This window comes from Prauserella shujinwangii (assembly GCF_003001955.1).
Classification (GTDB): Bacteria; Actinomycetota; Actinomycetes; order Mycobacteriales; family Pseudonocardiaceae; genus Qaidamihabitans; species Qaidamihabitans shujinwangii.
Window position 1 is genome coordinate 56,068 of the sequence record NZ_PVNH01000010.1, and the last position, 54,799, is coordinate 110,866.

58 protein-coding genes (1 of these 58 cut by a window edge) are annotated in these 54,799 nt (G+C 72.8%); 31 read left to right on the forward strand and 27 right to left on the reverse strand.

What is annotated here, in order from left to right; translation table 11 throughout:
* Together B0I33_RS22845 and B0I33_RS22850 are read left to right on the forward strand one after the other, a co-directional pair.
* Window positions 1-1,963: the 3' portion of a M3 family metallopeptidase gene (locus tag B0I33_RS22845; RefSeq protein WP_106180916.1), read on the forward strand. It extends 89 nt beyond the left edge of the window; only the last 1,963 of its 2,052 coding nucleotides appear in the window; its start codon lies off the left edge, out of view; it ends in the stop codon at window positions 1,961-1,963.
* Window positions 1,964-2,007: 44 nt separating this feature from the next.
* The gene (locus tag B0I33_RS22850) at window positions 2,008-2,238 is read left to right on the forward strand and encodes a hypothetical protein (protein ID WP_106180917.1); all 231 of its coding nucleotides are present in this window, start codon (window positions 2,008-2,010) and stop codon (window positions 2,236-2,238) included.
* 47 nt (window positions 2,239-2,285) lie between these two features.
* Here B0I33_RS22850 and B0I33_RS22855 read toward each other — a convergent pair whose 3' ends face one another.
* The 5 genes from B0I33_RS22855 to B0I33_RS22875 all read right to left on the reverse strand — a co-directional run bounded on the left by B0I33_RS22855 (window position 2,286) and on the right by B0I33_RS22875 (window position 8,385).
* Window positions 2,286-3,275 (reverse strand): malate dehydrogenase, encoded by a 990-nt coding sequence (locus B0I33_RS22855; protein WP_106180918.1) that lies wholly within the window; start codon window positions 3,273-3,275, stop codon window positions 2,286-2,288.
* Window positions 3,272-5,434: an FUSC family protein gene (locus B0I33_RS22860; protein WP_106180919.1), complete on the reverse strand. Its 2,163-nt coding sequence runs from the start codon at window positions 5,432-5,434 to the stop codon at window positions 3,272-3,274. Before B0I33_RS22860 ends, B0I33_RS22855 begins: the two co-directional genes overlap by 4 nt.
* 204 nt (window positions 5,435-5,638) lie before the next feature.
* Window positions 5,639-6,145: a DUF6069 family protein gene (locus tag B0I33_RS22865; protein WP_106180920.1), complete on the reverse strand. Its 507-nt coding sequence runs from the start codon at window positions 6,143-6,145 to the stop codon at window positions 5,639-5,641.
* A gap of 92 nt (window positions 6,146-6,237) precedes the next feature.
* Entirely contained in the window at window positions 6,238-7,542 is a 1,305-nt protein-coding gene (locus tag B0I33_RS22870; protein WP_106180921.1) for a M20/M25/M40 family metallo-hydrolase, read from the reverse strand.
* A 15-nt stretch (window positions 7,543-7,557) separates the two neighbouring features.
* Window positions 7,558-8,385: a M55 family metallopeptidase gene (locus B0I33_RS22875; RefSeq protein WP_106180922.1), complete on the reverse strand. Its 828-nt coding sequence runs from the start codon at window positions 8,383-8,385 to the stop codon at window positions 7,558-7,560.
* Window positions 8,386-8,509: 124 nt separating this feature from the next.
* Here B0I33_RS22875 and B0I33_RS22880 point away from each other — a divergent pair, with 124 nt between their 5' ends.
* The 5 genes from B0I33_RS22880 to mptB are packed head-to-tail and all read left to right on the forward strand — an operon-like array spanning window position 8,510 to window position 15,478.
* Window positions 8,510-10,321 (forward strand): ABC transporter substrate-binding protein, encoded by a 1,812-nt coding sequence (locus tag B0I33_RS22880; protein WP_245900956.1) that lies wholly within the window; start codon window positions 8,510-8,512, stop codon window positions 10,319-10,321.
* A gap of 9 nt (window positions 10,322-10,330) precedes the next feature.
* Entirely contained in the window at window positions 10,331-11,350 is a 1,020-nt protein-coding gene (locus tag B0I33_RS22885) for an ABC transporter permease (RefSeq protein ID WP_106180924.1), read from the forward strand.
* On the forward strand, window positions 11,347-12,243 hold the full coding sequence (locus B0I33_RS22890; protein ID WP_106180925.1) for an ABC transporter permease: 897 nt from the start codon (window positions 11,347-11,349) through the stop codon (window positions 12,241-12,243). The genes B0I33_RS22885 and B0I33_RS22890 overlap by 4 nt, the downstream gene beginning before the upstream one ends.
* On the forward strand, window positions 12,243-13,910 hold the full coding sequence (locus B0I33_RS22895; protein ID WP_181193422.1) for a dipeptide ABC transporter ATP-binding protein: 1,668 nt from the start codon (window positions 12,243-12,245) through the stop codon (window positions 13,908-13,910). Before B0I33_RS22890 ends, B0I33_RS22895 begins: the two co-directional genes overlap by 1 nt.
* Before the next feature lie 14 nt (window positions 13,911-13,924).
* A complete protein-coding gene (mptB, locus tag B0I33_RS22900; protein WP_106180926.1) occupies window positions 13,925-15,478 on the forward strand; it encodes a polyprenol phosphomannose-dependent alpha 1,6 mannosyltransferase MptB in 1,554 nt (517 codons plus the stop codon).
* Window positions 15,479-15,485: 7 nt separating this feature from the next.
* Here the strand turns inward: mptB and B0I33_RS22905 are convergent, their stop codons facing one another.
* Entirely contained in the window at window positions 15,486-15,911 is a 426-nt protein-coding gene (locus B0I33_RS22905; RefSeq protein ID WP_106180927.1) for a TIGR03668 family PPOX class F420-dependent oxidoreductase, read from the reverse strand.
* A gap of 127 nt (window positions 15,912-16,038) precedes the next feature.
* Between B0I33_RS22905 and B0I33_RS22910 the strand changes: the two genes are divergently transcribed.
* From B0I33_RS22910 to B0I33_RS22920, 3 genes are read left to right on the forward strand one after another with little or no spacing between them, the layout of a single operon-like run.
* The gene (locus B0I33_RS22910) at window positions 16,039-16,491 is read left to right on the forward strand and encodes an SRPBCC domain-containing protein (protein WP_106180928.1); all 453 of its coding nucleotides are present in this window, start codon (window positions 16,039-16,041) and stop codon (window positions 16,489-16,491) included.
* Window positions 16,488-16,829, forward strand: a complete 342-nt coding sequence (locus B0I33_RS22915) for an ArsR/SmtB family transcription factor (protein WP_106180929.1) — start codon at window positions 16,488-16,490, stop codon at window positions 16,827-16,829. The genes B0I33_RS22910 and B0I33_RS22915 overlap by 4 nt, the downstream gene beginning before the upstream one ends.
* A gap of 48 nt (window positions 16,830-16,877) precedes the next feature.
* On the forward strand, window positions 16,878-17,321 hold the full coding sequence (locus tag B0I33_RS22920; protein WP_106180930.1) for an SRPBCC family protein: 444 nt from the start codon (window positions 16,878-16,880) through the stop codon (window positions 17,319-17,321).
* On the opposite strand, the gene B0I33_RS22925 is transcribed toward B0I33_RS22920, so the two are convergent.
* The gene (locus B0I33_RS22925) at window positions 17,299-18,228 is read right to left on the reverse strand and encodes a S66 peptidase family protein (protein ID WP_106180931.1); all 930 of its coding nucleotides are present in this window, start codon (window positions 18,226-18,228) and stop codon (window positions 17,299-17,301) included. The genes B0I33_RS22920 and B0I33_RS22925 overlap by 23 nt on opposite strands.
* On the reverse strand, window positions 18,225-20,159 hold the full coding sequence (locus tag B0I33_RS22930) for a S9 family peptidase (protein WP_106180932.1): 1,935 nt from the start codon (window positions 20,157-20,159) through the stop codon (window positions 18,225-18,227). The genes B0I33_RS22925 and B0I33_RS22930 overlap by 4 nt, the downstream gene beginning before the upstream one ends.
* 85 nt (window positions 20,160-20,244) lie before the next feature.
* Between B0I33_RS22930 and B0I33_RS22935 the strand changes: the two genes are divergently transcribed.
* Complete coding sequence (locus tag B0I33_RS22935; RefSeq protein WP_106180933.1) at window positions 20,245-20,829, forward strand: DUF3090 domain-containing protein; 585 nt, start codon at window positions 20,245-20,247, stop codon at window positions 20,827-20,829.
* Window positions 20,830-20,834: 5 nt separating this feature from the next.
* Window positions 20,835-21,638: an SCO1664 family protein gene (locus B0I33_RS22940; protein ID WP_106180934.1), complete on the forward strand. Its 804-nt coding sequence runs from the start codon at window positions 20,835-20,837 to the stop codon at window positions 21,636-21,638.
* 31 nt (window positions 21,639-21,669) lie between these two features.
* Here B0I33_RS22940 and B0I33_RS22945 read toward each other — a convergent pair whose 3' ends face one another.
* On the reverse strand, window positions 21,670-22,494 hold the full coding sequence (locus B0I33_RS22945) for an NAD(P)H-binding protein (protein WP_106180935.1): 825 nt from the start codon (window positions 22,492-22,494) through the stop codon (window positions 21,670-21,672).
* Between the two features lie 83 nt (window positions 22,495-22,577).
* Here B0I33_RS22945 and B0I33_RS22950 point away from each other — a divergent pair, with 83 nt between their 5' ends.
* From B0I33_RS22950 to B0I33_RS22980, 7 genes are all read left to right on the forward strand, one after another.
* On the forward strand, window positions 22,578-23,330 hold the full coding sequence (locus tag B0I33_RS22950) for a TetR/AcrR family transcriptional regulator (RefSeq protein WP_106180936.1): 753 nt from the start codon (window positions 22,578-22,580) through the stop codon (window positions 23,328-23,330).
* Between the two features lie 50 nt (window positions 23,331-23,380).
* On the forward strand, window positions 23,381-24,184 hold the full coding sequence (locus B0I33_RS22955; RefSeq protein WP_106180937.1) for a DUF3097 domain-containing protein: 804 nt from the start codon (window positions 23,381-23,383) through the stop codon (window positions 24,182-24,184).
* An 85-nt stretch (window positions 24,185-24,269) separates the two neighbouring features.
* On the forward strand, window positions 24,270-24,701 hold the full coding sequence (locus B0I33_RS22960; protein WP_106180938.1) for an NfeD family protein: 432 nt from the start codon (window positions 24,270-24,272) through the stop codon (window positions 24,699-24,701).
* A gap of 127 nt (window positions 24,702-24,828) precedes the next feature.
* Entirely contained in the window at window positions 24,829-26,067 is a 1,239-nt protein-coding gene (locus B0I33_RS22965) for an SPFH domain-containing protein (protein WP_425440515.1), read from the forward strand.
* A gap of 108 nt (window positions 26,068-26,175) precedes the next feature.
* A complete protein-coding gene (locus B0I33_RS22970; protein WP_106180940.1) occupies window positions 26,176-26,562 on the forward strand; it encodes a VOC family protein in 387 nt (128 codons plus the stop codon).
* Window positions 26,563-26,880 (forward strand): ArsR/SmtB family transcription factor, encoded by a 318-nt coding sequence (locus B0I33_RS22975; RefSeq protein ID WP_106180941.1) that lies wholly within the window; start codon window positions 26,563-26,565, stop codon window positions 26,878-26,880.
* Window positions 26,877-27,305: an SRPBCC family protein gene (locus tag B0I33_RS22980; protein ID WP_106180942.1), complete on the forward strand. Its 429-nt coding sequence runs from the start codon at window positions 26,877-26,879 to the stop codon at window positions 27,303-27,305. The genes B0I33_RS22975 and B0I33_RS22980 overlap by 4 nt, the downstream gene beginning before the upstream one ends.
* Before the next feature lie 53 nt (window positions 27,306-27,358).
* Here B0I33_RS22980 and B0I33_RS22985 read toward each other — a convergent pair whose 3' ends face one another.
* From B0I33_RS22985 to B0I33_RS23015, 6 genes are all read right to left on the reverse strand, one after another.
* Window positions 27,359-28,138, reverse strand: a complete 780-nt coding sequence (locus B0I33_RS22985) for an SGNH/GDSL hydrolase family protein (RefSeq protein WP_106181145.1) — start codon at window positions 28,136-28,138, stop codon at window positions 27,359-27,361.
* A 35-nt stretch (window positions 28,139-28,173) separates the two neighbouring features.
* Window positions 28,174-28,692 carry a CGNR zinc finger domain-containing protein gene (locus B0I33_RS22990; protein WP_106180943.1) on the reverse strand — a complete coding sequence of 173 codons (519 nt, stop codon included), beginning with the start codon at window positions 28,690-28,692 and terminating at the stop codon, window positions 28,174-28,176.
* A 204-nt stretch (window positions 28,693-28,896) separates the two neighbouring features.
* Entirely contained in the window at window positions 28,897-29,667 is a 771-nt protein-coding gene (locus tag B0I33_RS23000) for a GAF and ANTAR domain-containing protein (protein WP_106181146.1), read from the reverse strand.
* Between the two features lie 74 nt (window positions 29,668-29,741).
* On the reverse strand, window positions 29,742-30,836 hold the full coding sequence (locus tag B0I33_RS23005; RefSeq protein WP_106180945.1) for a tyrosine-type recombinase/integrase: 1,095 nt from the start codon (window positions 30,834-30,836) through the stop codon (window positions 29,742-29,744).
* Window positions 30,837-30,919: 83 nt separating this feature from the next.
* Window positions 30,920-33,031, reverse strand: a complete 2,112-nt coding sequence (locus tag B0I33_RS23010) for a PQQ-dependent sugar dehydrogenase (RefSeq protein ID WP_106180946.1) — start codon at window positions 33,029-33,031, stop codon at window positions 30,920-30,922.
* 80 nt (window positions 33,032-33,111) lie between these two features.
* Window positions 33,112-34,071: a sugar phosphate isomerase/epimerase family protein gene (locus B0I33_RS23015; protein WP_106180947.1), complete on the reverse strand. Its 960-nt coding sequence runs from the start codon at window positions 34,069-34,071 to the stop codon at window positions 33,112-33,114.
* A 372-nt stretch (window positions 34,072-34,443) separates the two neighbouring features.
* Between B0I33_RS23015 and B0I33_RS23020 the strand changes: the two genes are divergently transcribed.
* Both B0I33_RS23020 and B0I33_RS23025 read left to right on the forward strand, forming a co-directional pair.
* Window positions 34,444-34,863, forward strand: a complete 420-nt coding sequence (locus tag B0I33_RS23020) for a YciI family protein (protein ID WP_106180948.1) — start codon at window positions 34,444-34,446, stop codon at window positions 34,861-34,863.
* A 74-nt stretch (window positions 34,864-34,937) separates the two neighbouring features.
* A complete protein-coding gene (locus tag B0I33_RS23025; RefSeq protein WP_245900958.1) occupies window positions 34,938-36,215 on the forward strand; it encodes an RNA polymerase sigma factor in 1,278 nt (425 codons plus the stop codon).
* Here the strand turns inward: B0I33_RS23025 and B0I33_RS23030 are convergent.
* Complete coding sequence (locus B0I33_RS23030; RefSeq protein WP_106180949.1) at window positions 36,200-37,426, reverse strand: RNA polymerase sigma factor; 1,227 nt, start codon at window positions 37,424-37,426, stop codon at window positions 36,200-36,202. The genes B0I33_RS23025 and B0I33_RS23030 overlap by 16 nt on opposite strands.
* A 177-nt stretch (window positions 37,427-37,603) precedes the next feature.
* A complete protein-coding gene (locus B0I33_RS23035) occupies window positions 37,604-38,482 on the reverse strand; it encodes an alpha/beta hydrolase (RefSeq protein ID WP_106180950.1) in 879 nt (292 codons plus the stop codon).
* 118 nt (window positions 38,483-38,600) lie between these two features.
* On the opposite strand from B0I33_RS23035, the gene B0I33_RS23040 reads away from it, so the two are divergent.
* Window positions 38,601-40,607: an AfsR/SARP family transcriptional regulator gene (locus B0I33_RS23040; RefSeq protein WP_106180951.1), complete on the forward strand. Its 2,007-nt coding sequence runs from the start codon at window positions 38,601-38,603 to the stop codon at window positions 40,605-40,607.
* Window positions 40,608-40,611: 4 nt separating this feature from the next.
* Here B0I33_RS23040 and B0I33_RS23045 read toward each other — a convergent pair whose 3' ends face one another.
* Complete coding sequence (locus B0I33_RS23045; RefSeq protein WP_106180952.1) at window positions 40,612-41,481, reverse strand: alpha/beta fold hydrolase; 870 nt, start codon at window positions 41,479-41,481, stop codon at window positions 40,612-40,614.
* Window positions 41,482-41,574: 93 nt separating this feature from the next.
* Between B0I33_RS23045 and B0I33_RS23050 the strand changes: the two genes are divergently transcribed.
* Window positions 41,575-42,183: a TetR/AcrR family transcriptional regulator gene (locus B0I33_RS23050; protein ID WP_106180953.1), complete on the forward strand. Its 609-nt coding sequence runs from the start codon at window positions 41,575-41,577 to the stop codon at window positions 42,181-42,183.
* Between the two features lie 28 nt (window positions 42,184-42,211).
* On the opposite strand, the gene B0I33_RS23055 is transcribed toward B0I33_RS23050, so the two are convergent.
* On the reverse strand, window positions 42,212-42,589 hold the full coding sequence (locus B0I33_RS23055) for a VOC family protein (protein WP_106180954.1): 378 nt from the start codon (window positions 42,587-42,589) through the stop codon (window positions 42,212-42,214).
* Between the two features lie 40 nt (window positions 42,590-42,629).
* Window positions 42,630-43,322: a haloacid dehalogenase type II gene (locus tag B0I33_RS23060; RefSeq protein ID WP_106181148.1), complete on the reverse strand. Its 693-nt coding sequence runs from the start codon at window positions 43,320-43,322 to the stop codon at window positions 42,630-42,632.
* A gap of 75 nt (window positions 43,323-43,397) precedes the next feature.
* Between B0I33_RS23060 and B0I33_RS23065 the strand changes: the two genes are divergently transcribed.
* Both B0I33_RS23065 and B0I33_RS23070 read left to right on the forward strand, forming a co-directional pair.
* Window positions 43,398-43,979, forward strand: coding sequence for a CGNR zinc finger domain-containing protein (locus tag B0I33_RS23065; RefSeq protein WP_181193423.1), 582 nt, complete (start codon window positions 43,398-43,400; stop codon window positions 43,977-43,979).
* Window positions 43,980-44,261: 282 nt separating this feature from the next.
* Entirely contained in the window at window positions 44,262-44,867 is a 606-nt protein-coding gene (locus B0I33_RS23070) for a class I SAM-dependent methyltransferase (RefSeq protein ID WP_106180955.1), read from the forward strand.
* A 125-nt stretch (window positions 44,868-44,992) separates the two neighbouring features.
* Here B0I33_RS23070 and B0I33_RS23075 read toward each other — a convergent pair whose 3' ends face one another.
* The gene (locus B0I33_RS23075) at window positions 44,993-45,457 is read right to left on the reverse strand and encodes a 2'-5' RNA ligase family protein (RefSeq protein WP_106180956.1); all 465 of its coding nucleotides are present in this window, start codon (window positions 45,455-45,457) and stop codon (window positions 44,993-44,995) included.
* A gap of 230 nt (window positions 45,458-45,687) precedes the next feature.
* Between B0I33_RS23075 and B0I33_RS23080 the strand changes: the two genes are divergently transcribed.
* The 3 genes from B0I33_RS23080 to B0I33_RS23090 are packed head-to-tail and all read left to right on the forward strand — an operon-like array spanning window position 45,688 to window position 46,695.
* Window positions 45,688-46,014, forward strand: a complete 327-nt coding sequence (locus B0I33_RS23080; RefSeq protein ID WP_106181150.1) for a PadR family transcriptional regulator — start codon at window positions 45,688-45,690, stop codon at window positions 46,012-46,014.
* Window positions 46,011-46,367: a DUF1048 domain-containing protein gene (locus B0I33_RS23085; protein WP_106180957.1), complete on the forward strand. Its 357-nt coding sequence runs from the start codon at window positions 46,011-46,013 to the stop codon at window positions 46,365-46,367. Before B0I33_RS23080 ends, B0I33_RS23085 begins: the two co-directional genes overlap by 4 nt.
* Window position 46,368: 1 nt before the next feature.
* A complete protein-coding gene (locus B0I33_RS23090; RefSeq protein ID WP_106180958.1) occupies window positions 46,369-46,695 on the forward strand; it encodes a DUF1048 domain-containing protein in 327 nt (108 codons plus the stop codon).
* A gap of 160 nt (window positions 46,696-46,855) precedes the next feature.
* On the opposite strand, the gene B0I33_RS23095 is transcribed toward B0I33_RS23090, so the two are convergent.
* Entirely contained in the window at window positions 46,856-47,437 is a 582-nt protein-coding gene (locus B0I33_RS23095) for an SRPBCC domain-containing protein (RefSeq protein WP_219927247.1), read from the reverse strand.
* 245 nt (window positions 47,438-47,682) lie between these two features.
* Here B0I33_RS23095 and B0I33_RS23100 point away from each other — a divergent pair, with 245 nt between their 5' ends.
* Together B0I33_RS23100 and B0I33_RS23105 are read left to right on the forward strand one after the other, a co-directional pair.
* Window positions 47,683-48,534, forward strand: a complete 852-nt coding sequence (locus B0I33_RS23100) for a class I SAM-dependent methyltransferase (protein WP_106181152.1) — start codon at window positions 47,683-47,685, stop codon at window positions 48,532-48,534.
* A 611-nt stretch (window positions 48,535-49,145) separates the two neighbouring features.
* Window positions 49,146-50,228, forward strand: coding sequence for a coiled-coil domain-containing protein (locus B0I33_RS23105; RefSeq protein WP_245900959.1), 1,083 nt, complete (start codon window positions 49,146-49,148; stop codon window positions 50,226-50,228).
* A gap of 141 nt (window positions 50,229-50,369) precedes the next feature.
* Here the strand turns inward: B0I33_RS23105 and B0I33_RS23110 are convergent, their stop codons facing one another.
* From B0I33_RS23110 to B0I33_RS23125, 4 genes are all read right to left on the reverse strand, one after another.
* Window positions 50,370-51,383 (reverse strand): MerR family transcriptional regulator, encoded by a 1,014-nt coding sequence (locus tag B0I33_RS23110; RefSeq protein WP_106180959.1) that lies wholly within the window; start codon window positions 51,381-51,383, stop codon window positions 50,370-50,372.
* Window positions 51,377-52,054 carry a HEAT repeat domain-containing protein gene (locus tag B0I33_RS23115; protein WP_181193432.1) on the reverse strand — a complete coding sequence of 226 codons (678 nt, stop codon included), beginning with the start codon at window positions 52,052-52,054 and terminating at the stop codon, window positions 51,377-51,379. Before B0I33_RS23115 ends, B0I33_RS23110 begins: the two co-directional genes overlap by 7 nt.
* 112 nt (window positions 52,055-52,166) lie before the next feature.
* Complete coding sequence (locus B0I33_RS23120) at window positions 52,167-52,754, reverse strand: YdeI/OmpD-associated family protein (protein ID WP_106180960.1); 588 nt, start codon at window positions 52,752-52,754, stop codon at window positions 52,167-52,169.
* Window position 52,755: 1 nt separating this feature from the next.
* Window positions 52,756-53,172, reverse strand: a complete 417-nt coding sequence (locus B0I33_RS23125; RefSeq protein WP_106180961.1) for a VOC family protein — start codon at window positions 53,170-53,172, stop codon at window positions 52,756-52,758.
* Between the two features lie 89 nt (window positions 53,173-53,261).
* On the opposite strand from B0I33_RS23125, the gene B0I33_RS23130 reads away from it, so the two are divergent.
* Window positions 53,262-54,227, forward strand: a complete 966-nt coding sequence (locus B0I33_RS23130; RefSeq protein WP_106180962.1) for a helix-turn-helix transcriptional regulator — start codon at window positions 53,262-53,264, stop codon at window positions 54,225-54,227.
* Window positions 54,228-54,347: 120 nt separating this feature from the next.
* On the opposite strand, the gene B0I33_RS23135 is transcribed toward B0I33_RS23130, so the two are convergent.
* On the reverse strand, window positions 54,348-54,776 hold the full coding sequence (locus tag B0I33_RS23135; RefSeq protein ID WP_106180963.1) for a winged helix-turn-helix transcriptional regulator: 429 nt from the start codon (window positions 54,774-54,776) through the stop codon (window positions 54,348-54,350).
* Between the last annotated feature and the right edge of the window lie 23 nt (window positions 54,777-54,799).

Consider the following 54,799-nt stretch of genomic DNA (forward strand, 5'->3'; position numbering starts at 1 on the left):
GCCCGCCTTCGAGGCCGGGATCGCCGAGCACGCCGCCGAGGTGGAGCGGATCGCGACCGACCCGGACGAGCCCACGTTCGACAACACCGTCGTCGCGCTGGAACGGTCGGGCAGCCTGCTCAAGCGGGTCGCCTCGGTGTTCTTCAACCTCGCGGCCTCGCACACCAACGACACGCTGCGGGCCCTGCACGCGGACATCGCGCCCAAGCTCACCGCCCACCACGACGCCATCCACCTCGACCCGAGGCTGTTCGCGCGTATCGAGAAGCTGTACGACCAGCGCGACGCCCTGGGCCTCGACGCCGAGTCGGCCTGGCTGCTGCGCCGCTACCACCTGGACTTCCAGCGGGCAGGCGCCGGGCTGCCCGAGGCCGATCAGCGGCGACTGCGGGAGCTCAACGAGGAACTGTCCGCCCTGTCCACCCGGTTCCAGGACAACCTGCTCGCCGACACCAACGACCTCGCGGTCGTGGTGTCCGACGCGAACGAGCTGGCCGGGCTGTCCGATGACGCGATCGCCGCGGCCGCCGAGGCGGCGACCGCCCGTGGCGAGGACGGCAAGTACCTGCTCAAGCTCGGCCTGCCCACCCCGCAACCCGTGCTCGCGTCGCTGGAGAACCGCGAGCTGCGGCGGCGTGTCTTCGAGGCCGCCGCGGCGCGATGCGCCCGGGACAACCAGCACGACAACCGGGAGGTGCTGGTCCGGATCGCGACGCTGCGGGCGGAACGGGCCGCGCTGCTGGGCCACCCCCACCACGCCGCCTACGTCATCGAGGACGAGACCGCACGTACCGCGGAGGCCGCGAACGACCTGCTCAACCGGCTGGCCCCGGTCGCCGTCGTGAACGCGCAGGCCGAAGGGGTGGACCTGCAGCAGGAGATCGAGGCGGCGGGGGAGGACTTCACCCTCGCCCCGTGGGACTGGGCGTACTACGCCGAGCGGGTGCGGCGCCGCCGGTACGACTTCGACGACGCCGAGCTGCGACCGTACTTCGAACTGGACAGCGTGCTGCGGGACGGCGTGTTCTTCGCCGCGCACCGGCTGTACGGGCTGACCTTCACCGAGCGGCACGACCTGCCGACGTACCACCCCGACGTGCGGGTGTTCGAGGTGACCGACTCGGACGGGTCGCCCCTCGGACTGTTCCTCGGCGACTACTACGCCCGCGACTCGAAGCGCGGCGGCGCGTGGATGAACAACTACGTGGACCAGTCGCATCTGCTGGGCGAGTCACCGGTAGTGGTGAACAACCTCAACATCACCAAGCCGCCGGAGGGTGAGCCGACGCTGCTCACCTACGACGAGGTGATCACCGCGTTCCACGAGTTCGGGCACGCGCTGCACGGGCTGCTGTCGGACGTGCGGTACCCGTCGCTGTCCGGTGCGAACGTGCCGCGCGACTTCGTGGAGTTCCCGTCGCAGGTCAACGAGATGTGGGCGCTGTGGCCGGAGGTCCTCGCGAACTACGCCAGGCACCACCGCACGGGCGAGCCGCTGCCGCCGCGGCTGGTGAACCGGCTGGAGGAGTCCCGGCAGTACGGCGAGGGCTACTCCACCACGGAGTACCTCGCGGCCGCACTGCTCGACCAGGCCTGGCACACGATCGGCACCGACGTGCGCGTCGACGACGTCGCCGCGTTCGAGAAGCGGGCGCTGGAGAAGGCGGGGGTGTGGCTGGAGACGGTGCCGCCGCGGTACCGCAGCACCTACTTCGCCCACGTCTTCAGCGGCGGCTACTCGGCCGGGTACTACTCCTACATCTGGAGCGAGGTGCTCGACGCCGACTCGGTCGAGTGGTTCCGGGAGAACGGCGGGCTGACGAGGAAGAACGGCGAGCACTTCCGGCGGTCCCTGCTGGCGAAGGGCGGCAGCGCCGACCCGATGGAGGCCTTCCGCGCGTTCCGGGGCCGGGACCCGGAAATCGAGCCGCTGCTCAAGCGCCGCGGCCTGACCGGAGCCTGAACGCGGCTTCCGTTCCCGGCGCCGGAGCGGGCACCATCGACGGTATGACCGACGCCGAGGGCAACAAGTACAGCCGGCTACCGGAGCCGATCGGCCGCGACGAGTGGACCGCGGAGCAGGCGGTCAACGCCGTGCCCGGCTCGGTGCTGGGCGCGCCCGACCCGGCCGACCGGATCTGGGGGTCGGCCGCCAGCCCGCTCGACGCGGCGAAGGGCGTGGCCGAGCACATCAAGGGCTCCGGCGAGCGAGCCGAACGCCGCCGGGCTCGTGAGTGAGGAACGTGGTTCTCACCACGCCCTGCACTCACGAGCCGCGGTAGGCGTCAGACCAGGCCGAGGTTGCGGACGGCGTCGCGCTCCTCGGCGAGCTCCCGCACGGAGGCGTCGATGCGCTCGCGGGAGAACTCGTCGATGTCGAGGCCCTGCACGATCTCGTACTCGCCGTCCCTGGTGGTCACGGGGAAGGACGAGATGAGGCCCTCCGGAACGCCGTAGGAGCCGTCGGAGGGCACGGCCATCGACGTCCAGTCGTCTTGCGCGGTGCCGTTGACCCAGGTGTAGACGTGGTCGATCGCCGCAGAGGCGGCCGAGGCGGCCGAGGACGCGCCCCGCGCCTCGATGATCGCCGCGCCGCGCTTGGCGACCGTCGGGATGAACTCGTCGGCGATCCAGGCCCGGTCGTTGACCGCCTCGGCCGCGTTCAGTCCCTTGACCTCGGCATGGAAGATGTCCGGGTACTGCGTGGCGGAGTGGTTGCCCCAGATGGTCATCCGCCGGATGTCGGACACCGGCACGTCCAGCTTCTTCGCCAGCTGCGCGATGGCCCGGTTGTGGTCGAGGCGGGTCATCGCCGTGAACCGCTCGGCGGGCACGTCGGGCGCGTTCGACTGCGCGATCAGCGCGTTGGTGTTGGCCGGGTTGCCCACCACGAGCACCTTCACGTCGTCGGCTGCGCCCGCGTTGATGGCCTCGCCCTGCGGCTTGAAGATGCCGCCGTTGGCCTCCAGCAGGTCACCGCGCTCCATGCCCTTCGTGCGGGGGCGCGCGCCGACGAGCAGGGCCACGTTGGTGCCCTCGAAGGCCTGCTTCGGGTCGTCGAAGATGTCCGTGCCCACGAGCAGCGGGAACGCGCCGTCCTCCAGCTCCATCGCGGTGCCCTCCGCCGCCTTCACCGCCTGCGGGATCTCCAGCAGGCGCAGCCGCACCGGGGTGTCCTGGCCGAGCAGCTGACCGGACGCGATGCGGAAGAGCAGCGCGTAGCCGATCTGGCCGGCGGCGCCGGTGACGGTGACGTTGACAGGGGCTCGGGTCATTGCGTTCTCCTGCTGACGGGTTCGTTGCTCGTTGCGCTTGTATCGGGGATGTTATCCGCCGTCGCCGGGCTCGAACGGGTGCGTCGCCTCACGTCCGGCTTGACCGATTGAGCCGCCACGTCGAACGCGCGGCCCAGCGCGATGACCGCCTCGTCGAGCCTGCCGAGGCTGGTCAGGACGGTCCGCGCGGCGGGATCGCCGCCCTCGGCGGGAAAGTCGGCGACGTCCTCGGTGAGGACGAGCTCCGCCGGTCTCGCCTCGTGCCGGACGACGGCCAGCAGCACGGCGACGTTGTCCTCGATGCGGGCGGTCAGCGGCTCCAGCCCGTCGTCGAACGCGAGCAGCGCGGGCTCGGCGCGGGCGGCGACGTGCCGGGCGCGGAACGCGATCGTCTCCAGCGTCGTCAGCACGTGCCAGCCGTAGTCCCGGCGTGCGGCGGAGACGTTGATCGGATGGGTGAGCGGTTCCACAGTGGCCCGCACGCGCTCGACGGCGCGGTCGAGCCGCCGGGAGAGATCGATCACGTCGACGTTGTCCCTTCCGGACAGCAGCTCCCGCGCTCCGCTCACGAACTCCCGCAGGCGGTCCAGGGCGGTCGCCGTGTCGGTCAGCATCGCCGCGCGGGTGCGCACGGGCACGATCACCACCGCGGCCAGGATCCCCGCCGCCGCGCCGACGGCCGTCTCCGCGAGCCGGATGCCGAACACCCCATAGCTGAACGTGCCGAGCATGCTGTAGAGCAGCCCGAGCATGGTCGTGATGAAGAACGCCATGCCCAGCTGGGACACCCGGGCGAAGTAGACCATCCCGAACACGCAGCCGAGGATCAGCGCGATCGTCAGCGGGGTGTCGCCCGCCGCGAGCAGGGTGGCGCCGACCCCGCCGAAGATCCCGGCCACCGTGCCCGCCAGCCGCCGGGCTCCCTTGACCAGCGTGGCGCCCGCCGTGCCGGAACCGAGGAACACCACGAACACGGTCAGCACCGCCCAGTACCAGCGTTGCGGCGACACCAGCTCGCCACCGACCACGGCGAGCCCGCCGCCCACCACGGCCTGCAGCGCGCCACGGGCCTGGTCATCGAACGCGAACACGGGCACCCGCTCGCGCGGGCCGGGCTCGCCTGCCGCGGCGGGCCGGTCGCGCTCGGCCACCCGCTGGGCGTTGACGTCGGCCAGCGCGAGCTCGGCGATCGCACGGCGCAGCTCGTCGCCCGGCTCGGGTCGCCCGGCCAGCCTGCTGCCCCGCACGAGCAGCCGGGAGAACTCCTCGGCGTCGCTGATCAGCGGCAGCTCGCGCGGGTCGCGTTCGATGAGGGAACGGAACCGGCGCAACTGCGCGCGGAGGTCGTCGCGCACGTCGCCGGGCAGCGGCCGAGCCGTGACGCGGCGGGTGGCGATGGTCAGCCACTGCACGGCCAGCTCCACCTCGACCGCGCGGCGGCGCAGCTGGGCGGCGGCCGCGCCGTCGAGCACGTCGGCGGCGCTGTCCTCGACCAGCAGCACCACCTCGTGCAGCCGGGTGCCGGCGCGGCGCAGCCTGCGGGTAGCCCGCGGCGTCCCGCCGGACGCCAGGTAGCCGTCGGCGGCCCGCACCACCGCACCCAGCCGGGCCCGGAACGCCCGCCGGATGCTCAGCAGTTCCCATTCCGGGTTGCGCGGGAGCACGAGGAAACGCACGACGGCGTTGGCGGCGAGGCCGACGGCGAGCGCCCCCAGCAGCTCGGGCACCTGCCGCAGCTGCGTCTGCAGGAACATCGCGAAGAAGAACAGGAAGAACGCCAGCGAGCCGAGCGCGGTGCCGCGGGAGCCGAACCGCTGCGCGTACACGGCGACGAAGATGAGCAGCACGAACACGACGCCGTCGGCGGGTGGGTACGCCTGCCCCGCACTGGCCGTGGTGAGCGACGCCGCGCCCACGGCGAAGCCCAGCGCGAGCGTCACCGCCTGCCCGCGCGGCTCGGGGTCGTTCACGGTGAACGCGGACATCATCGCCGCGATGGCGCCGACGAGCACGACGGTGAGCGGCAGGCCGAGGGGAGCGAGGACCCCCGCGGCGAGCACGATGCCCAGCACGGCCGACAGCGCGAGCCTGGTCCGGACGAGGCCGGGGTCGGAGGCGCGCAGCCGGTCGGCCGCCACCTCCAGCGGGCGGCCGGTCATCCCGGGGGCTCCCGCCGGGCTGGGCGCGGGTCGTCGAGCGGGGAAGGGAAGCCGGTCACCGCCACGTCAGCCACGTTGACCACGTCGCTCACGGTAGCCCGGGCGCCGGGCGCCGCCCGGACACGGGAGGGCCACGCCCCGCAGCCCGGCGGACGCGTCGCTGCGGCAGCTGACCCGCCTGCCGCACGCGGCCACCACCCGCGTCTACTCGTCGTAGTAGCGGGTGGGCTGGGACCCGTAGCTGTCGCGCCGGGCGTGCGCGGGACGCAGCGCGCGGCCGGACATCCCGCTCACCAGTGAGCCGATGGCGATCCCGAGGACGAGGTACACGGCCGCGTTGACCAGCTGCACGGCGATGCTCTCGGCCACGGTGAACGGCCACACCACGAACACCACGGTGACGAGCGCGACGATCCAGCCGAAGAACGCCATCGGGCGGGGCGCGAGCATCAGCAGCGCGTGGGCCAGTGCGGTCGCCAGCAGGGCACCGACCACGCCGAAGGAGGCGAGCCACGCGGCGCCGATGTAGTCGATGGCGCCCCTGGTGTTGGTCGGGGCGATCACCGGGTATCCGAACACGCCGCGGACCACGAGTACGGCGACCACCCCGACCAGGGCCGCCACCAGCGCGGTCGCCAGCCCGCCGACCCACAGGGTCTTCGCGTCGACGCGCGGCCGCTCGGACTCGTCGAACGAGGAGTGACTGCTCATGCCGGCTCCCTGGGCTCGCCGTCCCGTGTCCGGTTCCGACTGTAAGCCCGGTACGGACGGTGCGCGACGCGAACGTAACTCGTTCGGCGCCGTCAGCACGTGGCGAGGAACCGCTCCAGCACCCGGGCGCCGAAGCGGAGCCCCTCGACCGGCACCCGTTCGTCCACGCCGTGCGCCATCGACCGGTACGGGAACCCCTCGGGCAGCCACAGCGGAGCGAACCCGTAGCAGTCGATGCCCAGCGGCGCGAACGCCTTGGCGTCCGTCCCGCCGCCCATGCAGTAGGGCACCGCCACGGCCGCCGGATCCTCCGCTCGCAGCGCGTCCGCCATCGCGGCGAACCACGGCGAGTCGATCGGGGCCTGTACCGCGGGTTGCCTGGCCAGGAACTCGCGCTCGACGTCCGGTCCCAGCAGGGCGTCCACCTGGGACAGCAGGGACTCCTCCGTGCCCGGCAGCACACGGGTGTCGACGAGTGCGTGCGCCGCGCTGGGGATCACGTTGACCGCGTATCCCGCCTCCAGCGCCGTCGGCGTCGTGCTGTTGCGCACCGTGGACTCGGCGAGGGAGGCGAGCGGCCCGAGCCTGGCGAGCGTTCCGTCTACATCGGACAGATCCACGTCCACGCCGAGCGCGTCTCCGGTGCGTTCCAGGAACGCCCGCACGGTCGGCGTGAGCACCACCGGCCACTCGTGCGCGGCCAGCGCGTGCAGGGCGCCGACCAACCGGACGACGGCGTTCTCGGTGTTGCGGCGGGAGCCGTGGCCCGCCCGGCCGCGTGCGGTGAGCCGCAGGTGCGCGGTGCCGCGCTCGGCCGCGCCGATGGGGTAGACGCGCACGTTCCGGCCGTCGGCGGCGGTGGCGTGGTAGGTGTACCCGCCGGACTCGCCGATCGCCGCCGCGCAGTCGGCGAACAGCTCGCGGTGATCACGGACCAGCCAGTGCGCGCCGAAGTCGCCCCTGTCCTCCTCGTCCGCGACCAGCGCGAGTACCACGTCCCGGCGCGGTCGCCGCCCGGAGCGCAGCAGCGAGCGCAGCGCGGCGAGCGCCATCGCGCAGAAGTCCTTCATGTCGACCGTGCCGCGCCCCCAGACGAAGCCGTCTCGCACCTCGCCGGAGAACGGGTGCACCGTCCAGTCCGCCGCGTTCGCGGGCACCACGTCGAGGTGGCCCTGCACGAGCAGCGCGGGCAGGGCCGGGTCGGCTCCCGGGACGCGGGCCACCAGGTTGGCGCGGCGCGGCGCGGACTCGTGGACGTCGGTCTTGATCCCGGCGTCAGCGAGCAGCCCTGCCGCGTACTCGGCGGCGTCACGCTCGCCCTCCGCGTGGCCCCCTCCGTGGTTGGTCGTGTCGAAGCGCACCAGCCGCGCGCAGAGTTCCACCACCTCGTCGTCCATCGCGCTCCCCGTCGTTCAGCCGTACTTGCCCTGTACGGCGCCGTCGGCGATCGCCGTGACCACCTTGAACGCCTGCATGGCCCCCGTCATGTCCGGCGCGTCGAACCCGACCCGGCGCACGTCCACCTGCTCCACGGTGGGGATCACGGCGGCGGCCTGGGCCAGGTGGCTGGCGTCGAACTCCACCTCGATGCGGTGCGAGGCCCGCGCCCCGGGTGCCCGGCCCGCGCCCCGCATACTCTTCTCCGCCGCCTCGGCGAGCCACCGGGCCGTCGCCGAGGGCGGGTCGCAGATCGCGGCGTAGCGGCTCACGGCCTCCTTCACGGCCACCGTCTCGGCGGCGGGCGCGTACTCGCGAGCGTCCTCGCAGGTGAGGTCGTCCCCGCTGACGAGGAGGACCGGCACGCCGTGCTCGGCGGCGAGGGCGGCGTTGAGCCTGCCTTCACTCGCGCGCACGCCGTCCAGCCACACGCCGGTGATCTGGTTGGGCAGGTAGGTGTGGGAGAGCACGCCGTCGCAACCCGCTCCGGCGTGGTAGCCGAGGAACACGACGCCGTCCACCCCGCTGTCGATACCCTGCATCATCGACAGCGGCTTGTGCCGCCCGGTGAGCATCCGCGCGCGCTCGTCGAGGTCCTCGAGGAGGAGGTTGCGCTGGGCGGAGTGGGCCTCGTTGACCAGCACGCCGTCGGCCCCGCCCGCGAACAGGCCGGCGACCACCGCGTTGACGTCACCGGTGAACAGCCGCCGGAACCGCTGCCACGGCTCCGTGCCCGGAACGACGTCGTCGGTCCACGTCACACCGGTGGCGCCCTCCATGTCCGCCGAGATCAGGATCCGCATGCCGGCCAACCTACTGGCCCGGGCCCACGGTGAGCATCCATTTCAGGAAATCGTTGACATCAACTGTGCGCAAGTGGTTACTTTTCGTCTTCCGGACATCCCAGACGGCGACGAGGTGGTCACAGTGCGTTTCACTCGCTTCCGGCGGCTCAGATCGGTCCTCGCCCTGGCCGCGGTTCCGTTGCTCGGCACGGGACTGTTCGTCCCCCAGGCACACGCGCAGGACGGGCCCACGGTTCTCCGGGTCGCGCTGGTGCAGGAGATCGACCACCTCAACCCGTTCACGGCCAGCTTCGCCTCCAGCACCATGGTCGGCCGGTTCGCCTGGGAGTTCCTGACCCTGCCCTCGGCGGAGGACGCCACCCCGACCGGTGGGCTCGCCGAGAGCTGGTCCGCCTCCGAGGACAAGCTGACCTGGACCTTCCGCATCCGCGACGGCGTCCGGTGGTCGGACCGTGAGCCGGTCACCGCGCACGACGCCGCCTTCACGTTCAACCGCATCATGACCGACCCCAAGGCGGCCGAGGCCAACGGCAGCTACGTCACCAACTTCGCGCGTGTCACGGCACCCGACGACCGCACGCTCGTGATCGAGACGGAGGAGCCGCAGGCCAGCATGACCGCGCTGGACGTCCCGATCGTGCCCGAGCACGTCTGGTCCGGGATCCGCGACATGGCGGCGCCCGAGACCGACAGCATCGAGGTCGTCGGGGTCGGCAGCGGGCCGTTCCTCATCACCGAGTACCGGCGCAACGAGGTCGTCCGGATGAAGGCCAACCCCGACTACTGGCGTGGCCGGGCGGAGATCGACGAACTGCAGTTCGTGAAGTTCGAGAACGCCGACGCGGCCGTGAACGCCCTGCGCAACGGGGAGATCGACTTCGTCAACCGGCTCACCCAGGCCCAGTTCGACACGCTGCGCGGCGAGCCGAACATCGCCACCAACCAGGCCTCCGGCAGGCGCTACCGCGAGCTGCTGATGAACCCGGGCGCCCGCAACAGCGCGGGCCAGCCGATCGGCGACGGCCACCCCGCCCTCCGCGACGTGCGGGTACGCAGGGCCATCGCCAAGGCCATCGACCCGGAGACGCTCGTCGAGAAGGTGCTCGGCGGCTACGGCGAGCTCCCCGGCGGCCTCGTGCCACCGATCTACGCCGACCACCACTACACCCCACCCGCCGACAAGAAATACACCTTCGACCTCGCGGCCGCCAACCGCGAGCTCGACGCGGCCGGATACCGCAGGGGGCCGGACGGCGTGCGGGCCGGCCCGGACGGCCGCAAGCTGAGGTTCCGCCTCACCGCCCGCGCGAGCGAGGACTACGGCCTGCGCGCCACCGACTACATCGCGGGCTGGCTCGACCGCGCCGGGATCGAGGTCGTCAAGAACCTCGTCTCCGACAACGAGGTCGACGAGACCACCTCGTCCGGGCACTACGACCTCGCCCTGTCCGGATGGGGCACCAACCCGGACCCCGACTACATCCTGGCCAAGCAGACCTGCGCCGCCCTGCCCGCCACGTCCGGCAGCAGTAGCAGCAACGCGTTCTTCTGCGACCGGACCTACGACCGGCTCTACCAGCGGCAGGCCACCGAACTCGATCCGCGGCGCAGGGCCGAACTGGTCCGGCAGGCGCAGGCCCGGTACTACGAGCAGGTGCCGAGCCTCGTCCTCGGCTACGACAACGTGCTGGAAGCCTGGCGCTCCGACCGGTTCAGCGACTTCACCGAGCAGCCGGAAGGCCGGGGCCAGATCATGGAGCAGACCGGCTACTGGGGCTTCTACGGGGCCCGGCCCGCCGACGCGGCCACCGGCGCCGACGTCGGGCTGCCCGCGGGAGCGTGGGTGGCCATCGGCGCGGGCGCCCTCCTGCTCCTCGCCGGCGGTGGCACCGTGCTCGCCCGGCGCAGGACACCGGCCGAGGACCGCGAGTAGGCGGGTGCCGTGACGACCTCGGTGGACACCGCGGGACCGGCAGGCGCGGGCACGCGGCGGGCCGGCACCTCGACGCTGCGTTTCCTCGCGGGCAAGGTGGGCGCGGCGGCGGTCAGTCTCGCGTTCGTCGTCGTGCTCGGCTTCCTGCTGTTCCGCATGATCCCGGGCGACCCGGTCGCGACCATGACCCGCGACCGGCCCACCAGCCCGGAACAGCTGGCGCGGCTGCGGGAACGGCTGGGTGTGGACGAGCCGATGGTGCGGCAGTTCCTCGACTACGCAGGCGGGCTGCTGCGCGGCGACCTCGGCACCTCCTACATCTACAACCGCCCGGTGTCCGCGATGATCGGCGAGCGGTTGTGGCCGACCATCCTGCTGGTCGGCACCGCCACGCTGCTGGCGGCGGCGCTGGGTCTCTGGCTGGGCGTGCGGGCCGCCTGGCGGCGGGGCAGCACGTTCGACCGGGCGCAGACCGGGATCGCGCTCACCCTCTGGTCGGTGCCGCAGTTCTGGCTCGGGCTGCTGTTGCTCACCGCCACGCAGGGGCTGTTCCCGAGCCGGGGCATGCGCTCCCCGGACATCCCACCCGACCTCCTCGGCCAGGCCCTGGACGTCGCCCATCACCTGGTGCTGCCCTGTGTCACCCTGCTCGCGGTCACCTACGCCCAGTACATGCTGGTGATGCGCTCGTCGCTGCTGGAGGAGATGGGCGCGGAATACCTGACCACGGCCAGGGCGAAGGGGCTGCGGGACGACCTCGTCCGCGCGCGGCACGCCGTGCCCAACGCGCTGCTGCCCACCGTGACCCTCGTGTTCCTCCAGTTCGGCATGGTCGTCTCCGGCACGGTGACCGTGGAGACCGTGTTCTCGTGGCCCGGTCTGGGCCTGCTCACCTACGAGGCCCTGCGGGGCCCGGACCTGCCCCTGCTGCAGGGGCTGTTCGTCGTGCTCGCGGGAGCGGTGATCCTGATGAACCTCGTCGCCGAGGTGCTCTACCGGGTGCTCGACCCCAGGGTGCGTGCGTCGTGAGCGGGGGAACGTCGCCCGTGTGGCAGCGCAGGCGCTCCGCGGCCGTGCGGGTGTGGCGGGAGTTCACGCGTGACCGTGGCGGTCTGGTGAGCCTCGGTGTGCTCGGCGCCGTGGTGCTGCTCGCCGTCCTCGCGCCGGTGCTCACCGACCCGGCGGGGCTCGACGTCACCCGCGCGGACGGACTGCCGCTGCGGCCGCCGACCTGGGAGTACCCGCTCGGCACCGACGTGGACGGCCGGTCGGTGCTGCTGCTCACGCTGTGGGGCACCCGCGTGTCGCTGCTCGTCGGGTTCGCCGCCACCGTGCTCTCCGTGCTGATCGGCACCGTGGTCGGCATCGCCGCCGCGCACCTCGGTGGCTGGGTGGCGGCCGCCCTGCTGCGGTTCACCGACTTCTTCCTGGCCCTGCCCTCGCTCGTGCTCGCCATCGCCCTGTCGTCCGTGCTGCCCCGCGGCAGCGCGACGATCGTGCTCGCCATCGCGGTCACGTCCTGGCCCGCCACCGCCCGGCTGGTGCGGGCGCAGGCGCTGACGGTCGAGGGCAGGCCGTACATCGAGCGGGCGAAGGCGCTCGGCGGCGGGCACCTGCACCTCGTCGGCAGGCACGTGCTGCCCGCCGTGCTGCCGCTGGTGCTGGCCAACACCACGCTCGTGGTCGGCAACTCGATCATCGCGGAGTCCACGCTGGCCTTCCTCGGCCTCGGCGACCCGAACGCCGTCTCGTGGGGCTCGATGCTGCAGACGGCGCTCAGCTCCGGCGCGGTCAGCGCGGGGGCCTGGTGGTACCTGCTGCCGCCGGGACTCGCGATCGTGGTGATCGTGCTGTCGTTCACGCTCGTCGGCAGGGCACTGGAGACCGTGCTCAACCCGAGGCTGAAGGGGGACCGGGACTGATGGCCGCACTGCTGGAACTCCACGACCTCGGCGTCACCTACCGCACGGCGGCCGGACCGGTCCCCGCGGTGCGCGGCGTCGACCTCACCCTCGGCGCGGGGGACACGCTCGGCGTGGCGGGCGAGTCCGGTTCGGGCAAGTCGACGGTCGCGCTCAGCGTGCTGCGGCTGCTGCCGAGGTCGGCGACCGTCACCGGGCGCATCCTCCTGGAGGGGGAGGACGTGCGCACCATGCGCTGGGGGCGGCTGCGCGCCGTGCGCTGGTCGTCGGCCGCCGTCGTCTTCCAGGGCGCGATGCACGCGCTCAACCCGGTCCGCCGCGTCGGCGAGCAGATCGCCGAGCCGCTCCGCCTGCACGCCCCGCCCGGTACGGCGCGCGCGGCCATGCCGGATTCCCGGCTGCGCGCGCGGGTCGCGGACCTGCTCGCCGCGGTCGGCCTGCCCGAGACGAGGGCGCGGGCCTACCCGCACGAGCTGTCCGGCGGGCAGCGGCAACGGGTGATGATCGCGATGGCGCTGGCGTGCGAGCCCAGGCTCATCCTCGCCGACGAGCCGACGACCGCGCTCGACGTGCTGGTCCAGGCCCAGGTGCTGAACCTGCTGCGCGGGCTCGTCGCCGAGCGCGGCATCGGCCTGATGCTCATCAGCCACGACCTGTCCGTGCTCGCCGCCACCTGCGCGCGCGTGGCGGTGATGTACCGCGGGGAGGTGGCCGAGCACGGCCCCGCGGCCGACGTCATGCGCAGGCCGCGGCATCCGCACACCCGCGCGCTCGCCGCCGCCTTCCCCACGGTGGGCGACCCGGAGTCGCGGTACGCCCCGGCCACCGCGACCGCGCTGCCCCCGGAGCCGCCCGGCCGCGGCACCCGGGAGGAGCCCGCCGTGCTCGCGGCTCGCGGGCTGCGCGTGCGCTTCCGTGACCGCGCCGGGGGAGAGGTGGCCGCCGTCGACGGGGTCGATCTCGATCTCCGGCGCGACGAGATCGTCGCCCTCGTCGGGCAGTCCGGCTCGGGCAAGACCACGCTCGCCAGGACCCTGCTCGCGCTGCAGCGGCCCAGTGCGGGCTCCGTGCTGTTCCGCGGCGACCCGGTGCCGCGGTCCGGTACGGCGCTGCGGGCCTACCGGCGGCAGGTGCAGCTCGTGCTACAGGACCCGGCCGCCGCGCTGAACCCGAGACACACCGTCTACGAGGCGGTGGCCGAAGGCCCCCGGATCCACCGCCTGCCCGGCGACGAGCGTTCCCGCGTCGTCGCCGCGCTCGAGGCCGCGGAGCTGCGGCCCGCGGCGGAGTTCCTGTCCCGGCTGCCGCACGAACTGTCCGGCGGGCAGCGCCAGCGGGTGGTCATCGCCGGCGCGCTCGCCCTCGAACCGAGCGTGCTCGTGGCCGACGAGCCGGTGGCGTCGCTCGACGCGTCGGTGCGCGGTGAGATCCTGGCCCTGTTGCTGCGGCTGCGGCGGGAGATCGGACTGGCGGCCCTGGTGATCACCCACGACCTGGGGCTCGCCTGGAACATCGCCGACCGGGTGGCCGTGATGTACCGCGGCAGGCTGGTCGAGGAGGGCGCGGTGGAGAAGGTCCTGCTCGATCCGCAGCACGAGTACACCCGCGAGCTGCTGGCCGCCGCGGCGGTGCCGGGTACGGGAGAACCGGCTGAACGCGGTGTGTAGTCTCGAAAGCCAATATGGCCACCACGACTGACCCCGTGCCGACCGCAGGATCGGACGCGGACACGCACGCCTTGGCGCAGGCGCCCGCCCGCGCCGACGAACCGGCTCGCTTCCCGTACCGCACGATCGCGATGGGAACGGTCGGCTGCGCGCTGCTCATGCTGGCCGCGCTGGGCGCCGGGGGCATCCTCGTCCACGACCCCGTGCTCGGCGACGGCCCGCTGTCGTGGATCCGGTACGGCCACGGTCGCGCGCTGGCGACGGCGCTGCTGTACGTCGGTTTCGGTCTGGTCGTGTGGGCCTGGGTGCGGCTCGGCCGCTACGTGCTCGCCAACCGCGTGAACAGCAAGCCGATCCTCGTCGCGGCGGGCTGCTGGATGGCGCCCCTGCTGATCTCGCCGCCCCTGTTCACCAGGGACGTGTTCTCCTATCTGGGACAGGGTGCCCAGCTGCTGCACGGCCTCGATCCGTACGACTACGGGCCGGCCGAACTGGACACGCTGAACACCGTCGTCGAGAACGTCCACCCGCTGTGGCAGACCACGCCCGCGCCGTACGGGCCGCTGTTCCTGCTCGTCGCCAAGGCGATCGTGTCGGTCACCGGCAACAACATGATCGCGGGCGTGATCGTGACCCGCGTCGTGCTGCTGGCCGGTCTCGCCGGGATGCTGTGGGCCCTGCCCCGGCTGGTGCGGCACCTCGGCGGGCGACTCCCGGTCACGCTGTGGCTCGCGGTGGCCAGCCCGATGACCGTCATCCATCTCGTCGGCGGCCCGCACAACGACCTGCTGATGCTCGGCCTGCTCACGATCGGCGTCCTCATGGCGCTGGAACGCAGGCACGCGGTCGCCGTCGTGCTCGTCACCGTCGGGATGCTGATCAAGCCGACGGCGGCGATAGCGCTGCCGTTCCTCGTGTGGGTGTGGGCCAACCACCTCACCGAGGGCAGCCTGTTCCGCCGGTTCGTGCGCGCGGTGGTCCCGTCGCTCGGCCTGTTCGGGATCGTGTTCGTCGGCGGGACCTGGCTGTCCCTCGGCTCGGTCAACCTCGGCTGGGTGACCGGACTGCAGGCACCGCAGATCATCACGAACTGGCTGAACTTCCCGAGCGGCATCGGGGAGATCTTCTACACGCTCGTGAACCTCATCGTGGACGTGGAGGCCTCACCGTTCGTGACCGTGGCACGGGCGCTCGCCTGGGTCGCGCTCGCCGTGATCATGGTGCGGCAGTGGTGGCTGGCGCGGCACGGCGGCAACGAGGCGATCTTCCGGATGGCGATCACGTTGCTCGCCGTGGCGATCTTCGCGCCCCCGACGCTGCCGTGGTACCTCACCTGGGGCTTCGTGATCGCCTCGGCGTTCCCGTGGCGGCGCAGCCACCTCGCGATCGTGGTGGCGGTCTCGGTGTTCCTCGTGCTCGTCTACTACCCGACGGGTGAGCAGGGGCTCTACGACTGGTGGTTCATCGCCGCCGTCATCGCGAGCAGCCTCTACGCGGGCGCGTCGCTGCTGCGGCCCGACCCGCTCGGGCTGGTCGCCGCGTGGCGCCGCGACACCGCACGGGACTGACCCCCCCTCACGCGGGTTCCGCGGCGCTCCAGCCCCGCCACGTGGTGACGTCGGTGCGCACCACCGGGCCGCCGGGCGGCTCCCGGGTGTACTGCACGTACTTCTCCCGCAGCGCGCGGATCGGCGCGTCGCGGCCCGCGGAACCGGACACGATCGTGGCCTTTCCGTCGGCGCGCACCCACCACAGCCGAGTCCAGTCCTCGTCGTAGTGGTCGACCAGGAACGACACCGCCGGGTTGGCCTCGATGTTGCGCAGCCGCCGCAGCTCGGTGGTCGACTTGGGCTTGTGGTCGACCGCGAACACGATCGCGTCGCCCTCCAGCGCGAACGTGACCGGGACCAGGTGCGGTAGCCCGTCGGCGCCCGCCGTGGCCAGGCGGGCCACCCGCGCGGAGGCGAACCGGAGCCGGGCCTGCCTCGCGTCCAACCTCATCTCCCCAGGCTAGTGCCCTCCACGAGTGGCGCAGCACAGCGCCAAAACGCAACCGATGGTTGCGCCGCGGCCGCCTTTCGGCTAACGTGACTCGCAACCGGAAGTTGCGAATAAGGAGTTGACGAGCGTGGAACACGGCAGCATCGAGCGGGAGATCCACGTCGACGCCTCACCCGAGGTGGTCTACGAGGTGGTCAGCAGCCCCGGGCACATCGCGGAATGGTGGTCCGACGACGCGGACCTCGAGGCGGCTCCCGGCGCGGTCGGCGAGCTGGTCTGGGGCGACCGGGCGGAGGTGGTCCCGATCACCGTGGTCGAGGCCGTGCCCCCTCGGTTGTTCTCGTTCCGCTGGTGCCATCCCGAGGGCGAGGCCGCCGACGCCGCGAACTCGCTGCTGGTCAGCTTCGAGCTCACCCCCTCGGGCGCGGGCACCAGGATCCGGCTCGTCGAGACCGGGTTCCGGGAGGTGGGCTGGGCGGCCGCGAAGGCGGCCGAGCGGCACCGCGAACACAGCATCGGCTGGGACACCTTCGTTCCCCGGCTCGGGGAGTACCTCGCGCGGCTGGTGTCGGCCCCGTGACCGCCGCGGTCGACGACGACCTGTGGTCCGCGGTCGGGGACCCGACCCGGCGGCGCATGCTCGACCTGCTCCTCGCGGACGGCGAGGGCACGGCCACCAGCCTCAGCGAGCGACTGCCCGTGACGCGGCAGGCCGTCGCGAAACACCTCGGCGTGCTGGACCGCGTCGGCCTGGTGCACGGCACGCCGTCCGGCCGGGAGAGGCGGTACCGGGTGGACGAGGCACAACTCGCTCGCGCGATCGCGCAGTTGTCCGCCGTGGGGGCGGCATGGGACGGCCGGCTCCGGCGCATCAAGCGGATCGCCGAGGCCGTCCAGCGCGGGAAAGACCAGCACTGAGCTCCCGAAGGTCAGCGGAGAAACCGACCCGAGAAAGAAGGTTCGACCATGGTGGACATCCTGCACAGAGTCGGCATCAGATCGTCGGTGGCCGAGGTCTACGAGGCCTTGACCACCACCGACGGCCTCGCCGGCTGGTGGACGGCCGATACCCAGGGCGACGGCGGCGACCCGGGTGGCGTGCTCCGGTTCCGGTTCGGGGCCGGTGGGTTCGACATGAAGGTCCTCGAGCTCACCCCGGGACAGCGCGTGCGGTGGGAGGTGATCGAAGGGCCGGAGGAGTGGATCGGCACCCAGGTGGACTGGAAACTCGCCCAGGAAGGTGAGCACACCATCGTCCTGTTCCACCACCGGGGTTGGCGGGAGCCGGTGGAGTTCCTGCACCACTGCAGCACGAAGTGGGCGGTGTTCCTGATGAGCCTGAAGTCGATGGTCGAAACCGGGAAGGGTGCGCCCGACCCGCACGACGTCAAGATCGACAACTGGAACTGACGTCCCCGGGGCCACGCCGCTGCCGCACGACCACCCGGGCGGCAGCGGCGTCGAGCTCGGCGGGCACCCCCAGCGGCACGGTCAGCGCCGACGGGCAGTGGCCGAACCGGAGTCCGCACAGCACCGGCACCCCGAGCGGGCCCAGCCGGTCCCGCAGCACCTCCCGCACGGCACGGGGATCGCCACAGCCGGTCCACGACCCCAGCACGATCCCCCTGACCCCGGCGAACCACCCCGCGCGGAGCAGCTGGGTCAGCATCCGGTCGATCCGGTACGGCTCCTCGCCGACGTCCTCGAGCACCGCGATCCCGTCCCGCGCCGGGCGCGTCCCCGGAGTCCCGGCACCAGCCGCGAGGAGGCTCAGGTTGCCGCCCACGAGCCTGCCTTCCGCCCGGCCCGGCACCAGCGGCCCGGCCTCCGGACCGGTGAGCACCCGGACCGTACCGGGCTCGAACAGGGTCGCCCGCAGGTGCGCCGCGGCCGCCGCGTCGAAGTACGACGTGGCGGGCATGGGGCAGAACAGCGTCGGCAGGCCGAGCCGGGCGCCCACCGCGTCGTGCAGGGCGGTGGTGTCGCTGGATCCGGCGAACAGCGTCGGCGGAGCCTGCCGCAGCGCCTCCCAGTCGAGCAGGTCGAGCACGCGCGGACAGCCGTAGCCGCCACGGGCCGCGAACACCGCGGTCACCTCGGGGTCCAGCCACGCCTCCGTGAAGTCCCTCGCCCGCTCGGCGTCCGTACCCGCCAGGTAGGGCAGCTGCGGATGCCGCGCGAGCAGCCCGGTGGCCCGCCGCACCCGCAGCCCCCACGACTCCAGCACCGCCGCCCCGGCCGCGAGCTTCTCCACGGTCACCGGGCCCGCCGGTGCGACGAGGGCGACCGTGTCGCCGGGGCGCAACGGCCAGGTCACCGCCGCAGCTCCAGCCGGGGCACACCCGGCGGTGCGAAGCCGAACACCTGACCGTAGAAGGACAGCTCGGCCTCCAGCGCCGCCTCGATCGTCTCCGCCCCGCGGAACCCGTGCTGCTCCCCGGGGAAGGTGAGGTACGCGTGCGGGACACCGGTGCCGTGCAGTGCCGCGACGAACCGGTCGGCCTGCTCGGGCGGGCAGATCTGGTCGTCCAGCCCCTGCAACAGCAGCACCGGCCCGGCCGTCGACGCGGCGCGGTGCAGCGGGGACCGTTCCCGGTAGCGCTCTGCCGTGTCCGGCAGTGGCCCGACGAGGCCCTCGACGTAGCGGGATTCGAAGTCGTGCGTCTCGCCCCCTTCGCCGGTCCACGCGGCCAGGTCCAGGATCGGGAACTTGATCGTGGCGGCGCGGAACGTGCGGACCGACGTGATCGCGGCGGCCGAGGTGAACCCGCCCGCGCTGCCGCCCCGGATCGCCAGCCGCTCCGGGTCGGCGGTGCCCTCCGCCACGAGCGCCTCGGCCACGGCGACGCAGTCGGCGACGTCCAGCACGCCCCACTGTTCCCGCAGTCGTTCCCGGTAGCGCCTGCCGTAACCGGTCGACCCCGCGTAGTCGACGGCGACCACCCCGATGCCCCGGCTGGTGAAGTAGGCGAACTCCAGGTCCAGCGTCCCCTGGTGGCGACCGGTCGGCCCGCCGTGCACGTGGACGACGTACGGCGGGAGCTCCCCGTCGGGCGCGCGATGGTCCGGGTTCGCCGGCGGGTACACGTACGCCGGGACCGGTTCGCCGTCGACGGAGCCGAACCAGCGCCGGCGCGGAACCGGCAGGTGCTCGCGGGCGGGCGGCTCCACCGGCGCGCCCGGGCGCGTCAGCGTGCCCGAGCCGAGGTCGAGCCGCACCACCGCGGGTTCGCTGCGCGGTCCCGCCGCGACCCCCGCCACGCCGCCTGCCACCGCGGTCAGCGTTGGGGACCACTCGGTCAGCCCGGCCGCCTCCGGCACGTCGGTGACGGTCCCGGTCGCCTCGTCGAGCACGGCGAGCCTGCCCGCCGCGACGACGGCGTGCCTGCCGCCGCCCAGCGGCGCGAACCACCGCGTCCCCGGCTTCCACAGCGCCCCGCCCAGCTCGCGTTCGACCGGCGCCAGGTTGGTCAACTCGCCGTCGAGGGTGACGCGGTGCAGGTTCCACCAGCCGCCCGGGTCGAGCAGGGCGAGCAGCGACCCGGCCGACTCCCATTCCAGCTGGCACACCGCGACATCGGGGCCGCCCGCGACGACCCGGTGCGGGCCGAACGTGCCGTCGGCGCGGATCTCGGCCACACACAGCTCGGTGCCGTCCCACGGCATCGCGGGGTGGTCCCAGCCGAGCCACGCCGCGTGCCGTCCGTCCGGCGACGGCTGCGGCGCGGTGAGGAAGTGGTGGCTGGCCGCCAGCGGCACCGGCTCGCCGCCCGCGGGGGAGACGGCGACCAGATCGCGCCGGACGTCGGTGCGGCGGGGGCCGGTGCTCGTCTCCCGCACCGCCCACACCTGCCCGTCCGGGCCACGCCGCAGGTCGCCGTACCGGACGCCGTGGGGCTCGGCGGGCTCGGGCGTGACCGGCGCCGTGTGACCCGTTCGCGGATCGCGAACATGGATCCGCTGATCCGCCCAGTGGGTGAACGCGATCAGCCCGCCGGTCTCCACCCACGGGCGGCCGCCGTACTCGTGCAGCCGGTTGCGCGCGCTCCACGGCGCGGGCAGCAGCTCCTCCGGCCCGTCGTCCCCGGCCCGCAGCAGCGTGATCCGGCCCTGCTCGGCCGGACGTGACTCCGCCCACCACAGCTCGCCGCCGACCGCCGCGACCCACTGCGGCAGGGCGCCCGCGGCCGCGACGTCGCTAGCCTGGAGGGGAGAGGTCCACGTTCCGTGCGGGGCGGTCTCCGGCATCCCGCCACCTTAGGCGCAGCCGCCGGATGCCGGGCTCGCCCCGGACGAGCTTGATCTCGGAGGTTGGCCTAGGGTCAGGGGTGCCATGGCTCGCGTCATTCATGTCTTCCGCCAACCCGACCGCTTCGTCGCCGGAACCGTCGGGGAACCCGGCGACCGCACGTTCTACCTGCAGGCTTCTGAGGACACGCGGACGATCAGCGTGACGATCGAGAAGCAGCAGGTCGCGGTGCTCGCCGAGCGGCTCACCTCGCTGCTGGAGGAGATCGCGTCGCGCTTCGGCGCCGACGTGCCCGACGAGGCTCCCGACGAGCTCGTGGACTCCGACCCCCTCGACGTCCCGGTCGAGGAGGAGTTCCGGGTCGGAACGATGGGGCTCGGCTGGGACGCCGAGAGCAGTGCCGTCGTCATAGAGCTGCTCGCCATCACCGAGGGCGAGGTGGACGAGACGGTGGTGCTCGACGACACGGAGGAGGGCCCGGACGCGGTGCGCGTCTTCCTCAGCCCGGCGTCGGCGCGCGCGTTCGCGGCCCGCGCCGACCGGGTGGTCAACGCCGGTCGCAAGCCGTGCCCGCTGTGCGGCGAGCCGCTCGACCCCGCGGGGCACATCTGTCCCCGGCAGAACGGCTACCGGCGTGGTGAGGACGTCATCGAAGGCACCGAAGGCTGAGCCGGGTGGAGCGGCGGCTCGACCCGGCGGACCCGGCGGCGCGGGACCTGATCCGGCACGGCAGGCTCGACGTCGAGGGCAGGCTCGTGGACGCCTCCAACGTCACCCTCTTCTGCGCGGTGGAGCTGGACGGTCTGAGCGCCAACGCCGTGTACAAGCCGGTGTCGGGGGAGCGGCCGCTGTGGGACTTCCCGGACGGGACCCTCGCCGACCGTGAGGTCGCGACCTACCTGATCGCCGAGGCGGCCGGGCTCGCCAACGTGCCACCGACCGCGTTGCGGGAGGGCCCGTTCGGCGCGGGCATGGTGCAGCTGTGGGTGGAGACCGCCGAGGAGGAACTCGTCGACGTGCGCTCCCCCGACGACGTGCCGGAGGGCTGGCGGGTCGTGCTGCACGCCCACGACCGGGTCGGCGAGCCCGCCGTCCTCGTGCACGCCGACCGGCCGGGGGTGCGGGACCTGGCCGTGCTCGACATCGTGGTGAACAACACCGACCGCAAGGGCGGGCACGTGCTCAGCGGTGCCGACGGCCGCGTGTACGGCGTCGACCACGGCATCTGCCTGCACGCGGAGCCGAAGCTGCGCACGGTGCTGTGGGGCTGGATCGACGAGCCGCTGCCGGGCGAGACGTCCGACAGGCTGCGGAGGCTGCGCTCGGCGGTGGACCACGACCTCGGTAAGGCGCTCACGGAACACCTCACGCGGCGTGAGGTGCGTGCGCTCGCCGAGCGCATCGACCGGCTGCTCGCCGAGGGCCGGTTCCCGGCACCCGGCGACGAGTGGCGCGCGATCCCCTGGCCCCTCTTCTAACCCACGCGCTGGGTGGGCGTGCCGAGGTCGCTCAGCGGAAGAGGCCGGCGTGGCGGCGGGCCCACTCCGCGTAGGTGGTGCCCGGCCGACCGGTGGCCTCGGTGAAGCCCGGCTCGGGCGTCATCCGCATGTCGTCTCCCCCGGAGAGCAGCCAGTCCGCGGTCGCGGCGTCGACGCCCTGCGCCAGCCAGCGGTCGCGGGCCTCCTCCCGGGTCAGCTCCCGGTACCGCACCGCACGCCCGAGTGCGTCGGCGATCGCCCGCACCTGCTGCGGCACGGTCAGTGCCTCCGGGCCGCTGAGCCGGTAGCGGCGCCGCTCGTGGCCGTCCTCCCGGAGCGCCGTGGCCGCGACCGCGGCGATGTCGGCCATGGCGATCGGGGTGTCGGTGGCGTTCGGGAAGGGCTCCGCCACCACGCCCTCGGCGCGCACGGAGTCCGCCCAGCGCAGGGTGTTCTCCATGAACGACCCGGGGCACAGGTGGGTCCAGGCGAGCCCGGCGTCCTCGACCGCCCGCTCGATCGTCGCGAACGAACGGGCGTAGGGATCCTCCGCATGCTCGTCCGCGAGGATCGACGACAGCGCGACGACGTGCCGCACTCCGGCATCCCGGGCCAGCTCCGCGAACCGGCCCGCGGTGGCGGGCAGCGGCGCCAGGTACACCTTGTCCACCCCGGCCAGCGCCGCGGGCAGGGTCTCCGGCCTGCCCAGATAGCCCTCGTACACCTCCACGTCCGGCGGCAGTGCCGCCTTGACCGGGTCAGTCGTGAGCGCCCGCACCGGCTCGCCGCAGCCCCTCAGCTCGTCGACCACCATCCGGCCGATGTTGCCGGTCGCGCCCGTCACCAGGATCGTCATCCGCACCCCCAGAAACTCGGTACACCGTACGACTCTCTGGCAGCTTACCTCGTACACCGCACGGAGTTCTATGCTTTCCGGTCATGAGGGACGACGGTGGGCCGAAGGACCTGTCCAGGGCCATGCGCCTGCTGTGGCGGGCGGGCGGTGCCGCCCGCCGTGGGCCCAAACCGGCGCTGACGGTGGAGCAGATCGTGGCGGCGGCCATCGAGCTGGCCGACCGGGACGGGCTGGCCGCCCTGTCCATGCGGCGCGTGGCCGAACGGCTGGGGGTGGGCACGATGTCGCTCTACACCTACGTCCCCGGCAAGGCGGAGCTGGTGGCGTTGATGCTCGACGCCGTGGACGCCGAGGCGTCGCTCCCGCACACGGTCGCGGGCGGCTGGCGGGAGAAGACCGAATCGTGGGCACGCGAGGACTGGGCGCTGTACCACCGGCACGACTGGATGCTGCACGTGTCGACGCGGTACCCGCTCGGGCCGAACACGATCCGCCGTTTCGACTCGGCGCTGCGGTCACTGGCGGGCACGGGGCTGCCGGAGAAGGAGATCCTGGCGGCGACCGACACCGTGGACAACTACATCCGCGGGATGGCGCGCCGGTCGATCGAGAGCAGGCGGCTCGAACTGCGTACCGGCACCAGCGAGCGGGACTGGTGGGCGGAGCACGAACCGCTGCTCGACGAGCACGTCGACCCTGACGACTTCCCCGCGGTGCGGCGGGTGTGGGCGGCCGGTGGGTTCCACTCCGGCGTGGACAGCTTCGACTTCGGGCTCGGCCTGCTGCTCGACGGCATCGAGGCCCGCATCCGCGCCCACCGCGAGCGGCACCGCTGACCGGCGTGTTGGGTGTCCGCGACGATGCGTGACCGCTACGGTCTGCTCCCGTGCGCTCCCATTCCTACGACGACGTGCTGGCAGGCCCGCGCCGCCGCAAGGTCCCCGAGGTGCCCGCCGAGCCGGGCCTCGTGGTGGAGGACCCGGCGAGCGGGTTCTGCGGTGCGCTGGTGCGGATCGAGCACGGCAACGCGGTCCTCGAGGACCGGCACGGCAGGCATCGCGTCTTCCCGCTGACCCCAGCCGGGTTCCTGCTCGAGGGCAAGCCGGTCACGCTCGTCCCGCCCCGGCAGGAGCCCGCCCCGGCCCGCGCGGTGTCCGCGTCCGGTTCGCTCACGGTCTCCGGGCTGCGGGCCCGGGTGGCCCGCGACTCCCGGATCTGGGTCGAGGGCAGGCACGACGCGGAGCTGGTCGAGCGGGTGTGGGGGCACGACCTGCGTGTCGAGGGCGTGGTGGTGGAACCGCTGGACGGCGTGGACGTCCTCGCCGAGCGCATCGCCGAGTTCGGCACCGGGCCCGGCAGGCGGCTCGGCGTCCTGGTGGACCACCTGGTGCCGGGCAGCAAGGAGTCGCGTCTCGTCGACGCCGTCGACGACGAGCACGTGCTGGTCACCGGCCACCCGTTCGTGGACGTGTGGCAGGCGGTCCGACCGGCGTCCGTCGGCATCCGGGAATGGCCGTCGGTGCCGAGGGGAGTGGAGTGGAAACAGGGCGTGTGCGACGCGCTGGGCTGGGGCGAGCCGTTCGAGGGCTGGCAGCGCGTGCTGGCGGGCGTCCGGAGCTTCCGTGATTTGGAGACACCGCTGATCGGCGCTGTCGAGCGGCTGATCGACTTCGTCACCGCCCCGGGGTGAGCACCGTGACCAGGGCAAGGTCACGCGTCGGTCACGTCCAGCGATCTCCTCGGTCGCCTTCGTCACTATCTGGGAGCATGTGCACATGACAGCGGCACTGATCTGGCTCGTCGTCGGTATCGGCCTGATGGTGGCGGAAGTGCTCTCGGGTGACTTCGTGCTGCTCATGCTGGGCATCGGGGCGCTGTTCGGCGCCGGTTCCGCCGCGCTGACGGGCAACCCGTTCGTCGACGTCGCCGTGTTCGCCATCTCCTCGATCGGCCTGCTGGTGCTGGCCCGCCCCGCGCTCAAGCGGAGATTCCTCGCCGGACCAGGCGTGAAGACGAACACCGACGCGCTGGTGGGCGCCCAGGCCGTCGTCCTGTCCACAGTGGATCCGCACGGGGGTCAGGTCAAGCTGGCCGGGGACGTGTGGTCCGCACGCAGCTTCACCGAGGGCCAGGTGATCCAGCCGGGAACCACCGTGACCGTCGTGGAGATCTCCGGGGCGACCGCCGTCGTGTCGGCGGAGCCGTGACGGCCGGGGCGCACCGCCGCCGGAGCCGATCGCACACAATGAAGGGATCCCAGTCTTGTCGACCGCAGCGATAATCGTTGTCGCCATCATCGCGCTCTTCGTGATCGTCACGGTCGCGAAGGCGATCATGGTGGTGCCGCAGGCACAATCGGCGGTGATCGAGCGCCTTGGCCGGTTCAAGTCGGTCGCCTCGCCCGGTCTGAACTTCCTCGTGCCGTTCCTGGACAAGGTGCGCGCGAGGATCGACCTCCGCGAGCAGGTGGTCTCGTTCCCGCCGCAGCCGGTGATCACCCAGGACAACCTGACCGTCTCGATCGACACGGTCGTGTACTTCCAGGTCACCGACTCGCGCGCCGCCGTCTACGAGATCTCGAACTACATCGTGGGTGTCGAGCAGCTGACCACGACGACCCTGCGCAACCTGGTCGGCGGGATGAGCCTGGAGGACACGCTCACCTCGCGCGACCAGATCAACGGGCAGCTGCGTGGCGTGCTCGACGAGGCCACCGGCCGGTGGGGCATCCGCGTCGCGCGCGTCGAGCTGAAGGCCATCGATCCGCCTCCGTCCATTCAGGACTCGATGGAGAAGCAGATGCGCGCCGACCGCGAGAAGCGCGCGATGATCCTCACCGCGGAGGGTCAGCGGGAGTCCGCGATCAAGACTGCCGAAGGCCAGAAGCAGAGCCAGATCCTCGCGGCCGAGGGCTCCAAGCAGGCGGCGATCCTCGCCGCCGAGGCGGAGCGGCAGTCCCGCATCCTGCGGGCACAGGGTGAGCGGGCAGCGCGGTACCTGCAGGCGCAGGGCCAGGCCAAGGCGATCGAGAAGGTGTTCGCCGCCATCAAGGCCAGCAGGCCGACCCCCGAGGTGCTGGCGTACCAGTACCTGCAGACGCTGCCGCAGATGGCGCAGGGCGACGCGAACAAGGTGTGGCTGGTGCCCAGCGAGTACGGCAAGGCATTGGAGGGCTTCGCCCGCCAGCTCGGTGCGCCCGGCGAGGACGGGGTGTTCCGGTACGAGCCGCCGAAGGACGACCACGTCGAGATGCCGCCGCTGGAGGACGAGGAGGTCGCCAGCTGGTTCGACACCTCGACCGACCCGAAGGTCGCCGAGGCCGTGCGGGAGGCCGAGAAGGTGGCGCGGCAGGAGGTGCCGGGCCCGCTGACCACGTCCGGGACCGACCGCCCCGCCCCGACGGCGCTGTCCGGGCTGGCCGGGATCGCCGGCGCGCCCGCCCCGCAGCCGGAGCAGCGGGGCGAGGAACAGCCCCCGGCGCCACCCCAGCCGCCGCAGCGGCCGCAGCAGCCGGGCGGGTTCAACCCACCACCCGGTGGGCCGCAGCCGCCGCAGGGCCCGCGCCAGGGCTGACTGACAGCACGCCGACGCGGAAGGCCGCCGTCCCCGGAGCGGGGCGGCGGCCTTCCGCATGGTGGCCCACCTTGACGGGTAGGGGATTTCCTACCTATTGTTTCCGGCATGGACATCAAGAAGCTGCAGTTCGTCTCCGTCCCCGTGGCCGACCACGTGCGGGCGAAGGACTTCTACCTGACAACGCTCGGTTTCGAGTCGCTCCTGGACCGGGAGGGACCGCACGGCAGGTTCGTGCTGGTCGCGCCGAGGGGCGCGGAGACCGGCGTGGTGCTGGTCGACTTCACGGTCGACGGGCGCGGGTTCGGCGGTCCCGTGCACCTGCAGTTCCACACCGACGACGTGGACTCCGACCACGCCGCGCTGCGCGCCGCCGGGGTGGACGCCGAGCCACCGCAGGACATGCCGTGGGGCAGGACGACCTCGTTCACCGATCCCGACGGCAACCCGATCTCGCTGCTGCAGCCGTCCGCGCTCGGCGCCAGGCCCGCGTAGATGGGCCGTACCGACGAGGTGTTCGCCGCGCTCGCGAGCCCGGTCCGGCGCGACGTCCTCCGGCTCCTGCTGGACGGCCCGCAGCCGGTCCAGCGGCTCGCGGAGCACTTCGACATGCGCAGGCCGAGCCTCTCGGAGCACCTGAAGGTACTGCGCGAGGCGGGGCTGGTCAGCGAGCGCAGGCAGGGCCGGTTCCGCTACTACTCGCTGGAGGCGGAGCCGTTGCGGGACGTCGCCGACTGGCTCACCCCGTACGAGCGGTTCTGGCGTGCGAAGCTCGCCGGGCTGCGTGACCTGCTCGACGAGGAGGAGCTGTGAGCGGGGAACGGACCGCGATCCACGTCGACCAGTTCCTCGCCCACCCGCCGCACACGGTGTGGCGCGCGCTCACCGAACCGGAACTGCTGGCGCGTTGGCTGATGCCGAACGACATCGCGCCGGTCGTGGGGCACCGGTTCCAGCTGCACTCCGAGCCGAAGCTCGCCGCGGGGTTCGAGGGCGGCCCGGTGCCGTGCGAGGTGCTGGCCGTGGAACCGGAGAAGCTGCTGTCGATCCGGTGGGGTGAGCGGTGGACCGTCACCTGGCGGCTGGAGCCGGAGGGACGGGGCACCCGCCTGTTCCTCAGCCACGAGGGCTTCGACCCCGGGGACGAGCGGGACCAGGTGGCGTGGCGGATCATGGGCGGCGGCTGGCGGACCGGCGTGCCGAGGAAGCTCGCCGCCGTGCTCGACGCCGGCCTCTGACGGGCACACGCGCCGCCGTGCCTGGTCCCGGCTCGTGAGTGGGAAACGTGGTTCTAACCACGCTTCTCACTCACGAGCGTCACCGGGGCCAGGGCGGGTCGTTTCGGCGTGATCGCGTCCCCCGACGAGGTGCCGCGCAACCGGCGGCCCACCCACGGCACGGCGTGCTCGCGGGCCCACCGCCAGGTCTCGGCGCGGCGCTCCCGGCTGGTGAGCACGGCGCGCGGGCCGAGATCGGCCGGTATGACGTCGTGGTCGGCTCCCAGCGCGTCGAGGACGGCCGCCGCGATGAGCGTGTGCCCGTGCGCGTTGAGGTGGATCCGGTCGGCGGCCCACAGCCTGCGGTCCCGCAGCGAGCGCATGGCCCACATGTCCACCAGCAGCGCACCGTGCCGGGCGGCGATCAGCCGCACGTGCTCGTTGTAGATCGCGGTGCGGCCCCGCAGTCGCCGGAAGAACGGGTCCTCCACCCCGTCGACCCCGGTGAACAACACGACGGTCGCGCCCGTGGCCGCGAGCCGGGCGACGGTGTGGTCGTAGCTCTCGGCGAGGGCATCCAGGTCGGCCTTTGGGCGCATGAGGTCGTTGCCGCCCGCGTAGAGGGTCACCAGATCCGGCCGCATGGCGATCGCGGGCCCGGCCTGCTCGGCGATCACGTCGGCCAGCAGCCTGCCGCGGACGGCGAGGTTGGCGTACTCGAGGCCGGGGCGCTGCCGGGCGAGCTGCTCCGCCGTGCGGTCGGCCCACCCCCGCACGCCGTTGGGCGAGCCGGGGTCGTCGTCGCCGACCCCTTCGGTGAACGAGTCCCCCAGAGCCACGAAGCGATTGACCATGACCCGCACTGTAGCCACGGGTGCGCTGTGGCCTGTCACACGCGGTGCTGGTCGCGGTGCCGCGCCACGTGGACCCGGGTGGCGCACCGGGTGGAGCAGAAGCGGCGCCGCCCGTTGCGCGAGGTGTCGACGAAGACCACGGCGCAGCCGTCCCGGGCGCACGTCCCGCACCGGGAAGGGTCGTCGCACAGCAGGTGGGCGAGCCCGCCCGCGGTGTAGGCCTGGACGCGCCGGACGGGACCGTCGTCCTCGCCGGAGTAGTGCAGGTGCGCGGGCAGTCCGTCGTGCCGGGAGACGAACGGGCGGCAGGCCGAGTCGGCCAGCAGGTCGTTGACCAGCGCGATGCGCGTGCCGAGCGCGGTCTCGGTGAACACCGGGCGGAGCCGCCGCGCCCACTCCGCGATCTCCTGTGCCTGCGCCACGGACAGGCGCGGGACCGAGGCCATCCCCGCGTTCCGCATCGCCGTGACCAGGTCCTCGGGTCCGGTGCCGCCCGCGTTCACCACCGCCGCCGCGACCTGCGCCGCGAGCCCGCCGTAAGGGTTGAAGTGCACTGACTCATTACACCACGCTGGCGGGCATGACCGACGAACTCTGCCCGCACTGCGGCTGCCCGGTCCGCGAGCTCCGTGGATCGGCCGGCTCCGTCCACGCCGTCTCCGAGGGGACGCTGAGCTACCTGCGGTGCGCCTGCGGCAGCTGGCTGCTGCGGGTGAACGGGCGGGTGCGCGGCGCGACCCGGCCGCCGGGAAGCGGGCTCACAGCTCCGCCCGCCGCTCGGCCAGTGTGCGCGCGAGATCGGCGAGCCTGACGTTGAGCTCCTGAGACGAGCGGCGCAGGATGTCGAACGCCTCGTCGGCGCTGACGCCGCGGCGTTCCATGAGGATGCCCTTCGCCTGGCCGATCACGTCGCGGCTCTGCAGCGCCTCGCGTAACTGGGCGGACTCGAGGTCCGCCGCGGAGGCCGTCCGGACGGCGTGCAGCGCGATCGCGGCGTGGGAAGCGAGCACGAGCGCGATGTCCCGGTCCGCGGCGTCGAGACCGTGCGCGCGGTAGGAGTAGAGGTTGAGCGCGCCCGCCCTGGGCAGGTCGGAAACGGGCAGCAACGCGGTCGACAGCACGGCGTGCACACCCAGTTCGGCCGCGGCCGGGCCCCAGCGCGGCCACCGCTCACCGCTGGCCAGCTCGTCGCTGCGAGCGGTGCCGTCGCCTGCCGGATCCGCGGCGTGGACGCATGGTCCCTCTCCGGTGCGGTACTGCAGGTGGTCGAGCTCGGCGGCGACGGGGTCGGTGCGCACCGGCGTGCTGTACTCGCCCCGGGAGTTCCGCAGCGTGATGCTGGCCAGGTCGGCGCCGGGCACGACGCGCCTGGCGGTGTCCACCACGTTGTCCAGCACGTCCGGCACCGTGCGGGCCGCCAGCAGCCGCGCCGCGAGGTCCACGAACTCGCCGGCGAGCGGGCCGTTCAGCGGCGTGGCGTCGTCGTGGAACCGTTCGCGTTCGAGTTCCCATTCGCGTTCGGCAACGATCCGGCTCACCTCGCTCTCCGGCGGCGGCTACCCGGGCCCCGATGCCGCCAAACGCGAGTCCCCCGCTCCCGCGGTCAGGACGTGCGGTGCTCGGCGAGGAGCTGGGCGAGCGTGTGGACCGGTGAGCTGTCCAGCTTGTGCCGGTGTGCGTCGTAGCGGTCGCGGGTGGTGCGGATGTCGGCGTGCCCGAGCAGGTCCTGCACCCGCTGCACGGGCACCCCGTGGGCGAGCAGCAGCGTGCCGGTGGTGCGGCGCGCGGTGTGCGGGGAGATGCTGTCGGCGGCGGCCAGCCCCGCCTGCGCGGCGAGCCTGCGGAGGGTCTGCCAGACGTCGCGCTGCCGCAGCGGCTTCCCGCCCGGCTTGGCGGGATCGTGCGGGTGGGGTGTGGTCGCCAGCAGCGGCCCGGACAGCCGTTCCGCCGGCACGGCCTCGCGCCGGGCGCGGACGGCGAGGTAACCGGCGAGCGGGCGCAGCGCGGGTGCGACGACCGGCACGAAGTCGCGTTGCCCGCCCTTGCCGGTGTAGCGCAGGATCGTGTGCCCGGAGTCGGTGTCCAGATCGGCTACGGTCGCGGTCGTGATGCCGGAGACGCGCAGCCCGGTGTAGAAGAGCAGGGCGATGAGCGCGGCGTCCCGCCACGAGGCCTCCGTGTCGTTGCGCCGCGCCCGCGCCTCGGCGTGGTCGAGCAGCTTCGCGGCGGAGCGCTCGTCGAGCGCGGGCAGGGGAGAGGCCTTGGCCCGTTTCGGCCGGGCGACGGCGCCGATGGGGTTGGTGTCGGCGACGTCGTTGGACTGCAGGTAGCGGTACCAGCTGGAGACACCGGCCAGCGTGCGCGCGACCGTCGACGGTGCGGCGGGCCGGGGCAGGCCGTCGCGGCCGGTCACGGTCAGGGTGGCCTTCCAGGCGTCGACGTCGGCCCGCCGGGCCCGCAGCGGGTCGAGACCGTTGCGGGCACACCAGGTCAGCCACGCGGCGAGGTCGGCGTAGTAGGCGCGCCGCGTGTGCTCGCTCTTGTCCGCGGCGAGCCAGAGCAGGGTGACGTGCCGGACGGCGTACCGGTCGCCGGGGTCGGCGGGTGGGAGCGCGGGCAGGTGCTCCACCGCCTCGGCGAGCGCGTCCTGGTCGGCGCGGCGGGCGACGAGTTCGGTGGCGGAGGACGGGTCGGTCATCACGCTGATTCTGCACCGCGAGACGGACGTGACCGTGGTGCCCCGCTGGCACGGGGCACCACGGTCACGTCAACCGGAGGTGATCAGTGGACCGGCTGCAGCACGACCTGGTCCCTACCGGACAGCGCGGGCACGCCCTCGGCGCCCGGATCGGTGTAGGTCGCGGTGAACACGCCGCGCAGGTCGTCGTGTTCGGGGTCGTGGCCGGACGGGTCCGTGGTCTCGATGGACCCGGTGCAGCCGACTGCCGTCGTCTGCGCGTGGGCGTGGTCGTTGTGGCCGAGTGCGTAGGTCACCTCGACCCGCGAGCAGTCGACCGGCTGGTCGTCGGTCACCTCCACCTCGAACTCGACCACGTCGCCGAAGCTGAAGGTCTGCCCATCGACCGGCTTGACCAGCTCCACCACCGGGGCGGTGTTGCCGACCACGATCTCGACCTCGGCCGAGGCCGAGCGGCCGCGATGCTTGCCGCCGACGTCGGTCACCTGCAGGGTCGCGGTGTAGACACCGTTCTCCGTGTAGGTGTGCGTGGCGTTCGGCTGCCGCGAGTCCACGGTGCCGTCGGAGTCGAAGTCCCATGCGTACCGCAGACGGTCACCGTCGGCGTCCTCCGTGCCCTCGCTCGAGAAGGCGACGGTCAGTGGCGCCTGCCCGTTCGTCACGTCGGCCGACGCCTTCGGGGTCGGCGTGTGGTTGCCACCCGGCCCGATGTAGTCGATACGGGCGACCTGCGCCTCCGGCAGCTCACGGAAGTAGCCCCTGCCGTACTCGAGGACGTAGAGCGCGCCGTCGGGACCGAACTCCATGTCGATCGCGCCGGACACCGGGATCGACGGCACGACGTCCTCGATGGACGCGAGCTGCCCGGACGCGTCGAGCCGGAAACCCTTGATGTAGTCGCGGGTCCATTCGTAGAACAGCGGCATACCGTCGTAGTACTCCGGCCACGCGACGGGGGCGCGGCCCCGGGTGTCCCGCGCGTCGTAGTCGTACGCGGGCCCGGCCATCGGCCCGATGCCGCCGGTGCCGAGCTCGGGGAACCGCTCGGACTGGCCGTAGCTGTACCATACGTCGGGCTGCTCGACCGGCGGCAGCTCGGTCAGGCCGGTGTTGTGCGGCGACTCGTTGACCGGGTTGGCGCAGTCGAACGGCGCACCGGACTGCTGGGTGGCGAAGTCGTAGTCGACGTACGGCATGTCCGGCGTGACGCAGTATGGCCAGCCGTGGTTGCCCGCTTCGGTGGCGACGAACCACTTTCCGTGCCCGGCGGGCCCGCGCTGCGGGCTCGCCGACCTGGCGTCCGGCGAGTAGTCGGCGACGTAGAGGTCACCGTTGCCGTTGACCTCGATCCGGAACGGGTTGCGCAGCCCCATCAGGTAGATCTCGGGGCGGGTTTTCGGGGTACCCGGCTCGAACAGGTTGCCCTCGGGGATCGTGTAGGAGCCGTCCTTCTCCACGTGGATGCGCAGGACCTTGCCGCGCAGGTCGTTCGTGTTCGCCGAGGTGCGCTGCGCGTCGTAGGCGGGGTTGCGGTTCTCCCGCTCGTCGATCGGGGCGTAACCGTCGGAGGAGAACGGGTTGGTGTCGTCGCCGGTGGACAGGTACAGGTTGCCCTCGCCGTCGAAGGCGATGTCCCCACCGACGTGGCAGCAGATACCGCGGTCTTCCTTCACCTCGAGGATCTGCTGCTCGGTGGAGAGGTCGAGCTTGTTACCGACGAGCTGGAATCGGGAAAGCCGCTGCACGCCCTCGAACTTCGCGAAGTCGGCCGGGGTGCCGGTGGCCGGGGCGTCACCCTCGTTGATGTCGGGTGTGGACGGATCGTCGACCGGGGTGTCCATCGGCGGGGCGTAGTAGAGGTACACCCACCGGTTGCTCTTGCCGTTGAAGCCGGGGTCGACGGCGACGCTCTGCAGCCCTTCCTCGTCGTGGCTGTAGACGTCCAGCTCCGCAGCGAGGGTGTTGAGTCCGGTGTCGGGGTCGTGCAACCACAGCTCGCCGCCGCGCGTGGTGTGCAGGACGCGGGTATCGGGCAGGACGGCGAGGTCGATGGGCTCGCCCGGGGTGTCGTTGAGGGTCACCTTCTGGAACGCCGAGTCGGCGGGCGGCTCTGGTTCGGCCGTCGATGCCGCTGGTGCCACGGCCAGGGCCGCGCCCGCGGCGGCGACCACGGCCACCATGCGTGATGCTCGCATGGTCACCTACCTCTCTTGTCTGTATTCCGTTGGGGGAGGGGAGGGTTCGTCCGGGGTTGTGGGGCCGTTCGGCTCCGTCCTCAGAAGCGCAGGCCGCGGAGGTAGCGGTAGCCGACCTCGGCGGTCTGCAGCGGGGTGACGTCGGGGGTGTCGTTCTCGACGATGTACTCGAGCACCGAGTGGGCGCGGAAGATCCGGCGGAAGTCGATCATGCCGGTGCCGAGGTCGGCCATGTCGCCGGTGTCGGCGTGGCGGTCCTTGACGTGGTACTGCAGGACCCGCTGGGGCGCGCACCGGATGACGTCGATGGTGAAGCCCTCCGGGTCCTCGGCGCCGTCACCGCTCTCGATGCCGCCCCGCACCGCCCAGTACAGGTCGATCTCGAGGTGCACCAGCCGCGGGTCCAGTTCGGACGTCAGCACGTCCCACGGCGTCTTGCCGTTGCCGAGATCGATGGTGAACTCGTGGGCGTGGTTGTGGTAGCCGTAGCGGATACCGGCCGAGCGGGCGACCTCGGCCTCCCGGTTCATCGCCTCGGCCCAGCGCTTCCAGTCGTCGCCGTTCGAGGAGTTCAGGTACGGCACGACCATGAAGGACTGGCCGAGGGTGACGGCGTTCGCCACCTTGGTCTCGAGCTGGGCCTGGCTGCCGCTGATGCCGTCGTGGCTCGACGTCGCGGAGATGCCGAGCTCGTCATAGAAGGCCCGCAGCTCACCGGCGGTGCGGCCGAAGTAGCCGAGCGCCTGCTCCACCTTGGGGTAGCCGAGCGCGGCGATACGACGCAGGGTCTCGTCGAAGCCGGGCGATCCCCGCAGCGCGTCCCGCACGGTCCACAGCTGGATGCTGATCAACCCCGGTGGAACGCGGCGCCTCCCGGTCACGCGGGTCGTGGCCTGCGCGGCCGTCCCGCCGAGGCCGGCCCCCACCAGCGCCGCACCGGCCATGCCCGCCATCGCTCCCCGGAGCATCGACCGGCGGCTGAGCCCCCGTTCCGCGAGTGACTGGCCGAGCGCGGACTCACCGTCGAATCCGTAACACATGGGACTCCTACCTCTCTCGATCGGGATCGCCTGAGCTTCGACAGCCCGGCGTGACCTCCCGGACAGGGCCGCGAGTGCGCGGGCACCGGAACGCCTCCGCAGACCGGCGGGTGCCCGCACCTTTTCGCATGGCACGGAACAGTAAGCGCACTTTTGATTACGGTCAACATAGGTCTGTGTCCTATGAACTGAAGGATGCGCTCAGTGATCGCATTCGAGCCGACAAACGGCAGAACAGCACGGGGGCTCCGGACGACGGCGATGAAGTCGGAAAAACCTGTCGCGGGGGTGTCGATCCGGGGCATGCTCGTTCGACGCGTGGGCAGGACGCGGCGAGGGCCCCGTCCGCAGGGACACGGAAAGGACTCCGACATGAGGTTCATGCTGATCGTCAAGGCGAACGAGGAGACCGAGGCGGGCGTCATGCCCACCGAGCAGGAGCTGGCCGAGATGGGCAGGTTCAACGAGGAACTGGTGAACGCGGGCATCATGCTGGCCGGGGACGGCCTGCAGCCCAGCTCCGCGGGCGCGCGGGTCACCTTCTCCGGCGGGCGCCCCTCGGTGACCGACGGACCGTTCACCGAGGCCAAGGAACTCATCGCCGGGTACTGGGTCATCGATGTGAAGTCGCGCGACGAGGCGATCGAATGGGCGCGCCGGGTGCCCTTCCAGGAGGGCGAGATCGAGGTGCGCAAGGTCTTCGAGACCGAGGACTTCGGCGAGGCCGCCACGCCGGAGATCAGGGAGCACGAGCAGCGGCTCCGCGAGCGGATCGCCGAGCAGCGCGACTGAGGGCCGTCATGCGCGGGGTGGGATACGCGCGCGTCGCTTGCCGAGGACGGTGTCAGCTGCTCTGATGGGCGGTTGTGACGACCGTTGCTCCGGACATCCACCGCACGATCGACGCGGTGTGGCGCATCGAGTCCGCCCGGCTCGTCGCCGGCCTGGCCCGCATGGTGCACGACGTGGGGCTCGCGGAGGAGCTGGCGCAGGACGCGCTCGTGTCGGCGCTGGAGCAGTGGCCGGACTCGGGTGTCCCGGACAACCCGGGCGCCTGGCTCATGGCCGTCGGCAAGCGGCGCGCGATCGACCAGATCCGCAGGCAGGACCGGCTGGAGCGCAAGGTCGAGGAGATCGGCCGCGATTTGGAGACCCGGCAGGTCGCGGCCGGCCCCGACGACGTGGAGGAGATCCAGGACGACCTGCTGCGGCTGGTGTTCACCTCCTGCCACCCCGTGCTGTCGACGGAGGCCAGGGTCGCGCTGACACTGCGCCTGCTGGGCGGGCTGACCACCGACGAGATCGCCCGCGCGTTCCTCGTGCCGGAGGCGACGGTCGCGCAGCGCATCGTGCGGGCCAAGCGGACGCTGACGAAGAAGAAGGTGCCCTTCGAGGTGCCCGCCGGAGCGGAACTGACCGAACGCCTCTCCTCGGTCCTCGAGGTCATCTACCTGATCTTCAACGAGGGCTACTCCGCGACCACCGGCGAGCACTGGACACGGCCCGAGCTGTGCGCCGACGCGATGCGGCTCGCCCGCATGCTCGCCCGGCTGGCACCCCACGAGCCCGAGGTGCACGGGCTCGTCGCGCTGCTGGAGATCCAGGCCTCGCGCATCCGTGCCCGGACCGGCCCCGAGGGGGAGCCGGTCCTGCTGCTCGACCAGGACCGGGCGCGCTGGGATCAGCTGCTGATCCGCAGGGGACTCGCGGCGCTGGACCGCGCCGAGAGCCTGACCGACACCCCCGGCCCGTACACGCTGCAGGCCGCGATCGCGGCCTGCCACGCCCGCGCTCGCCGCCAGGAGGACACCGACTGGGTCCGGATCGCCGCGCTCTACACCGCCCTGGCACAGCGGATGCCGTCCCCGGTGGTCGAGCTGAACCGGGCGGTGGCGCTGTCGATGGCGTTCGGCCCCGCGGCCGGGCTGGAGCTGGTGGACGAGCTGGTCGGCGATCCCGCCCTGCGGGGTTACCACCTGCTGCCCAGCGTCCGTGGCGACCTGCTGCGGAAGCTGGGCCGGGACGCCGAGGCGCGCGCGGAGTTCGAACGCGCCGCCGAGCTCACCCGCAACGCGCGCGAGCGGAACCTGCTCCTGGAGCGGGCGCGGGCCTGTGCCGAGCGAGCCGGTCAGCCGACCGGCTGACGTTTCCGCCGCAGCAGCGCCCGCTCGGCCTCGTTGTCGGTGCGGGCGAGCGCGGCGTCGTAGGCGTCCCTGGCCTCGCGGTCCCGGCCGAGCCGGTGCAGCAGATCGGCGCGCACGGCGTGGAACAGGTGGTGCCGCTCCAGCCGCGACCCGAGTTCGTCGACGAGTCCGAGCGCGGCGGCCGGTCCCTCGACCTCGGCCACCGCCACGGCCCGGTGCAGCGACACGATGGGGCTGGGAGCCAGCACGGCGAGCTGGTCGTAGAGCCGGACGATCTGCGACCAGTCGGTGTCCTGCACGGTCGCGGCCTCGCTGTGGACGGCGTTGATCGCGGCCTGGATCTGGTACGGCCCCGGCTGGTCGCGCCGCAGGCATTGCCGGACCAGGGCCTGGCCCTCCGCGATGAGGTCGCGGTCCCAGCGGGCGCGGTCCTGGTCGGCCAGCAGCACCGGGTCGCCCTCCGGCGTGGTGCGGGCGGACCGCCGCGCCTCGGTCAGCAGCATCAGCGCCAGCAGACCCCGCACCTCGGGCTCGTCGGGCATGAGCTCGGCCAGCAGCCTGCCGAGCCGGATCGCCTCCGCGCACAGGTCGTCGCGGACGAGCGCGTCGCCCGAGGTCGCCGTGTGCCCCTCGGTGAAGACGAGGTAGACGACGGCGAGCACGGCCCTGAGGCGGCCGGGCAGGTCGGCGTCCCTCGGCACCCGGTACGGGATGCGCGCGTCCCGGATCTTGTTCTTCGCCCGCACCAGCCGCTGCGCCATGGTCGGCTCCGGCACCAGGAACGCCCGCGCGATCTCCACCGTGGTGAGCCCGCCCAGCAGGCGCAGAGTGAGCGCCACCTGCGCGGGTGTGGCGAGCGCGGGGTGGCAGCAGGTGAAGATGAGGCGCAGTCGGTCGTCCCGCACGGGTCCCTCCTCGGCCGGTTCGGTGGGGGCGTGCAGCAGCTGAGCCTCGGCGTGCCGGTCGGCGCGGGACGCCTCGCGGCGCAGGCGGTCGATCGCGCGGTTGCGGGCCGTGGTGATGATCCATCCGGCCGGGCTCGGCGGCAGCCCCTCGGCAGGCCACCGCCGGACGGCCTCGGTGAACGCCTCCTGCACCATCTCCTCGGCGAGGTCGATGTCACCGAACGCCCGGATCAGGGAAGCCACGGCACGGCCGTGCTCCGCCCGGAAGACCTGGCCGATCTCCGCCGGTGTGGCCGCCGGCGCCATTCCCGCTCCCTCCGCTCACGCTGCTGTCCGCTCACCCCTCACACGAACGGCGAGCCCTCGGATCGACAGCGTACGGCCGGACGGCCGGAACCGGCTGTCCCCGGCACGGCGGCGCACCGAGCTGGTGAGGGGGAAACGTCGTTCTCACCACGTTTGCCGCTCCCGAGCCGCCGGGCGTCACCGGGCCAGCAGTGCGCGCAGCGCCTTGGCGATGTCGGCGGGACCCTCCTCGGCCATGAAGTGGCCGCACGTGACGGTGTCGTGGTGCAGGTCGGGCGCCCACGCCCGCCAGCGGGCCGCGGCGTCGAAGCCGAGGGCCGCGCCCCAGTCCTGCTGGAGCACCGACACCGGCATCCGCAGCCGCTCGCCCGCGGCGCGGTCGGCGCGATCGTGCTCGACGTCGATCCCGGCGGAGGCACGGTAGTCGGCCACGATCGACGGCACGGCGGAGCGGCAGGCGTCGAGGTAGGCGGCGCGCACGTCGGCGGGGATCGCCTCCGGATCCCGCGTCCAGCTGTCGAGGAAGTAGGCGAAGAACTCGTCGGCGCTCGCCGAGATCATGCGTTCGGGCAGGCCGGGCGGCTGGGCCATCAGGTAGAGGTGGAACCCGACGGCGGCGCCGACCCCGTGCAGGACGTCCCACATGTCCAGCGTGGGCAGCACGTCCAGGCACGCCAGGTGGGTGATCGCGTCCGGGTGGTCGAGCCCCGCGCGGAACGCGACCAGCGCGCCCCGGTCGTGGCCCGCGAGCGCGAACCGGTCATGCCCCAGCGCGCGGGCGAGCGCGACGACGTCGGCTGCCATCGTGCGCTTGGCGTAGCGGGTGCCGTCGGTCTCGGCGGGCTTGTCGCTGGCGCCGTAGCCGCGCAGGTCCGGGCAGATCACGGTGTGGTCGGCGGCGAGGTCGGCCGCGACATGCCGCCACATCAGGTGGGTCTGGGGAAAGCCGTGCAGCAGCACGATCGGCGTTCCGGTGCCGCCGACCGCGGCGTGCAGCGACACGCCGTCGGCGACGGGCACGCGCTGGTGGTCGAAGCCGGCGAGGACAGGTGTCATGGTGGCGCCCTTTCGTGGGAGGTGAGAACCCGTATCGGCGCCGTCAGCGTGCCGGGCGTGAATGAGCAGCGGATGAGCGCGCTACCGTGACGCGGGATCTCGTCGGGAGGGCGGACGCGTGCGGGTCACGTTCGAGGTGCTCGGGCCCGTGGTGGCACGCGACGGCGCCGGGACGCGGCTGGACCTGCGCGGCCCCCGGCACCGGGCGGTGCTCGCCCGCCTGCTCCTCGCGCGCGGCCGGGTCGTTCCCGTCACGCGGCTGGTGGACGACCTCTGGCCGGACCCGCCGCCGGACGCGGTGGGCGCGGTCCGCACGTTCGTGGCCGCGCTGCGCCGTGCGCTGGAACCCGACCGTCCGCGCCGCGCCCCCGCCCGGCTGCTGGTCACCGAAGGCCCCGGGTACGCGTTGCGGGCCGACCCGGACACCGTGGACGCCTGGCGCTTCGAGCGAGTCGTGACCGAGTCGTCGGCGTCGTCGGCGTCGTCGGTGTCGCCGGTGTCGTCGGCGTTGCCGCGGGCGGCGGTCGCCGCCCGGCTGGAGGAGGCACTGGGCTGGTGGCGCGGCACCGCCTACGCGGACGTCGCCGACGAACCGTGGGCCCGCGCGGACCGGGCGCGGCTCGCGGAGCTGCGCCTGCATGCGGTCGAACTGCTGGCCGAGGCCCGGCTGGCCCTCGGCCACGCCGCCGAGGTGGCGGCCGACCTGGATGCGCATGTCGCCGAACATCCCTGGCGGGAGGAGGCGTGGCGGTTGCTGGCGCTGGCGCTGTACCGCACCGGCCGCCAGGGCGACGCGCTCGCCGTGCTCCGCAGGGCCCGGAGCCTGCTGGCCGACCAGCTGGGTGTCGACCCCGGTCCCCGGCTGCGGGACCTGGAAGCGGACATCCTCGCGCACGCCGAGCACCTGGAGCGCGGGCCGGAGGACGCGGTCGGCCGGGTGTGGGCCGAGGCGGCGGCCGCCTACGACCGGACGGTGTCGTCCGGCGCGCGCGCACGGCTGGAGTCCACGATGGACCTGTTGCGCACGCTGGCGGTGACCGGCGGTGGCGGCCTGCTGACCGCCCGGCGGCACCGGGTCGCGGCCGTCGCGGCGGCCGAGGAGCTGGGAGACTCCGAGCTGACGGCACGGGTGATCGGCGCCTACGACGTCCCGGCGATCTGGATGCGGGTGGACGACCCGGGGGAGGCGGCGCGCGTGGTCGCCGCGGCCGAGCGGGTGCTGCCCGCGCTGGCGCCGGGGCGGCACGACGCCGTGCGCGCCCGGCTGCTGGCGACGATCGCGGTGGAGTCGCGCGGCACCCGCGCGCCCCGGGGTGGCGAGGCCGCCCGGCTGGCTGAGGAGATCGCCCGCAGGCTGGACGATCCGGCACTGCTGGCGTTCGCGCTCAACGGTGTCTTCATGCAGAGCTGTCACCGCGCCGGCCTGGCTGCCCGGCGGGACGGTGTCGGAGCCGAGCTGATCGCCGTGTCCACGCGGCACGGGCTCGTCACGTACGAGGTGCTCGGACATCTGGTGCGGTTGCAGGCCCGCGCCGCGCTGGCGGACTTCACCGGCGCCGACGGCCACGCGGAGGCCGCCGACCAGCTCGCCCGAAGGCATGACCTGCCGCTGGTCGACGTGTTCACGCGGTGGTACTCCGCCCTGCGGCTCGACGCGGCCGGAACCGCGCGGGCCGCCGAGGTGGAGGCCGCGTACCGCGACGCCGCTCGCCTGCTGGACGGCGCCGGCATGCCCGGGCTCGCGGACGGCCTGCTGCCGCTGGCGTTACTGTGCGCGCGGGTGCGGCGCGGGCGGCCCGCGCCCACCGGGGACGTCGGCTGGGGACCGTACGCACCATGGGCCCGCCCGCTGGTGCTGCTGGCCCGGGACCGGCGCGCGGACGCGGCCGCCGCGCTGCGGGAGGTCCCGGATCCGCCGCCGGACCTGCTGCAGGAGGCGCTGTGGTGCCTGGCGGGGCGGGCGGCTGTCGCGCTCGGCGACCGGCGGGCCGCTGAGCGCGCCGCCGACGCGCTCCGCCCGGCGGCGGGGGAGCTGGCCGGGGCGGGCAGCGGCCTGCTCACGGTGGGCCCGGTGGCCGAGCATCTGGCACGGCTCGACGACGTGCTCGGCGGCCGCGCCCGGTAGCGGTTCACCCGGTCGCGCAGGCGGTGATGAGCTCCGCCGCGGCGTCCGGCTGGTCCTCGGTGACGTAGGTGTAGGAGTCCTCGATCGTGTCCAGCTTCGCGCCGAGGTCGCGGGCGTACCGTTCCGCGTGGTCGAGCGGGAAGACGCGGTCCTCCGCGGCCCAGATCATCCGGACCGGAACGGGCCGGTGCCGGGTGAGGTGCCGCGCGGCGTCCTGGACGAAGCGGGCCGACACCGCTCCGATGGCCTTGCGCCCGTCGAACCGGATGTCCCGGCGGTCCAGCACGGGCCGCACGTAGCTGTTCATCGTGGCGGCGTCGATCGGGTACTTGGCCAGCCAGCCGTAGGTGTTGTACCAGCGCCAGCTGCGCGGCCAGCGGAGCACCTGGTAGAGCGCGCGGTAGCTCAGCGGGTGCGCCGCGGTCGCCTTGAGCAGGCTGAAGCCACCCGGGGTGGGCGGCCAGGTGTCCTCGGGCGTCTCGCCGGAGGACAGGACCAGCCTGCCGATCCGCTCGGGGTGGTGCGCCGCGACGAGCTGGCTGTAGGCGCTGCCGGAGTCGTTGCCCACCAGGGTCACGTCGTGCAGGTCGAGCTCGCGCAGCAGGTCGGCGATGAGCCGCGCGATGCCGGGCGGCGACAGATCCGCGTCGCGGTGCACCGGGACGGCATGGGAGCCCAGCGGAAGGTCGGGGGTGACGCACCGGAAGCGCGCCGCCAGCCGGGGAACGACCTTGCGCCACAGGTTGGCGTTGACCAGGTAGCCGTGTGCGAACACGAGCACCGGGCCTTCGCCACGCTCGTGGAAGCGCACGGTGCCGGACGGCAGCCGCACCGCACGCGGTTCCCCGAGCCGGGGGTCTCGCCAGTCGTTCATGCTTCACCTCCGTAGTTCTTGTAACCATTGCAAGAACTATCGGTACGGTAGCGGGTGCACGGCACTGTCGCAACGACGGCAAGATTGGCGGCCATGGACCCCCGGAAGCAGCGCACGATCGACGCCCTGCTGCGCGCGGCCGAGGAGATCTTCGCCGTGCGCGGCGTGGACGACACCACGGTGGAGGAGATCGCGACGAAGGCGGGCGTCGCGGTCGGCTCGATCTACAACCACTTCGGTTCGAAGGCGGGACTGCACGCCGCCGTGGTGGAGTGCGCGCTCGGGGCCGATCGCGACCACATGGACCGGGCGTACACGGCCGGCCGGTCGCCCGTCGAGCAGCTCTACGCCGCCGCGGACGAGTACCTGGAGTTCTACCTCGCCCACCCGGACTACTTCCGGATGCTGGCCTTCCCCCACGCACCGGGCCAGTACGCGGCCGGACGGGACCTCGCCGACCGACTGGCGCATTCGGTCGACCAGCAGAACCGGCGGCTGGTCGAGGCACTGCGCGCCGGGACGGCGAACGGCACGCTGCGGGCGGTCGACCCGGAACGGACGGCCACGATCCTCTGGGCCTCGTGGAACGGCGTGATCAGCCTCGGCTGGCGGCCGGACCGGCTGCGCCGCACGGAGGCCGAGCTGCGGGAGCTCCTGCACACCGCGACCGACGTGGTGGCCCACGGCCTGCTGGCCCGGTAGGCCCGCCCCGCGCCGGGCGGTGGGCCGGTCACGCGGCCGTCCACACGCCCAGCTCGTTGCCACTGGGGTCGCGGAAGTGAAAGCGGCGCCCACCGGGGAAGGCGAACGGTTCCTGGACCACCATGCCGCCCGCCGCGCGGACGGCACGCACACTCGCGTCCAGGTCGGCCGAGTAGAGGAGCACGAGCGGCCCGCCGGTGGTGACGTGGTCGGTGCGGCGGAACCCGCCCGCCTCGTGGGCTGCGTCGCCCCTGCCGCGGAAGCCGACGTAGGCCAGGCCGTCGCCGTAGTCGGTGAACGTCCAGCCGAAGGCGCTGCCGTAGAACGCCTTGGCGGCGGCGAAGTCGGTGACCGCGAGCTCGACGTAGTCGGGTGCGTGGTGGGTGTGCGTGGCGAAGTCGGTCATGCCCGGGACTCTGCCCGGTGCCCCCGACAGTTTCGGTCGGCTACCCCGCCGACAACGCGGTGACCAGCTCGTCGAGTCCGTCGCACCGCCAGTCGAAGAGATCGGAGCCCTCCGGCGGGTCCCCGGCCGCCCGCCGGACGTAGGCGGTCCGCATGCCCGCCGCCTGGGCGGCGCGGAGGTCCCACGCGTGGGCGGCCACCATGAGCACGCGTTCCGGCGGGCACCCGGCAGTGTCGAGGGCGAGCTGGTAGACCTCCGGCGCCGGTTTGTAGGTCAGGACGGCGTCGGCGGACAGCGCCTGGTGCCAGCGGAGCCCGGCATGCGCGCCGAGCCGCAGGAGCGTGGTACGGCTCGCGTTGGACAGTCCCACCACGGGCCACCGCCGCGCGAGCAGGTCGAGGCCGACGGCCGAGTCGCGCCAGGCGGGCAGGCGCCGGCTCGCGGTGGCCAGCCGGGCTGTCGCGGCCGGATCGGTGAGTCCGGCGTGGCCGGCCACCTGCTGCGCGGCCTCGGCGTCGAGGACGTCGCTGGGCACGAACGCGCGCTGCCCCCGGCCGATGCGCCGCTGTTCGCGCGCGACGTGCTCCTGCCACACGGTCACGAGCTCGTCGACGGGCGCGGTGGCGGACGCGGGCAGCGCGTCGCGTATCGCCGCCCGGAGCCCGCCGGGCTCGTCGACCAGGGTGCCGAGGACGTCGAAGACGACGACCTCGATGTCTCGGGTTCCCGCCATGCCACCCTCCACGTGTCACCTGTTCAACTGGTGACGGATCTTGCCCCAGCGGCCGTCACCGGTCAAGATGGTGACGTGGAGTTCGCCTTCGTGAGCGGCAACCCCGCCCTCGACCTCGCCGCCACGGTGGGGTCGCGCCGGGACGAGCCGGTCGACCTGCTGGCCACACCCGGGGACCTCGAGCGGTGGGTGGCCCGGTGCGGCGAGTTGCCCGACCGGGTCACCGCGGACCCCGCGACGTTCGAGTCCGCGCTGGCCCTGCGCGAGGCGATCTACCGGCTCGCGCTCGACCGCGTGCTCGGCCGGCGGTTCGATCCGGGCAGCCTCGCGATCGTCAACGCCGCGGCCGCCGGGCCGGTGCTCACGATCGAGCTGGGCGACGGGGGCCTGCGGATGTCGGGAGACCTCCGCGCGGTGCTCTCGCACCTCGCGCGGAGCGCGATGGCCGTGCTCGCCGACCCCCACGCCTGCCTCAAGGAATGCGGTCGCGCCGGATGCACGCGCATCTACCTCGACCGCTCCCGCGGAGCCCGGCGCACCTGGTGCGGAATGGACCAGTGCGGCAACCGGGTCAAGGCCGCGGCCTACCGGGCCCGCCGGCGGTCGGGGCGGCGGGACCGCGGCGACGGCCTCGCCCATCCCGGTGGCCCGGCATGACGGATCGGGCAGGTCGGCCGGAGCCGACTTTCACCAATCCCGCGCGGTGCAGGCCCACCCCTGAACCGCCGCCACGACCGACGGCACCTGCGGACCCATGACCAGGACTGGACACAGGTCCGCACGTCCGGTGCGGCGCCAGGTCACACCCGGCCGTTCCGCCGCGTGCACCACGGCCGCTGATTTGCGGTTTCGGCAACGAAGGTTGCCAACGTGCGCGCGCTGCGGCAGGTTGGCGACCGAAGTGATCATCCGACTCGACGACTCGCGACGGTGAGGAATATGGACGCTCAGTTCTGGGACGAACGGTATCGGAGCCGCGACCGGCTGTTCAGCGGCGCACCCAACGGGGTGCTCGTCGCCGAGGTCACCGGCCTGCCGCCCGGACAGGCCCTGGACGTGGGATGCGGTGAAGGCGCCGACGCGCTGTGGCTGGCCCGGCGGGGCTGGCAGGTCACCGCCATCGACGTCTCCCGGGTCGCCCTGGAGCGCGCCGCCGCCGCGGCGGACGAGGACATCGCGGGCCGCGTGGCGTGGGTCCAGGCGGACGTGACCACCTCCGCACCCCCGGCCGGTGCGTTCGACCTGGTGTCCGTCCAGTACTTCCCGCTCCCGCGCCGGCCGGACCACGCGGCGCTGCACGGCCTGCTGGACGCCGTCGCACCCGGCGGCACCCTGCTCTTCGTCGGGCACGACCTCACCGACCTGCCCCCGCGCCTGGAGAACGGGGTGGCCCCTGCCGACTACTACCAGCCGGCGGACATCGCCAAGCTCCTCGCGGACGACTGGACCGTCCTGGTCGACGAGACCCGCCCGCGCACGGCCCCCGCTCCCGCGGGCACGCACCACACCCACGACACCGTGCTGCGGGCGCGCCGCCTGCGGTGAACCGGCGCGCCGGGCCGTGGCGGATCGTCACCGCTGCCCCGGGCGCGCCCGGCGCAGGAGGCCGGCAGCGTGCGGCACAGCACGAACACCGACCTGTTCCGCCAGACGTCCCACAGTCCCTCGTCTCAGCCGCCCGGCGGCTCCTCGACCGGCCGCCAACCGTCGTCCGTGCGTTCCACGAGGTAGGGGCCGCGCAGGCGGCTGCGGCTGGGCAGGGCGTCGGCGATGGCCCGCTGCACCTGGCGCACCTGGGCGGCCCCGGCGCCGAGGGTGAGGGTGAGGTGTGCAGGCGGGTTCGCGCCGAACCTCCCGTGGTAGGGCAGTTGCCGCGGATACTGGCGGCGGAGCCACGTGGCCGCGGGGTCCAGTTCGGGCACGGCGATGCCGAGGAACCCGTCGTCGCCGAGCAGCAGGTCGCGCAGCTCGACCTCGCCGGACAGGTCGTCGCCGAGGCCGCGCAGCTCGGCGAGTACGTCCGGGTCCGGGTCGGGACCGGGGTAGAGCAGGGACACGTGGGCCGGCAGTGGTCGCACCAGTTCGGGTGCGCAGCGGCGGACGTGGTCGAGCAGCGGTTCGGCGTCGGGCAGCAACGCGAGGATCGCGGTCGTACGGTCCGTGATGGCGGCCTCCCTGGGATCGCTCTGGGCAGTGCCGTCTCCAGTGTTCCGCGTTCGGGTGCCGGAGCCCGCTCACGCGCGCGAAGCGGGGGAGCGGCAGTCCCCGCATCGCTCTGCCGCAGGTCCGCACCTCCACTACTCTGTGATAACGTGTAGCGGTACTCGTTACTACGTAGTACCGAGTGGGCGAAGGGGACCTGTGGATGGATGGCCTGAGAGAGATGTTGAAGGGCACGCTTGAGGGCTGCGTGCTGGAGATCATCGGCAGTGAGCAGACCTACGGGTATGCCATCACGCGCCGGTTGAACGAACTCGGCTTCGACGACGTCCTCGAGGGAACGGTCTACACCATCCTGCTGCGACTGGAGAAGAACGGTCTGGTCGAGGTGACGAAACGACCGTCCGGGCAGGGTCCGCCGCGCAAGTTCTACGCGCTCAACGACGCGGGGCGCGAGGAACTCGGCAGGTTCTGGGCGAAATGGGAGTACCTCTCATCGCGAATCGACAAGCTCAAGGAGGGCGGGAGATGAACTTCTGGGAGACCATCACGGGTAGTGATCTCACCAGGGAATGGGAGGCGTTCGAGGCCAGGGCCGAGGCGTTGCCCGCCGACTATCGGGCGGCGTGGGGACAGGTCAAGGCGCATCTGTCGCCTTACTCGGGGTTCACGGGCCGCAACCTGATGCCGGTTCTCGACGGTGCCCTGGGACTGCTCGAGGAGACTGCGGCCGACGGGCAGAGCGTTGACGAGGTGCTGGGTGACGACATCGCGGGCTTCTGCGCGGCGCTGGCCGGCGGGGAGGGGGCTCGTAGCTATCGCGACCGGTGGCGCGCGCAGTTGAACAGGAACGTCGCACGGAAACTGGGCCGGCTGGGAGGCTGACGTGGGCATTCAGGACATCATCGAAGGAAAGAAGCAGTGGCGGGCACACATGGCGCGGGTCAAGGCGCTTCCACCGGACTACCAGGTCGTCTACCGGGAGATGCAGAAATACCTGTTCAAGGTCGGACCGGTCGATCTGTCTGACGGGCAGCCGCTCTCCGGAATCGTCGACTTCTTCGAGGAGGGCGCCGCGACCGGCAAGGGAGTCCTGGAACTCATCGGCAAGGACGTCGCTGCCTTCTGCGACGACCTGATCAAGGACTCGCGCACCTACGCGGACATCTATCAGGAGTCCCTCAGCCAGGAAACCGGCACGGCCGGGAATTGACATCCGCCGAGCCGAGGTACCGGCTCCGGTGCGTCGGCACCGCTCGCCGCCTGCAGGGCCCCGGTTTCTGCACCGGCACCGAGCACCTCACCGCGGACCTTCAGTGCCGCGACCTGGTCGTCGACGAGGACTCTGGTCACGGCGTCCGCGTTGGCCGTGCTCAGCCTTGACCGGCGGGCAGGTTCTCCGCTGCCCAGCGCCGTCCCGGCTCCGGGTCGACGCCGAAGCGCTCGGCGTAGCGTTCGTGGATCTCCCTCCACGGTTTGTGCGCCTCCTCCTCGGAGAGGTGCTCACCGGCGAGATGAGGCTCGAGTCGCGAGAGGTAGATCTCCCAGCCGGTGGCGGTCTGCGCTGCCGGAAGGTCGTCGATGACGTGCGTGAAGACCAGCCGGCAGCCGCCGTCCGCGGCGAACAGCTCGAAGCTCTGCGGCTGGCCGGCAAACGTCCACGCCAGGCGATGCGGTGCCTCGACCTCGGTCACGTCGAGGGTCGCACCGCCGAGGTCGATGGTCTCGCCCTTCGCCGGGGTCCAGTCGGCCGCACCGGGAAAGAAGCGCTCCAGCTCCGCTGGCACGCTGACCGCCTGCCACACGCGTTCGATCGGGTGGGCGAGCGGGAGCTCGAAACGCAACGCGGGGCGCCCGTCGATCGTCTCCAGGGTTCCGTAAGCCGTGGTCTCGGTCATGTGGTGGTGTCCTTTCGCGGCCGCGCGGTCGGCGATCGCCTCGTGCACGTCGATCACGGGGCCGACAATAGGCAAGTGCTGACTTGCATATCAACCGGCATCGCCCGTCGGGCAACGGAACACCGGGGCGAATCCCGTCGCGTAGGCCCGGCTTGGCCGGACACCTCGATGTCGCCCGCCGTCCAGTACCGGGGGCAGGCACGGTGCCCACGGCAGTCGAACGTGCCCGGAGCATGCGTTCGAGCTGACCATTGTCTGCGGATGGCCAGGTAAGCTACGCGGCCGACGCGGAGGGGGAGACTGTGACTCACACGCCGGCCGTCGACTCGTCCAACGCCGATCAGCTCCGCTCCTGGGACGGTGCCAGTGGAGCCTTCTGGACTGAGCGGGCCGAACGCTTCGACCAGGGCATGGCCGGCTACCACGACACGCTGTTGCGAGCGGCCGGTATTCGGCCGGACTCGGTGGTACTGGACATCGGATGCGGCAGTGGTCAGGTCACCCGCGATGCGGCGCGCATCGCCCGCGAAGGCTCGGCGCTGGGCGTCGACCTGTCGTCGACGCTGCTGGCTCTCGCGCGCACACTGGCCGCGAAGGACCAGTTGACCAACGCGATGTTCGTCCAAGCGGATGCGCAGGTCCATGACTTCGGTGCGGCGCGCTTCGACGTCGCCGTGAGTCGGCACGGCACGATGTTCTTCGGGGATCGGCAGGCGGCCTTCGCCAACATCGCGCGCGCCATCCGGCCGGGTGGCCGATTCGTGCAGCTGACCTGGCAGGCGCTCGACCGCAATGAGGGCATCAGCACGTTCCGCACCATCGCGTCCGGCGGCCGTGAACTCCCACCGCCACCACCCGAGGCTCCGACGCCATTCTCGTTGAGCGACCCGGACCGAGTACGCCAGCTGCTGCGGGGAGCAGGCTTCGTGGACGTCGAGATGACAGGCCTCACCGCGCCCATGTACTACGGCCGGGATGTCGACGACGCGTTCCATTTCATCGCCAGCCACTTCGCCTCGGCCTTTGGCCAGCTCGACGACGAATCCCGAGTCCGCGCCCTCGACGCCCTCAAGGCCGACATCGCCGACCACCTCACCGACCGAGGCGTGCTGTACGGCGCGGCACACTGGCTTATCCACGCACGCCGAGCCTGAACAGCCCGGTGACGCCGGGTCCCGGTCGCCGTGAACGTGTGGCGAGGCGGCTGACCAGCGGTCCCGGCAGCCCACGTGCCGGTCGGGGCGGTGTGGCGGGTACGCACGGCGACCGGTCCCGCGAGGGCCGGCTCCGTCGACATCGAGAGCGAACGCGCGTACCCGGCCCCACTGTCGCCGAGGCCGGGTACGCGCGACGTGCTCCATCGCCCGCGCTGGTAAGAGCCGGTCCAGCGGCTCAACTCCGGCATTCCCGGAGTCCCGCCAGACCTCGGTAGCGCGCGGCCCTCCGCCACGGACTCCGCGTTCGGCGGGCCTTCCGGTTCCTGCTCCCGCGGACCGCGGGACGGTCGCCGCCACCACCTCGCCGGTGCCCAGAGATCCCCAGCGCAAAAAGCCCGCTCCGGCCCGTTCCGCCGGACCTGCTCCGCGGCCACGCGTCGTTATCGGCTCCCGGAGCCCTCCGGCGAGCATCCGGCCGCGGTCTCCTCGGCATCCCGATCCCGTACACCGTGATAAGGGGCATTATCACGGTATGTTTCTCTCATCTGGTTTCACAGTATTGCGTGTCGCTAAACCAGTTTCACTAACGCGTGCGCGAAACTGTAGGGGTGACGGAAGAGCAGGTCAGCGAGGTGGAACCGCAGGTGGACGAGCTGGGGGAGGCGCGCTGCGCCCTGGACGGATGCGACAACCCGTTGCCACCCCCCGCGGTCGACGAGCACGGACGGCGCAAGGGCGGGCGACCGTCGTCGTACTGCTGCAAGGCTCACGCGGACGCCGCCTCCCGCGCCCGGCGCGCCGCGCAGACGGCGGCGGTGGTGGATCCGCTCGTGGAACTGCGCCGGACCGTGGAGGCCTTCGCGCCCGCGGTGGAGCCACTGCGGGAGGCGCTGCGGTCGATGGACGAGCGGCTGGGCGAGGCGGAGAACGCGGCGATCGCCCACGTGCGGCAGTCCGAGCAGCAGGCGCTGTCGGCCCGGACCGAGGCCGAGGAGGCGGTCCGCAGGGCGGAGCAGGCGGAGCGGGCGCGGGACCGGGCGCTGGCCAAGGCCAGGGACGACCGGGACGCGCGGACGGAGGCGGAGAAGGCGGCGCAGCGGGCGCTGGCCGAGGCGGAGCAGATCCAGCGCGACGCGTGGGCGAAGGTCGCGCAACATGAGCGGGCCAGGGGAGCGGCGGAGTCGGCGGCCGCGACGGCGGCGCAGGCCAGGGACGAGCTCGCCCAGCAGCTCAGGGCGGCGCGGGAACAGGAGGAGCACGCCCGCGCGGCCAGGGCCGACCTGGCCGATCGCCTCCAGGCGGCCCAGGAGGAGCTGCGGGATCTGCGCGCGGCGCACACACTCGCCACGGAGCGCCTCGACGCCGCGACCGCCCGGGTGGCCGCCACCGAGACCTCGCTCGACCACGCGCGCCGCGAGACCGGGCAGGCCAGGGAGGAGACCGCCGCGCTCCGGGCCGAACTGGAACGGGTCCGCGAGGAACTGGCCACCGAGCGCGCGGCGCGGCAGGTCGCCGAGACCCGGGCGAGCAACGCCGACGCGGCGCTGGCCGAGGCCCGGACGCAGGTGAGCGCCCTGCGGGGTGAGCTCGACCAGGCACACGCGCGGGTCGACCGGCTGCTCGCCGAACGCGAAGCCCAGCAGGCCGCCGGGACGGGCGAGGGAAGCGAGGGCCACGCGTCGTCCGGCTGACTCCCCGCGCCATCCACCCCGCGCCGAGGCGTCGGCACGGGGTGGCAGCCGACGGAGAGTCGGGGCGTCCCGCGGATGCGATGCGGGCGAGGTCATCCGGGCCCAGTTCCGCTGACGGCCGTCCAGGTCGCGTGCCCCGGTTCAGTCGCGGGATCGTCCCTCGAGCGCTCCCGCGAGGGCCGCGGCGATGAGGGCGACCGCCCGGTCGTCGTCGTGGGCCAGCTGCCGCAGGGCGTCCTGGGCCAGTGCCGTCGGCATCTCGACGAGTGCCTGGGTCAGGCGTATCCGCACCGCGGAGTCCGCGGGGTGCGCGGCGAGCTCGCCGGCGAGTGCGTTCATGATCCGTTCCGCGCGCTCGGGGTCCCGGGACAGCTCGCCCAGGACCTCGGCCGCCTCGACGTCGTTCACCCCCTCGACCACCATCTCGACGAGTGCCGGCTCGGCCGCGGTCACGCCACGCCTGCCCACTGCGAGCGCGGCATGCCTGCGGACTGTCGGGTCGGAGTCGCCGAGTGCGTCCCCGAGCACCGCGGTCGCCTCGTCACCGGGCAGCTCGGCGATCGCCAGGACCGCACGCCGCCGGATGTCGACGTCCTCCGCGTACACCCCGGACGCCACGCTCGGCACACCGTCATCACCCGCCCGCGCGAGCGCCCACCGCAGGGCGCCCGCGACGTTCGGATCGGACTCGGCGAGGACCGCCCTGGCCAGCAGCTCGGTGGGAACCGGCACGTCCTCGGCCGGGGCCAGGAGGGCCTGCTGCCTGCGTGCGGCGCTGGGCGAGCCGAGCCCGTGCAGGAGCTCGACGATGCGCAGCACGTCCGGCCAGCCGGAGGGCGCCGAGGCGTCGATCGTGCGGAGCCGCTCGAGCAGTTCCCGCTCCCGCTCCAGCCGGTCTTCGGTCCGCCGGATGAGGTCACCGACCAGTGTGGACGGCGCGAAGGCGGGGTCCCGCAGAGCGCGCCCGATCTGCCGCAGCGACAGTCCCAGGGACCGCAGACCTTCCACGTGGAAGATCCGCCGGACGTCCTCCGCCGAGTACTCGCGGTAGCCACCGACGGTGCGGCCCGTCGGTCGCACCAGCCCGAGGGAGTCGTAATGCCGGAGCATCCGGGCACTCACCCCGGAGCGGCGGGCCACCTCGCCGATCAGCACCGTGTTCCCTTCGCGGTTTCCGGGCCGAGCGCGACGATCCGTTTCGCCTCGTCGACGGCCGCGTCGAAATCGGCGTCCGGGTCGCGGAGGAGGATCTCCGTGGCCCGGGCATGCGCACGCACCGCCGGGTCGTCACTGGCCAGTCCCGTCCGCAGAGCGGGCTCGCTCACGTCGCCGAGCGCGACCAGAGCCCGGCTGAGACTCCGTTGCAGATCCCGGTCCCCGCGACCGAGCTGCGCGGCCAGGTCCTCGGCCAGCTCCCGATTCTCGCCCTCGGGCACGAGCACGACGGCAGCCCGCCACGCGCTGCGCGCGACCTCGTCGTCGGCGTCATGCAGCAGCGACCGCGTGATCGCGGGCCACGCGCCGCGGTCTCCGATCTTGGACAGCGTGTGCAACGCCTGGCTTCGTGCCTGAGCGCGCTCGGAACGAAGCTCCTGGAGGAGTCTGGGCACCGTGGTCTCCGCCGGGAACCGGGTCAGCGCCCACGTGAGCATGTCGCGTACGAAGAAGTCCGGCTCGATCGCGCACCGCGCCACGAGTGCGTCGACGAAGGCGGGGTCGGCTCGCGTGCCGATCGCCAGAGCCGCCTCGAGACGCGTCGACGAGCTTCCGGCGCGCAACGCGTCGCGCAGGCGGGTGTCCTGCGGGTTCTCGTGAGTCGGGTTGATGAGATCACCTCCTGCACGCAGTGAAGACCTTGGCACCGTGTCAATGTCAAGTGCGCGGCCCGGTAGACATCCTTCGCCGATCAATCCGTGCCCGATCGGCTGATTCCGCCGGTCAACCGGGGTCGCGCATCCGGACGCCGGGATGGTTGGCCCGGACGTTCCGGGCCGCGAGCTCGGCCGTCCTGGCGATCCGGCGCTGGCGCGTCTCCGGCCGTTTGGCGGCGGCGATCCATTCGAGGATGAGCCGCCTCGACGACGGCGGGAAGGCGTCGAAGTGCCTGCGGGCGGCGGCATCGCGGTCGAGCAGGGCGCCGAGGTCGGCGGGAACGGCCCCGGCCTCCGCGCCGGGCACGACCTCCCAGGTCCCGTTGGCCTTGGCCAGCTCCACCACGGCCTGCCCGGCTTCGGTCATCAGGCCGAGCTCGGCCATCCTCACCGCACGCTCCCGGTTCACCCGGCTCCAGCTGCTGCGCGGGGTGCGCGGGGAGAACCGCAGCTGCGAGCTGGTCGCGTCGCGCCTGCGGTGCAGGCCGTCGATCCAGCCGAAGCAGAGCGCGTGCTCGATCGCCTCGGGGTACCGCAGGCCCGGGGTGCCGCTGTTCTGGTGCCGCAGGACCAGCCAGACCTCCCGCTCGGTTGCCGAGTGGCGGGCGAGCCAGGCCCGCCACTCGGCAACCGAGTTCGCAACCAGGACGTTCATCTCAGATTCCCCGGTTCGAGGCGAGCACGTCCAGGTAGTGGGCGTTGTACATGACACCGAGGATGTTGCCGAACGGGTCGACCACCGAGGCGGTGACGAACCCCGGTCCGCGCTCGACGGGCTTCTCGTGCACGGTGGCGCCCAGGTCGAGCAACCGCCGGAAAGCGGCGTCGACGTCGTCCACGGCCCAGTAGACGATCGCGCCCGCCGCCTGCTCCGGCCGGGCGTGCGGGGCGAACCGGCTGTCGACGAGGCCGAGCTCGTGCTGGTAGTCGCCGATCCGGAACTCGAGGTAGGCGGGCGGGCCTTCGACCGGGCGGGCGAAGTACGGCTCGGCTCCGAGCAGGTCGATGTACCAGGCGCGGGCGGCCGCGATGTCGTCGGCGACGTAGACGACGGTGGTGAGTCCTCGCAACATGGGCGGGGTTCCTTCCTCTGGGGTGTGTCGCCACCATGCTCGCGGGCAAAGTGCTCACCTCCTGAGCACTTTGTGCGGGAGACTGCGGTATGCGCGCTGACCGGCTCGTGGCCGCCCTGCTGTTCCTGCAGGCACGCGGACGGGTGACCGCCGCCGAGCTGGCCACCGAACTGGAGGTGTCGGTGGCCACCGCGCGCCGCGACCTGGAGGCACTGTCCACCTCGGGCGTGCCGGTCTATCCGCAACCCGGCAGAGGGGGCGGCTGGGCGCTGCTTGGCGGCGCCCGCACCGACCTCAGCGGCCTGTCAGCCGCCGAGGCGCAGGCCCTGTTCCTGCTGGTCGGCCCGGCCGCGGCGGTCTCCGGCGAGGCCAAGGCGGCACTGCGCAAGCTGGTGCGCGCGCTGCCGCGCACCTTCCGGGCCGACGCGGAGGCCGCCGCGGGCGCCACGATGATCGACCCAGCCCGCTGGGGCGAGCCCGACCGGGACCGGCCCGAACCGCTCGACCTGCTGCAGGACGCGGTGATCCGGCGGCGCGAACTCCGCCTGACCTACGTCAGCGGAGCCAGGCAACGGTCCGAGCGGGTCGTCGCCCCCTGGGGTCTGGTGGACAAGGACGACATCTGGTACCTCATCGCCGGTACCGAGCGCGGCAGGCGCACGTTCCGCGTCGACCGGATCGGCCATGCCGAGGCGACCGGCGGGACGTTCGAGCGGCCCGCCGACTTCACGCTGGCCGCCGCGTGGGACGAAGTGGTCGGGGAGGTGGAGCAGCGGCGCTCCCGCACCTGGGCGACGGTGCTCGTGCCGGTCCGGTTCCTCGGCGTGCTGCGTGACCAGTTCGGGCGGCACTGCCACCACGACGGGGAGCACGACGACGGCAGGGCACGGGTGCGCCTGGGCGCGCCGACCCCGCTGGACATCGCCCGCCACCTGGCCGGGTGGGGCGCGCTGGTCGAGGTGGAGGAGCCCCGGTCGGTCCGCGCCGAGCTCGCCCGCCTCGGCGCCGAGCTGACCGGCCGCTACTCCGCCGGCGACCGCGCGGGTGAGTCCTGACCAGCCGCTCCGCGGCCGCGGCGAGGTGGCGCGGCAGGGTCACGGTCTGGCCCCGCTTTCTCGGTCTCCGGCCGTACTTCCCGGGAGCCAGGCGGGTCATCGCCGTTCCACGGGCCGGGTTCACCCGCCATGAGCGTCGGCACCATTGCTGTCGTCCGCACGCTCGAAATTCTCGCGGTGGCGCAGGATGTCGCTCTGATGGTCACGGACCCAGTGCACGAGTCCGTCCACGGCCTCGCTCAGTGAGTGGCCGAGGGGCGTCAGGGCATACTCGACCCGCGGGGGCACCTGCGGGTACGCGGTCCTGGTGACCAGTCCGTCCCGGGTGAGGGCGCGCAGCGTCTGGCTGAGCATCCGCTGGGAGATACCGGCGACCTGCTCGTGCAGCGCGGTGAAGCGCAGCGGACCGGACGCCAGGACCGTGATGGTCAGTAGCGTCCACTTGTCACCCACCCGCGCCAGCACGTCGCGGACGAGCTCGATCGTCTGGGCGCAGTCCGGCGCGACCCCACGCCGCGCGAGTTCATGGCCGAGATAGCTGCCTGTCACGGATCGCGGTTCCTTCCCGGTCA

Excerpts from the sequence above, each read along its gene's own strand:
- B0I33_RS22850 (WP_106180917.1), top strand. The coding sequence starts at position 2,008 with ATGACCGACGCCGAGGGCAACAAGTACAGCCGGCTACCGGAGCCGATC.
- B0I33_RS22855 (WP_106180918.1), bottom strand. The coding sequence starts at position 3,275 with ATGACCCGAGCCCCTGTCAACGTCACCGTCACCGGCGCCGCCGGCCAG.
- B0I33_RS22860 (WP_106180919.1), bottom strand. The coding sequence starts at position 5,434 with ATGACCGGCCGCCCGCTGGAGGTGGCGGCCGACCGGCTGCGCGCCTCC.
- B0I33_RS22865 (WP_106180920.1), bottom strand. The coding sequence starts at position 6,145 with ATGAGCAGTCACTCCTCGTTCGACGAGTCCGAGCGGCCGCGCGTCGAC.
- B0I33_RS22870 (WP_106180921.1), bottom strand. The coding sequence starts at position 7,542 with ATGGACGACGAGGTGGTGGAACTCTGCGCGCGGCTGGTGCGCTTCGAC.
- B0I33_RS22875 (WP_106180922.1), bottom strand. The coding sequence starts at position 8,385 with ATGCGGATCCTGATCTCGGCGGACATGGAGGGCGCCACCGGTGTGACG.
- B0I33_RS22895 (WP_181193422.1), top strand. The coding sequence starts at position 12,243 with ATGGCCGCACTGCTGGAACTCCACGACCTCGGCGTCACCTACCGCACG.
- mptB (WP_106180926.1), top strand. The coding sequence starts at position 13,925 with ATGGCCACCACGACTGACCCCGTGCCGACCGCAGGATCGGACGCGGAC.
- B0I33_RS22905 (WP_106180927.1), bottom strand. The coding sequence starts at position 15,911 with ATGAGGTTGGACGCGAGGCAGGCCCGGCTCCGGTTCGCCTCCGCGCGG.
- B0I33_RS22920 (WP_106180930.1), top strand. The coding sequence starts at position 16,878 with ATGGTGGACATCCTGCACAGAGTCGGCATCAGATCGTCGGTGGCCGAG.
- B0I33_RS22930 (WP_106180932.1), bottom strand. The coding sequence starts at position 20,159 with ATGCCGGAGACCGCCCCGCACGGAACGTGGACCTCTCCCCTCCAGGCT.
- B0I33_RS22935 (WP_106180933.1), top strand. The coding sequence starts at position 20,245 with ATGGCTCGCGTCATTCATGTCTTCCGCCAACCCGACCGCTTCGTCGCC.
- B0I33_RS22945 (WP_106180935.1), bottom strand. The coding sequence starts at position 22,494 with ATGACGATCCTGGTGACGGGCGCGACCGGCAACATCGGCCGGATGGTG.
- B0I33_RS22950 (WP_106180936.1), top strand. The coding sequence starts at position 22,578 with ATGAGGGACGACGGTGGGCCGAAGGACCTGTCCAGGGCCATGCGCCTG.
- B0I33_RS22960 (WP_106180938.1), top strand. The coding sequence starts at position 24,270 with ATGACAGCGGCACTGATCTGGCTCGTCGTCGGTATCGGCCTGATGGTG.
- B0I33_RS22965 (WP_425440515.1), top strand. The coding sequence starts at position 24,829 with ATGGTGGTGCCGCAGGCACAATCGGCGGTGATCGAGCGCCTTGGCCGG.
- B0I33_RS22970 (WP_106180940.1), top strand. The coding sequence starts at position 26,176 with ATGGACATCAAGAAGCTGCAGTTCGTCTCCGTCCCCGTGGCCGACCAC.
- B0I33_RS22975 (WP_106180941.1), top strand. The coding sequence starts at position 26,563 with ATGGGCCGTACCGACGAGGTGTTCGCCGCGCTCGCGAGCCCGGTCCGG.
- B0I33_RS22985 (WP_106181145.1), bottom strand. The coding sequence starts at position 28,138 with ATGGTCAATCGCTTCGTGGCTCTGGGGGACTCGTTCACCGAAGGGGTC.
- B0I33_RS23005 (WP_106180945.1), bottom strand. The coding sequence starts at position 30,836 with ATGACCGACCCGTCCTCCGCCACCGAACTCGTCGCCCGCCGCGCCGAC.
- B0I33_RS23010 (WP_106180946.1), bottom strand. The coding sequence starts at position 33,031 with ATGCGAGCATCACGCATGGTGGCCGTGGTCGCCGCCGCGGGCGCGGCC.
- B0I33_RS23015 (WP_106180947.1), bottom strand. The coding sequence starts at position 34,071 with ATGTGTTACGGATTCGACGGTGAGTCCGCGCTCGGCCAGTCACTCGCG.
- B0I33_RS23020 (WP_106180948.1), top strand. The coding sequence starts at position 34,444 with ATGAGGTTCATGCTGATCGTCAAGGCGAACGAGGAGACCGAGGCGGGC.
- B0I33_RS23030 (WP_106180949.1), bottom strand. The coding sequence starts at position 37,426 with ATGGCGCCGGCGGCCACACCGGCGGAGATCGGCCAGGTCTTCCGGGCG.
- B0I33_RS23035 (WP_106180950.1), bottom strand. The coding sequence starts at position 38,482 with ATGACACCTGTCCTCGCCGGCTTCGACCACCAGCGCGTGCCCGTCGCC.
- B0I33_RS23045 (WP_106180952.1), bottom strand. The coding sequence starts at position 41,481 with ATGAACGACTGGCGAGACCCCCGGCTCGGGGAACCGCGTGCGGTGCGG.
- B0I33_RS23050 (WP_106180953.1), top strand. The coding sequence starts at position 41,575 with ATGGACCCCCGGAAGCAGCGCACGATCGACGCCCTGCTGCGCGCGGCC.
- B0I33_RS23055 (WP_106180954.1), bottom strand. The coding sequence starts at position 42,589 with ATGACCGACTTCGCCACGCACACCCACCACGCACCCGACTACGTCGAG.
- B0I33_RS23060 (WP_106181148.1), bottom strand. The coding sequence starts at position 43,322 with ATGGCGGGAACCCGAGACATCGAGGTCGTCGTCTTCGACGTCCTCGGC.
- B0I33_RS23070 (WP_106180955.1), top strand. The coding sequence starts at position 44,262 with ATGGACGCTCAGTTCTGGGACGAACGGTATCGGAGCCGCGACCGGCTG.
- B0I33_RS23080 (WP_106181150.1), top strand. The coding sequence starts at position 45,688 with ATGGATGGCCTGAGAGAGATGTTGAAGGGCACGCTTGAGGGCTGCGTG.
- B0I33_RS23085 (WP_106180957.1), top strand. The coding sequence starts at position 46,011 with ATGAACTTCTGGGAGACCATCACGGGTAGTGATCTCACCAGGGAATGG.
- B0I33_RS23120 (WP_106180960.1), bottom strand. The coding sequence starts at position 52,754 with ATGAACGTCCTGGTTGCGAACTCGGTTGCCGAGTGGCGGGCCTGGCTC.
- B0I33_RS23125 (WP_106180961.1), bottom strand. The coding sequence starts at position 53,172 with ATGTTGCGAGGACTCACCACCGTCGTCTACGTCGCCGACGACATCGCG.
- B0I33_RS23130 (WP_106180962.1), top strand. The coding sequence starts at position 53,262 with ATGCGCGCTGACCGGCTCGTGGCCGCCCTGCTGTTCCTGCAGGCACGC.